47 protein-coding genes, 2 tRNA genes and 1 other RNA gene are annotated in these 50,261 nt (G+C 33.3%); 17 read left to right on the top strand and 33 right to left on the bottom strand.

What is annotated here, in order from left to right; translation table 11 throughout:
- Positions 1-147: 147 nt before the first annotated feature.
- The 10 genes from MV052_RS04210 to mrdA all read left to right on the top strand — a co-directional run bounded on the left by MV052_RS04210 (position 148) and on the right by mrdA (position 8,387).
- A complete protein-coding gene (locus tag MV052_RS04210; RefSeq protein ID WP_297441265.1) occupies positions 148-924 on the top strand; it encodes a TatD family hydrolase in 777 nt (258 codons plus the stop codon).
- A gap of 216 nt (positions 925-1,140) precedes the next feature.
- Positions 1,141-2,220: a lytic transglycosylase domain-containing protein gene (locus MV052_RS04205; protein ID WP_297441263.1), complete on the top strand. Its 1,080-nt coding sequence runs from the start codon at positions 1,141-1,143 to the stop codon at positions 2,218-2,220.
- Entirely contained in the window at positions 2,213-3,037 is an 825-nt protein-coding gene (locus tag MV052_RS04200) for a septal ring lytic transglycosylase RlpA family protein (RefSeq protein WP_297441261.1), read from the top strand. Before MV052_RS04205 ends, MV052_RS04200 begins: the two co-directional genes overlap by 8 nt.
- Before the next feature lie 4 nt (positions 3,038-3,041).
- The gene (hisB, locus tag MV052_RS04195; protein ID WP_297441259.1) at positions 3,042-3,614 is read left to right on the top strand and encodes an imidazoleglycerol-phosphate dehydratase HisB; all 573 of its coding nucleotides are present in this window, start codon (positions 3,042-3,044) and stop codon (positions 3,612-3,614) included.
- Positions 3,611-4,105 carry an HAD hydrolase family protein gene (locus MV052_RS04190; protein ID WP_297441257.1) on the top strand — a complete coding sequence of 165 codons (495 nt, stop codon included), beginning with the start codon at positions 3,611-3,613 and terminating at the stop codon, positions 4,103-4,105. Before hisB ends, MV052_RS04190 begins: the two co-directional genes overlap by 4 nt.
- Positions 4,106-4,115: 10 nt before the next feature.
- Positions 4,116-4,634: an LPS export ABC transporter periplasmic protein LptC gene (gene lptC, locus MV052_RS04185; RefSeq protein ID WP_297441269.1), complete on the top strand. Its 519-nt coding sequence runs from the start codon at positions 4,116-4,118 to the stop codon at positions 4,632-4,634.
- Positions 4,634-5,101, top strand: coding sequence for a lipopolysaccharide transport periplasmic protein LptA (lptA, locus tag MV052_RS04180; RefSeq protein ID WP_297441255.1), 468 nt, complete (start codon positions 4,634-4,636; stop codon positions 5,099-5,101). Before lptC ends, lptA begins: the two co-directional genes overlap by 1 nt.
- Before the next feature lie 2 nt (positions 5,102-5,103).
- Positions 5,104-5,739, top strand: coding sequence for a ribosome biogenesis GTP-binding protein YihA/YsxC (gene yihA, locus MV052_RS04175; protein WP_297441252.1), 636 nt, complete (start codon positions 5,104-5,106; stop codon positions 5,737-5,739).
- The gene (locus MV052_RS04170; RefSeq protein WP_297441250.1) at positions 5,729-6,190 is read left to right on the top strand and encodes an N-acetyltransferase; all 462 of its coding nucleotides are present in this window, start codon (positions 5,729-5,731) and stop codon (positions 6,188-6,190) included. Before yihA ends, MV052_RS04170 begins: the two co-directional genes overlap by 11 nt.
- A gap of 415 nt (positions 6,191-6,605) precedes the next feature.
- A complete protein-coding gene (mrdA, locus tag MV052_RS04165) occupies positions 6,606-8,387 on the top strand; it encodes a penicillin-binding protein 2 (RefSeq protein WP_297441248.1) in 1,782 nt (593 codons plus the stop codon).
- 16 nt (positions 8,388-8,403) lie between these two features.
- Here mrdA and MV052_RS04160 read toward each other — a convergent pair whose 3' ends face one another.
- The 3 genes from MV052_RS04160 to MV052_RS04150 form a co-directional block, all read right to left on the bottom strand.
- On the bottom strand, positions 8,404-9,333 hold the full coding sequence (locus MV052_RS04160) for a calcium/sodium antiporter (RefSeq protein ID WP_297441246.1): 930 nt from the start codon (positions 9,331-9,333) through the stop codon (positions 8,404-8,406).
- A gap of 2 nt (positions 9,334-9,335) precedes the next feature.
- A complete protein-coding gene (ybeY, locus tag MV052_RS04155; protein ID WP_297441244.1) occupies positions 9,336-9,755 on the bottom strand; it encodes an rRNA maturation RNase YbeY in 420 nt (139 codons plus the stop codon).
- 82 nt (positions 9,756-9,837) lie between these two features.
- Positions 9,838-10,011, bottom strand: coding sequence for a hypothetical protein (locus MV052_RS04150; protein WP_297441243.1), 174 nt, complete (start codon positions 10,009-10,011; stop codon positions 9,838-9,840).
- Between the two features lie 91 nt (positions 10,012-10,102).
- Between MV052_RS04150 and queC the strand changes: the two genes are divergently transcribed.
- Entirely contained in the window at positions 10,103-10,783 is a 681-nt protein-coding gene (gene queC, locus MV052_RS04145; protein ID WP_297441241.1) for a 7-cyano-7-deazaguanine synthase QueC, read from the top strand.
- Positions 10,776-11,438: a SprT family zinc-dependent metalloprotease gene (locus MV052_RS04140; protein ID WP_297441239.1), complete on the top strand. Its 663-nt coding sequence runs from the start codon at positions 10,776-10,778 to the stop codon at positions 11,436-11,438. Before queC ends, MV052_RS04140 begins: the two co-directional genes overlap by 8 nt.
- Here MV052_RS04140 and MV052_RS04135 read toward each other — a convergent pair.
- From MV052_RS04135 to mobB, 8 genes are all read right to left on the bottom strand, one after another.
- Entirely contained in the window at positions 11,427-12,650 is a 1,224-nt protein-coding gene (locus MV052_RS04135; RefSeq protein ID WP_297441237.1) for a putative glycoside hydrolase, read from the bottom strand. The genes MV052_RS04140 and MV052_RS04135 overlap by 12 nt on opposite strands.
- Before the next feature lie 60 nt (positions 12,651-12,710).
- Positions 12,711-13,841, bottom strand: a complete 1,131-nt coding sequence (gene dctP / locus MV052_RS04130) for a TRAP transporter substrate-binding protein DctP (RefSeq protein WP_297441235.1) — start codon at positions 13,839-13,841, stop codon at positions 12,711-12,713.
- 4 nt (positions 13,842-13,845) lie between these two features.
- Positions 13,846-14,376 carry a YceI family protein gene (locus MV052_RS04125; RefSeq protein WP_297441233.1) on the bottom strand — a complete coding sequence of 177 codons (531 nt, stop codon included), beginning with the start codon at positions 14,374-14,376 and terminating at the stop codon, positions 13,846-13,848.
- 42 nt (positions 14,377-14,418) lie between these two features.
- Entirely contained in the window at positions 14,419-15,423 is a 1,005-nt protein-coding gene (locus MV052_RS04120) for a hypothetical protein (RefSeq protein ID WP_297441231.1), read from the bottom strand.
- On the bottom strand, positions 15,420-17,354 hold the full coding sequence (gene metG, locus MV052_RS04115; RefSeq protein ID WP_297441229.1) for a methionine--tRNA ligase: 1,935 nt from the start codon (positions 17,352-17,354) through the stop codon (positions 15,420-15,422). The genes MV052_RS04120 and metG overlap by 4 nt, the downstream gene beginning before the upstream one ends.
- 61 nt (positions 17,355-17,415) lie before the next feature.
- Complete coding sequence (locus MV052_RS04110) at positions 17,416-17,613, bottom strand: hypothetical protein (protein ID WP_297441267.1); 198 nt, start codon at positions 17,611-17,613, stop codon at positions 17,416-17,418.
- The gene (locus tag MV052_RS04105; protein ID WP_297441227.1) at positions 17,606-18,448 is read right to left on the bottom strand and encodes a class 1 fructose-bisphosphatase; all 843 of its coding nucleotides are present in this window, start codon (positions 18,446-18,448) and stop codon (positions 17,606-17,608) included. Before MV052_RS04105 ends, MV052_RS04110 begins: the two co-directional genes overlap by 8 nt.
- Positions 18,449-18,461: 13 nt before the next feature.
- The gene (mobB, locus tag MV052_RS04100) at positions 18,462-18,965 is read right to left on the bottom strand and encodes a molybdopterin-guanine dinucleotide biosynthesis protein B (protein ID WP_297441225.1); all 504 of its coding nucleotides are present in this window, start codon (positions 18,963-18,965) and stop codon (positions 18,462-18,464) included.
- A gap of 83 nt (positions 18,966-19,048) precedes the next feature.
- Between mobB and MV052_RS04095 the strand changes: the two genes are divergently transcribed.
- A complete protein-coding gene (locus tag MV052_RS04095) occupies positions 19,049-19,510 on the top strand; it encodes a hypothetical protein (protein WP_297441223.1) in 462 nt (153 codons plus the stop codon).
- Between the two features lie 41 nt (positions 19,511-19,551).
- Here MV052_RS04095 and MV052_RS04090 read toward each other — a convergent pair whose 3' ends face one another.
- The 6 genes from MV052_RS04090 to rnpB all read right to left on the bottom strand — a co-directional run bounded on the left by MV052_RS04090 (position 19,552) and on the right by rnpB (position 22,743).
- Entirely contained in the window at positions 19,552-19,836 is a 285-nt protein-coding gene (locus MV052_RS04090) for a YggT family protein (RefSeq protein ID WP_297441221.1), read from the bottom strand.
- The gene (gltX, locus tag MV052_RS04085) at positions 19,833-21,113 is read right to left on the bottom strand and encodes a glutamate--tRNA ligase (protein ID WP_297441219.1); all 1,281 of its coding nucleotides are present in this window, start codon (positions 21,111-21,113) and stop codon (positions 19,833-19,835) included. Before gltX ends, MV052_RS04090 begins: the two co-directional genes overlap by 4 nt.
- Before the next feature lie 84 nt (positions 21,114-21,197).
- Positions 21,198-21,272, bottom strand: a tRNA-Glu gene (locus tag MV052_RS04080).
- A 94-nt stretch (positions 21,273-21,366) separates the two neighbouring features.
- Positions 21,367-21,918, bottom strand: coding sequence for a response regulator (locus MV052_RS04075; RefSeq protein WP_297441217.1), 552 nt, complete (start codon positions 21,916-21,918; stop codon positions 21,367-21,369).
- A gap of 78 nt (positions 21,919-21,996) precedes the next feature.
- Positions 21,997-22,200, bottom strand: a complete 204-nt coding sequence (locus tag MV052_RS04070) for a hypothetical protein (protein WP_297441215.1) — start codon at positions 22,198-22,200, stop codon at positions 21,997-21,999.
- A 113-nt stretch (positions 22,201-22,313) separates the two neighbouring features.
- An RNA gene (gene rnpB / locus MV052_RS04065) (RNase P RNA component class A) lies at positions 22,314-22,743 on the bottom strand.
- Positions 22,744-22,911: 168 nt separating this feature from the next.
- On the opposite strand from rnpB, the gene MV052_RS04060 reads away from it, so the two are divergent.
- Entirely contained in the window at positions 22,912-23,529 is a 618-nt protein-coding gene (locus MV052_RS04060; RefSeq protein ID WP_297441213.1) for a TetR/AcrR family transcriptional regulator, read from the top strand.
- Positions 23,530-23,625: 96 nt separating this feature from the next.
- On the opposite strand, the gene MV052_RS04055 is transcribed toward MV052_RS04060, so the two are convergent.
- From MV052_RS04055 to mltG, 10 genes are all read right to left on the bottom strand, one after another.
- A complete protein-coding gene (locus MV052_RS04055) occupies positions 23,626-24,183 on the bottom strand; it encodes a 2-oxoacid:acceptor oxidoreductase family protein (RefSeq protein WP_297441210.1) in 558 nt (185 codons plus the stop codon).
- 10 nt (positions 24,184-24,193) lie between these two features.
- Positions 24,194-25,048 carry a 2-oxoglutarate ferredoxin oxidoreductase subunit beta gene (locus MV052_RS04050; RefSeq protein WP_297441208.1) on the bottom strand — a complete coding sequence of 285 codons (855 nt, stop codon included), beginning with the start codon at positions 25,046-25,048 and terminating at the stop codon, positions 24,194-24,196.
- Entirely contained in the window at positions 25,048-26,199 is a 1,152-nt protein-coding gene (locus MV052_RS04045) for a 2-oxoglutarate synthase subunit alpha (protein ID WP_297441206.1), read from the bottom strand. Before MV052_RS04045 ends, MV052_RS04050 begins: the two co-directional genes overlap by 1 nt.
- Positions 26,199-26,549 (bottom strand): 4Fe-4S binding protein, encoded by a 351-nt coding sequence (locus tag MV052_RS04040; protein ID WP_297441203.1) that lies wholly within the window; start codon positions 26,547-26,549, stop codon positions 26,199-26,201. The genes MV052_RS04045 and MV052_RS04040 overlap by 1 nt, the downstream gene beginning before the upstream one ends.
- 347 nt (positions 26,550-26,896) lie before the next feature.
- The gene (gene sucD, locus MV052_RS04035) at positions 26,897-27,772 is read right to left on the bottom strand and encodes a succinate--CoA ligase subunit alpha (RefSeq protein WP_297441201.1); all 876 of its coding nucleotides are present in this window, start codon (positions 27,770-27,772) and stop codon (positions 26,897-26,899) included.
- Between the two features lie 3 nt (positions 27,773-27,775).
- Positions 27,776-28,948, bottom strand: a complete 1,173-nt coding sequence (gene sucC, locus MV052_RS04030; RefSeq protein ID WP_297441199.1) for an ADP-forming succinate--CoA ligase subunit beta — start codon at positions 28,946-28,948, stop codon at positions 27,776-27,778.
- Between the two features lie 81 nt (positions 28,949-29,029).
- Positions 29,030-30,421 carry a class II fumarate hydratase gene (fumC, locus tag MV052_RS04025; protein ID WP_297441198.1) on the bottom strand — a complete coding sequence of 464 codons (1,392 nt, stop codon included), beginning with the start codon at positions 30,419-30,421 and terminating at the stop codon, positions 29,030-29,032.
- 3 nt (positions 30,422-30,424) lie between these two features.
- Positions 30,425-31,381 carry a malate dehydrogenase gene (mdh, locus tag MV052_RS04020; RefSeq protein ID WP_297441197.1) on the bottom strand — a complete coding sequence of 319 codons (957 nt, stop codon included), beginning with the start codon at positions 31,379-31,381 and terminating at the stop codon, positions 30,425-30,427.
- A gap of 145 nt (positions 31,382-31,526) precedes the next feature.
- Positions 31,527-33,701, bottom strand: coding sequence for an NADP-dependent isocitrate dehydrogenase (locus MV052_RS04015; RefSeq protein WP_297441196.1), 2,175 nt, complete (start codon positions 33,699-33,701; stop codon positions 31,527-31,529).
- 123 nt (positions 33,702-33,824) lie between these two features.
- Positions 33,825-34,769, bottom strand: a complete 945-nt coding sequence (mltG, locus tag MV052_RS04010; RefSeq protein ID WP_297441195.1) for an endolytic transglycosylase MltG — start codon at positions 34,767-34,769, stop codon at positions 33,825-33,827.
- A 58-nt stretch (positions 34,770-34,827) separates the two neighbouring features.
- On the opposite strand from mltG, the gene MV052_RS04005 reads away from it, so the two are divergent.
- A complete protein-coding gene (locus MV052_RS04005) occupies positions 34,828-37,863 on the top strand; it encodes an AsmA-like C-terminal domain-containing protein (RefSeq protein WP_297441194.1) in 3,036 nt (1,011 codons plus the stop codon).
- Between the two features lie 11 nt (positions 37,864-37,874).
- Here the strand turns inward: MV052_RS04005 and MV052_RS04000 are convergent, their stop codons facing one another.
- The gene (locus tag MV052_RS04000; protein ID WP_297441193.1) at positions 37,875-39,077 is read right to left on the bottom strand and encodes an ABC transporter permease; all 1,203 of its coding nucleotides are present in this window, start codon (positions 39,075-39,077) and stop codon (positions 37,875-37,877) included.
- Positions 39,074-41,662 carry a preprotein translocase subunit SecA gene (gene secA / locus MV052_RS03995; protein WP_297441192.1) on the bottom strand — a complete coding sequence of 863 codons (2,589 nt, stop codon included), beginning with the start codon at positions 41,660-41,662 and terminating at the stop codon, positions 39,074-39,076. Before secA ends, MV052_RS04000 begins: the two co-directional genes overlap by 4 nt.
- Positions 41,663-41,793: 131 nt before the next feature.
- Here secA and lolA point away from each other — a divergent pair, with 131 nt between their 5' ends.
- Positions 41,794-42,309, top strand: a complete 516-nt coding sequence (gene lolA, locus MV052_RS03990) for a LolA-like outer membrane lipoprotein chaperone (protein ID WP_297441191.1) — start codon at positions 41,794-41,796, stop codon at positions 42,307-42,309.
- A 43-nt stretch (positions 42,310-42,352) separates the two neighbouring features.
- Here lolA and acnB read toward each other — a convergent pair whose 3' ends face one another.
- From acnB to MV052_RS03970, 4 genes are all read right to left on the bottom strand, one after another.
- On the bottom strand, positions 42,353-44,938 hold the full coding sequence (acnB, locus tag MV052_RS03985) for a bifunctional aconitate hydratase 2/2-methylisocitrate dehydratase (protein WP_297441190.1): 2,586 nt from the start codon (positions 44,936-44,938) through the stop codon (positions 42,353-42,355).
- A gap of 128 nt (positions 44,939-45,066) precedes the next feature.
- A complete protein-coding gene (locus MV052_RS03980) occupies positions 45,067-45,459 on the bottom strand; it encodes a DUF3820 family protein (protein WP_297441189.1) in 393 nt (130 codons plus the stop codon).
- On the bottom strand, positions 45,459-47,660 hold the full coding sequence (locus tag MV052_RS03975; protein WP_297441188.1) for a DNA translocase FtsK 4TM domain-containing protein: 2,202 nt from the start codon (positions 47,658-47,660) through the stop codon (positions 45,459-45,461). The genes MV052_RS03980 and MV052_RS03975 overlap by 1 nt, the downstream gene beginning before the upstream one ends.
- A gap of 58 nt (positions 47,661-47,718) precedes the next feature.
- Complete coding sequence (locus MV052_RS03970) at positions 47,719-49,848, bottom strand: flagellar biosynthesis protein FlgL (RefSeq protein WP_297441187.1); 2,130 nt, start codon at positions 49,846-49,848, stop codon at positions 47,719-47,721.
- 140 nt (positions 49,849-49,988) lie between these two features.
- Here MV052_RS03970 and MV052_RS03965 point away from each other — a divergent pair.
- Positions 49,989-50,072: transfer RNA gene (locus MV052_RS03965), tRNA-Leu, on the top strand.
- The last annotated feature ends 189 nt before the right edge of the window (positions 50,073-50,261 follow it).

Genomic DNA, 50,261 nt, shown 5'->3' with positions numbered 1-50,261 from the left:
TGCAGGATTAGAAGTTACATCTCTACCATGAAAAAGAATAATATTGCTGTTCTACAGGGACTTAAAAGTGCTTTAGATGGAAAAGCTTACACTCCTGTTGGGGTTGGGTGCTGAATGGTTACAAAAAATTAAGAAAAGAGAAAAAAGATGATAATTGATACGCATATACATTTAGATGATGAAAGGTACAGAGATGATTTGGATGCAGTGCTTAATCGTGCAAGAGAGGGTGGGGTACAAAGGTTCATCATTCCCGGTGCTGACACTTCTACACTAGAGCGCGCAGTAGAGATAGCAGAGAAGTATGAGGATGTTTACTTCGCTGTAGGTGTGCATCCTTATGATCTTGATGGTTTTGATCTGGCTTACTTTGAAAAATACGTTTCGCATGACAAATGTGTTGCCATTGGTGAATGTGGTATGGATTACTTTCGTCTTGAAGGCACAGATGAAGAAAAGGAAGCTGTCAAACGCAGTCAGAAAGAGATTTTTGTAGCACAAATAGAACTTGCCAAAAAGTACAAAAAACCGCTTATCGTTCACATTCGCAATGCTTCTCATGACTCTAAAATGATAATGCTAGAACATAATGCAGGTGAAGTCGGTGGAGTATTGCACTGCTTTAATGCAGATGAGGAGCTTTTAAGTTTGGCAAATGAAAATTTTTACTTTGGCATCGGTGGCGTTTTGACATTTAAAAATGCAAAAAAACTTGTCAACATACTTCCACGTATTCCAAAAGAAAAAATCATCATAGAAACTGATGGTCCATACCTTACACCAACACCCCATCGTGGCGAGAGAAACGAGCCTTTATATACAACTTTTGTAGCAGATAAAATAGCTGAACTTTTAGATATGACGAGAAAAGATGTAGAAGATTTGACCACAAAAAATGCTCAAAAGCTGTTTCATATTTCTTAGTATTAATGCTTACACAACTTATTTTAATGGATTTTTAGATAAAATAGCATAAATTTAACTAAAAAGTTGTATACATTGAGATTATTTATTATTTTGTTATTTCCGTTATTTCTTTATGCCAATTTGACTTATGAGACAAATTACAATAAAGAAGTTGAGCTCCTTAATTCGTTCGATATCGAACCATCTTTTCTTTATGACCCCATAATGAATGAGATGAAAAGAAAAACACTTAAAAAAGACAAGCACTTTTTTAGAGCGATGAACGAAGCTTATCTTTTTATCCCAGCCATAAAAAACACGCTTTTAAAGTACAATGTACCTCAAGAGTTCATGTACCTTGCTATGGCTGAGTCAAACTTTCAAACTAAAGCCTACTCAAATAAAAGAGCCTCAGGCTTGTGGCAGTTTATGCCAAGAACAGGAAAACTTTTTCATTTGAGAATTGACGAATATGTAGATGAAAGACGCGATCTTATCAAGTCAACAGAAGCAGCAGCAAAGTATCTCTCCGCTCTACACAAAAGATTTGGCAAGTGGTATCTAGCTGCCATAGCTTACAACTGCGGTGGTGGCGCACTCAATCGTGCTATTAGAAAAGCAGGAACAGATGAGCTTTCTGTTTTAGCAGATGAGAAAAAAAGATATATTCCAAAAGAGAGTAGGTATTATATACGTAAGATTGTTGCGCTTGCGCTTATAGGAAGTGATGAGCAGTATCTTATGAATAGCGAATACGAATATCTTTTAAATCGTGCCAATGCTTACTCTATAGCGACTGTAAAACTTGCACCTGGTGAATCTCTTAAAAGATTATCAAGACTGATTCATATGCCTTTAAAAGATTTAAAAAAACTCAATAGACACTTGAAGTATGATTTTGTTCCTCCATATGCAAAAAATTATGATGTCTATATTCCGTATATAAAACTTTCTGAATTTAAACAAAAATATTATAAAGAGCCTATGCAAAATATTTACAAGATTCATGTTGTCACAAGAGGAGACAACCTCTCTTATCTTGGTAAAAAATATGGCGTCTCTTATAAAGTCATCAAAGATTTTAATAACTTAAAAAGTAATAATCTTCGCTTAAAACAAAAGTTAATTATTCCTATCGCTAAAAAGAGTAGGAAACATAAGTTTGACAGTAAGTATTATTATATGGTCAAAAAAGGTGATTCTTTACACTCTATATCTCGTAAATATAAAATCAGTGTAAAAAATATTCAAGCACAAAATCATATGACAGGTTCTATGATCCATGTTGGCGATAGGTTAAAACTATATGAATAAGCTTTTCATTGTACCTTCTTTATCTCTTTTGGCTTTTGTATTTCTTGCTGGTTGTAGTACCCGTGGCACTGGAACATACAGACATTACGACAAAACACCACCTAAAGAGTATGTTGATGACAGTCGTGTGTATCGTTCTCATTTAGATAAAAAAAAGTACTCTCATCCTACAATGCGTCCTTATGTGGTGCGTGGAATACGCTACCACCCAACAGTAGTGAGTGTTGGAGACAGATTTAAAGGAAATGCAAGTTGGTATGGTCCTGATTTTCATGGAAAGTTGACTTCAAATGGTGAAAGATACAACATGTGGTCGATGACAGCAGCACATAAAACCTTGCCTATGAACACTATAGTAAAAGTCACAAATAAACGCAATGGCAAAAGTACTGTTGTTCGCATAAATGATAGAGGTCCTTTCGTTTCAACGAGAATTATCGACCTCTCAAAAGCAGCGGCTTCTAAGATAGATATGATAGGAACAGGAACTGCTCCTGTAATCATAGAAATACTTGGATTTGAAGGTAAAAGAGCACACTCTATTCCCAACAAAAACCAACTCGCCAAATCACCAAAAAGTGTTTCTTTAGACAATTTTGCACTACAAATTGCATCCTTTACTAAAATTGAAGGTGCTATAAAAACACAAGAAAAATATAACAATATAGATGGATATAAAAGTGTGATCAAAGATGTTGAAACGGATAAAGGAAGATTTTTTAAAGTCTGGCTTGAGGGTTTCAAAAGCGAACAAGAAGCAAGAGACTACAAAGCAAACAGTAGATTTAAACACGCATTTATAGTAAAAAAGGATTAAAAGTATGATAACAAAAACGAGAACTACTAAAGAAACAGATATCACTATATCATTGAAGTTAGATGGTACAGGCAAAAGCAATATAAATACAGGTGTTGGTTTTTTAGATCATATGCTTGAGAGTTTTACAAAACATTCTTTAATAGATTTGGATGTTGTTTGTAAAGGGGATACGCATATTGATGATCATCATAGTGTTGAAGATGTTGGGATTGTTCTTGGTTCACTTTTGGCACAGGCAATTTATCCTGTGAAAAATATGGAACGTTTTGGGAGTGCTAACATTGTTATGGATGAGGCTTGTGTATCATGTGATATGGATTTAAGTAACCGTCCATTTTTACTTTGTGAGCTTGATGTGAGTGGAAAAGTAGGGCAGTTTGATACTGAGCTTGTTGAAGAATTTTTCAGAGCTTTTGCACTTAATGCAAAAATTACTATGCACATTATTGAACTTCGTGGAAAAAACAAACACCACATTATAGAAGCTGCGTTTAAATCAGTTGCAGTAGCTCTTCGTCGTGCAGTTGCAACAAATGAGCGTGTTGGTATTCCAAGTACAAAAGATGTTTTATGATTAAGCTTCTTGTTCTTGATGTTGATGGCTGTTTGACTGATGGTGGTTTGATTTATTCAAATGATGCCATTGAGAGTAAACAGTTTAATGTCAAAGATGGTCTTGGTATCTCAACGTGGATAAAAATAGGAAATCAAGTTGCTATTATCACAGGCAGAAACTCGGAAATACTCAAACGCAGAGCTAAAGAACTCGGTGTACAACATCTTCATCAGGGCATAAAAGATAAAGATAGAGTTTTAAAAGAGATTCTTGTTTCCTTAGACATCAGTATGAATGAAACTGCCGCAATAGGCGATGATCTCAATGACTTCAATATGCTAAATCTTGCAGGAAGAAGTTTCACACCTAAAAATGGAGTCAGAGAGATACAAGAGATAGTTGATGTCGTACTCTCAAAAAATGGCGGCGAGGGTGCTGTAAGAGAGATGATAGATATTTTAGTAGATGAAAATGAGCAAAGAGAACTTTTTTTGTCGGTATGGATTTAAGGAGTAGGTTATTAGTATAAATATCTTTTTAAGTTTCGTACTTGCCGGGCTTATTGCAATCTTCCTTTTTTTTAAACCCTTAGATATTAAACATCAAGAGTTTATTGATGTGCCACAGCTTGAAGTGAAAAACTTTACATTATATGAGCTTGTGCAAAATGGTCTAAAAACTTTTATGGTTGGTTCAAGTGCTACAAAATATGATGATAGGTTTATAGTAGAAGATATAAATTATACTGATAGATCCGAAAAATATATGGCAAATATGCGTGCAAAAGAAGGTATATATAAAAATGACAAAGTAATTTTAACTGGTGATGTTGTATATAGTAGAGAAAATGGTTTTATATTGCAAACACAGAAAATCATTTATGATAAAAACAGTTCTGTAGCAATCAGTGATGTAGGTTATACTGCAAAAATGGGTGAAAATGTTGTGCATGGTACATACATAAAATATAATAACCTTCTGAATAAGGTTTATTCAAAAAATATAAATGCAATCTATCAATTACAAGAGAGTAAATAATGAAATATGTTTTAATAATAGCAGTTTTTTTACAAATAATTTCTTCTGCAGTAGAGTTGAAAATACAAGCAAACTCATTTAGTGCAGATGAAAACAAAGGCATCTCCATCTTTCGTGGCGATGTTCAAATGAAAAAACAAAATGATGAGCTAAATGCAACTGAAGTTACTATTTATACAAATAAAAAAAATAAACCGACAAAATTTGTTGCCATAGGTAATGTAGTCTTTGTCTTAGAAACAAAAGATGGTTCAAAATACAAAGGTAGTGCAAATAAAGTCATATATATGCCTATGATTAAAGAGTACCGTTTCTATGACAATGTACATTTACAGCAAATTGACAAAAGAAAAGAGATACTTGGTGATGAAGTTGTGCTTAGTATAGACAATGGGAAAGCATACGCTAAGGGTATGAAAAAAGAGCCCGTTATTATGATATTTGACATAGACGATAAAAAGGAATAAAAATGGTAGAAATAGTTGAAGCAAAATTTGTAACTTCTGCTCCAAATGTAAATGCAGCTCCAGACTCAGTAGAACAAAATGAAGTTGTTTTTATGGCTCGCTCAAACGTAGGGAAAAGTTCACTCTTAAATGCACTTACAAATCATAAAGGATTGGCAAAAGTTTCTTCCACCCCGGGAAAAACAAAGCTAATAAATTACTTTGATGTAACTTTTTTAAATAGAGAAACTTCACAAAAGCTTATAGCAAAATTTGTAGATTTACCTGGTTTTGGTTATGCAAAAGTTTCTAAATCTCTCAAAAGTGATTGGGAAAAAAACCTTACAGATTATATAGCAAATAGAGAGCAGATTAAAATTTTTATTCATTTGATAGATTGTCGTCACCCTCATCTAGAAATAGACACGGCTGTAAGTGACTTTTTATTTAAAAATGTACATGAAAATCAAGAAATAATACAAATATTTACTAAGATTGACAAGCTCAATCAAAAAGAACAAAGTGCGCTAAGACGTGAATTTCCTCAGGCTTTAATGGTCTCAAGTTCTAAAAAAAGAGGTATGAATAAAATAGTAAAAGTTATCTATGATATCTTAAATGAAGCACAAGAAACACAAGAGCAAGTGCATGAAGATTGAGTATACAAAAGCAACTCTTTTAGATATACCAAAAATGCAAGATTTGGTTCGTCCAGAGGTAGAAAGTGGTGTCATTTTAGAAAGAAATCAAGATGAAGTAGCGACCAACATTCGCTCATATACTTTAGCCTATTTAGGTGATGAGCTTATAGGCTTCACTGCTTTACATATCCATACAGTTGAACTTGGAGAAATCCGATCCCTTATAGTCAAAGATGGCTATAGAGGTCAAAAAATAGGGGAGAGACTTGTTAAGTCTGCCCTGGAAGAAGGAAAATTTTTAGGTTTAAAAAGAGTTTTGAGTTTAACATACAGACAAGCTTTTTTTGAGAGATTGGAGTTTCATGAAATTCCAAAAGAGTCACTACCAGAACATAAGATTTGGGCTGACTGTATTAAATGTAAACACTTTCCGATATGCAACGAAGTATCTCTCATCAAAAACCTATAGTTCCTATTATCTATATAGTGTTATTTACACTATATAGCTCTTTAGGGTCTATCTATCCATTTTTGCCACCAATGCTGGCTGTACTTTTCGTACTTTTTACACAAGCTCTCCAGCGCGAAGACTTACTCTCTGTTACTCTTATCTCAATATGTTTAATCATTTTAGAAGCAAATTATGGTCTTTTATTGTTTAGTACTGTATTTTATTTTTATTTTGTTTATAAGTTTGTTCTTCCTAAAATTAAACAAAATGTTAATTGTCCTTTTTGTATTAAAATTTCCTATGTTCTACTTGCTTATTTAGGATATTTTCTTTTTATGACAATTCTTTCTAGTGTTTTTTTATTACCAAAAATGCATATAGATTACTATATAATTTACTATATAGTAATTGAATTCTTTTTAGTGAGCTTATTGTGAAAATAAAATTTATTATTTTTCTTTTTGTATTTATTTGGTTGGCTTTGATTGTAAGAGTTTTCACTCTTTCTGTGCAGTCAAATAGTTACTATTCTAAACTATCTCGCAACAATACAATCAAACATGAAAAAATCGCCCCAGTCCGAGGTGAAATAGTTGATCGATTCAATAGACCTATTGCTATCAATAAACTTGGTTTTAAAATAGAGCTCGCACCGCATTTACTTCGCAAAAAAAATAAAAAAATGTTTGACGAAGAGATTGCTTTACTTATAAAACTTTTACCATCTTTGAGTAAAGAAAAAATTATTAAAAACTACAAGAAAAAAGACTCTTTTTATAATCATGAATATATTGATGTTGTTCATTACATTCCTTATGCTGAAATGATGCCAGTTTATACAATTCTTAACTTGAGAAAAAATATTAAAATAGCTCCTGCTCCTAAAAGGTTTTATCCATATAAAAATATCGCTGCACATATGATTGGTTATGTTTCACGAGCAAATCAAAAAGATATAGATAAAAACCCTCTGCTTGATCTCATTGGATACACAGGTAAAACAGGAATAGAGAACTATTACAACGAATATTTGCAGGGAACTCCAGGTGAAAAAAAGATTAAAGTTAATGCGAATAATCTTGAAGTAAAAGAGCTGAGTTATACAAGTCCTCAAGAAGACAGAAAGCTAACCTTAAATCTCGATATGGAACTACAAAAATATATATCTAAATTATTTGAGGGAAAAGTTGGTGCGATTGTTGTTATGGATACACATGGTGCTATTGTTTCAGCGGGGAGTTTTCCTAACTATGATTTAAATATTTTTGTTAATGGAATGTCTTACAAGATGTATAACACACTCTCCTCAAGTCTAGATCACCCTTTTACAAATAAACTTACTCATGGGCTTTATCCTCCTGGATCTATCATCAAACCACTTCTTGGTTTGCTCTATATTACTACTGATTTAAATAAAAATTGGACAGTCAATTGTAAATCAAACTTGAAAGTAGGGCACAGAATTTATAGATGCTGGAAAAGAAAAGGTCATGGTCGTACAGATATTATCAAAGCTATTCGTGAGAGTTGTGATGATTACTTTTACAAAGGTAGTCTTGTTTTGGGAAATGTAAAAATGAGTGCAGGACTAAAACGATACGGCTTTGGTAAAAAGACAGGAATTGACCTACCAAATGAATTTATTGGTGTGGTTCCATCTCGTTTATGGAAAGAAAATAAGTATCATGTAAACTGGAATATCGGTGAAACAGTTAATATGTCCATCGGACAAGGGGATTTTTTAACTACGCCAATTCAAATAGCAAGAGAAACTGCACTTGTAGCCACGGGAAAACTTCCAACACCCCATCTTGCAAAAATGATAGGGGATAAGCCATATCAAGAGAAATTTGAAAAAGTTTTAAATGCAAAAGAGTTAAGAAAACTGCCGCTCATTCGACGAGCAATGTACCAGGTTTGTAACTCTGCTCATGGTACAGCAACGCATTATCTGCATTCCAAGGTTACTCTTGCTGGTAAAACAGGTACTGCACAAGTTATTGGGATAAAGCAAGATATTAAAACAAGAAAGAAAGAGCATGAGCTTTCATATTATACACGTTCTCATGCATGGTTCACGACCTACGGACCCTACAAAAATCCTCAGTACATAGTAACAGTTCTTGTAGAGCATGGAGGACATGGAGGGCATGCTGCGGGAGCTATTGTATCAGATATTTACAACAAGCTTCTAGAGTTAGGCTATATCAAATAGCCAAACTGCAGACTTCTTATGCAAAAGAGTTTTGGATAAAAAGTGCTAAAATTGTGAGTAAAAAGACACCACCAGCCTTGTTATAAAGTCTATTTGCCAAAACAAACAGAAGTGTAAGAGATGCACCTACTAGAATGAGCATATCAAACTGAGTAGCCGCTAAATCTACACTAAGTGGGTTTAGTAGTGCTGAACCACCTAAAACCATAGAAAAGTTTGCAACGTTAGAGCCGATGATATTTCCGATGCTCATTTCAGCGTTCCCTTTGCGTACAGCAACGATTGAGACAACAAGCTCTGGTAATGAAGTTCCAAGTGAAATAAGAAATAGACCAATAATCCACTCACTTACCTCTAAACTTCTTGCGATATGTGTAGCACTCTCTACTACAAAATTTGCACCGCCAATTGTAAATACAAATCCTATAGTTAAAAGTAAGATACTCTTGCCCCACTTGAATTTTTCTTTTACTAGATCTTCATCAAGCTCACCCTCAAGCTCTTCTTTGTTGCTTGTGAACAAAAAGAAAAGATAAGAAGCCATCATCAACAAAAACAATACACCATCAACTCTGCCAACAACGCCATCTTGAATCATAATAAAAAATATAACTAAAGGGATAACAACCCAAGCACTATCTTTAGAAAAAAGATCTCTTTGAGGATTCATAGATTTTGCCATCATAAATACAATCCCAAGCACAAGAGTAATATTAAAAATAACACTTCCTACGACATTGGCAACAGCCATATCACTTTTTCCTTGTCCTGCTGCCATCATTGAAGCAGCCATCTCAGGAAGAGAGGTTCCAAAGGCAACTAAAGTAGCACCAATTACAAAGTGAGAAATATTAAAATGTAAAGCAATTCTCTCTGATTCTTTAATAATAAAATCCGCTCCATAAACAAGTGCTGCCATTGCTAGTACAAAAATTACATAATCCATCGTTATCCTTCTGTTCTTACTATAAGACTGATTGGCAGATCAAACTGCTTGATAAGTTCTTCTTCTTTGTTTCGCATTTCACCATCATCAACTTCATGATCAAAGTCAAGAAGATGTAGTAAACCATGAATAAACAAAAGTGCAAATTCATCACTTTCCTTGTGACCAAGTTCTTGTGCCTTGAGCTTTACCATATCATGAGAAATAACAATGCTACCAAGTGGCGCCATTGGCATTTCATCATAAGGAAAACTCAAAACATCAGTAGGTTTATCTATCTCTCTGTATTCTTTGTTTATTTTTTGAATCTCAGCATTTGATGTGATAATAAGCTCTATATCTTTATCTGTGAGCGAGTGACTAATGGTTTGCAAAAAGGGTTCATTGACTTCTAATGAAGTTCTATTGTCAATATCTATCATAAGTGGAATTATATCTAAATGAGGAATTAAATTTTATAAAATGGATGAAAAACATCATCCATTCTTATCAAAGAGAAGAGCCTTAACCAGTAATATTTAAATTGCCACCAACACCTGTTTTTTGTGCTGTAACTTCTTTTGACTGTTCTTGTGCGCTCTCAAGCACTTTTAATACTTGCTGCGCTTGTGTTTCTTGTGCTTTTTTCATCACGTCTACTTGTATATTAGCAGATCCTGTTGAAGATGATACTTCCATAATCTCTCCTTTTTGTTGATTAGACTCATTATATAACTCTTTTGTTTTAAAAAAGATTAAAAAAATATTTTATATATGTTAAAATTCCTTTATGAAAAATGAAACTTTAACTAAAAAAGCCGTTTGTGTTATGAGCGGTGGAATGGATTCTACACTGAGTGCTTATATGATGCAAAAAGAGGGCTACGAAATAATAGCAGTACATTTTAATTATGACCAAAGAACGCAGACAAAAGAGCTATCATGCTTTGAGAAGATTGCACAAAATTTAGATGTAAAAGCAAAGTATGTTCTTGATTTGGATTTTTTTAAACAACTTGGTGCTTCTGCATTGACAGATCAAAACATAAACGTGCCTACTGATGGGGTACAAGAGGGTGTTCCTGTTACCTATGTGCCATTTAGAAATGGTATCTTTTTATCAATGGCAGCTGCCATTGCCGAAAAAGAAAATGCTAGTGTTATTAGTATTGGTGTCGTTGAAGAAGACAGCAGTGGGTATCCTGATTGTCGTGAAGAGTATATCCGGGCAATGCAAAAAGCCATAAATCTTGGAACAAAAGATGATACAAAGATAGAAATTACAATGCCTCTTGTACATTTGAAAAAAGCAGAGATAGTACAAACAGCACTAGATTTACAAGTACCCTTGGAATTAACTTGGAGTTGTTATAAAAATGAAGACAAAGCCTGTGGCGTCTGTGATAGTTGTCGACTGCGTTTGAATGGCTTTAAAATTGCTGGAGTCAAAGACCCGATACCTTATGAATAAGATCACTGCGTTTAAAGACCTTGAAGTAGAGATACTCTATGCTCCAAAGCTAAAACATAGCTACTTACGAGTAGATGCAGACTCTTGTATCATTGTAAAAACGCCTTCAAGGTCACAGAAATATGTGCTCTCATTTTTAGAAGAAAAAGAAGCTTGGATAAGAAAACAACTCAAGAAAAATGAACAAAACAAACAAATTCCTATAAATCTTGAAGATGCAGTCTTACTTTTTGGGGAAGTTTGTAGTATAGATTCTAAGGAAACAGAATATCTACGAAAAAAACTATCTAAAATCACAAGCTCATCTCAAGAAAAGGTAAACGCAGCATATAATGATTTTTATAAATTTGTATCTAAAATATATTTAAAAGAGCGTGCAGAGTATTTTAGTCAGATTATGGGTTTGACATATCACTCTTTAAAATATCGAAAAATGAAAAGTCGTTGGGGAAGTTGCAGTTCAAAAAAAGATATAACATTTAATACACAGCTGATTAAGCTTAATAAAGAGCTTATCGACTATGTTGTTGTTCATGAGCTTGCTCATTTGGTGCATATGAACCACTCCAAAAATTTCCATACCTTAGTTGCAAGTTATCTACCAAAAGCGCAAGATATAAGAAAAAAACTCAAAGATATTCGCTTACTTGATTAGATAGTTTAAGTGGTAACGACTTGATGGGGACCAAAGCATCCATCCATTTGCGCCGGCATCCTCTGTTGCTTGAATTTGAGCTTGAATCTCTTTTCTTTTATATGGTTTTCGTTTATTTGTATAATCTTTAAAGTACTGTAGCCAAGGTCTTACACGTGAACTATCCACTCTATCTCTAATTGTTTTAATACTACGAAAAACGACATCATAAGGATGTTCAGCTGGGTATTTAAAATAAAAAGAACCACTTGAAAACCCTGAAGGGTATAGCATAGGACAAAGATAATCTGCATGTTTTGCTAAAGATGAAACTGTTTGACCTATGCCATTATCATCTTTTGCCCAACAAACATTTCCATAGGTGTCAACAGAGATAAAAACTCCATATTTTTTGAGTCGTTTCTGAGCCTGATCTAAAAAATCTCCAATAGCTTTAATGCGATTTTTTTGTGTATTTTCATCCTCAAAACAAAGACCTGCTTTTGCAGGAAATCGAATGTAATCAAAGTTTATTTCATCATAACCTACCTTGGCAGCTTCCTCTGCAATAGAAATAGTATACTCATGTGAGCGTTTGTCAAAAGGATCAACCCAAGCCATCTTGTCATGATTTCTCCAAACGCTTCCATCTTCCTCTTTTTTAATTGCATACTCAAGATTGTTTGAAGCCTGTAGTTCATCTTTAAAAGTTACAATTCTCGCAATTGTATAGATATTATGTTCTTTCATTGTTTGCATAAATTTTTTTATATTTCTATTTGTACGATTTTTATGCGCTCCATAACTGTTTGCTTGTTCAAATTTTGTCCAAAAAGAAGTTGAACCATACTCATTTTTCACATCAACAACTACGGCATTAGCCTGAGTTTTATCGATAAGATTTAAAATTTTTTTGAGTGTACCGGAATTATTACTAGCACCCCAAAAAGTAAGATACAGTGCTTTCACCTTGATGGGCTCAAGTTTTATAACAGTACTATTATTGTCTTCTTGAAAACTAAAAGGTCTATATCCATAGGCTTTTATATGATAAATCTTCTCTTTTGAATCTATAAAAAATGAGCCATTGGCATCACTTTTTGTAGTATATAAAGAGTCACTGATAGCTGCGTTTGCAATTGGCAAGGAAGTGTTTTTGTCTAGTATGACACCATGAAAAGAAGCAAATAATGATGTTGATAATAAGAGCGTAAAAAGTAGTAATGTTTTCAATAATATATCTTTAAATAATTTTTGAAATTCTACCACTTTTAAACTAATGAATGGGTTTGTTTATCTGATATTTAAAAAATATCCTAAACTCGCATCACTCCACTCTTTTGAGAGGTCTAAATGTGTTTTGATAGAAGCATAAACATTAGCAAAATCACTATTTTTACTGCTTAAATCATCAATGACTTCAACCAAAGCTTTCTTACCAGCCTGTGTTACATCATCAGGAAATTTTGCAAGTTTTACATCAAGGCTTTTGAGCTTCTCAAGAGCATGAATATTTTCATAATGAAATTCTGTTGCCATATTTGCATTCAGTTCGCTTGAAGCAACTTCAATCATTGCTTGATGCTCAAAGGCTAAGGTATTCCAGATATGTTTGTTAAAAGTTAACTCAAGTACAGAACCAGGTTCGTGCCAACCAGAATAATAATATGGTGCAACCTTATAAAATCCCATTTTGATATCCAATGCAGGTCCCACCCATTCGGTTGCGTCAATAACTCCACGTTCAAGTGAAGTATAAATTTCTCCTGCAGGAAGGAGAATAGGGTTTACCCCCATTCTTGAAAATACTTCTCCTCCAAGACCTGGGATGCGCATCTTCAAACCTTGCATATCATCAAGAGAGTTGATAGGTTTTCTAAACCATCCACCCATCTGAATATTTGTATTACCGCCTAGAAATGGGTGTAGATTGTATTTAGCATATTGCTCTCGCCATAAATCCATACCACCACCATAAAGCATCCATGAGTTTACCTCTTCGGCCGTAAAGCCAAAAGGGATACCGCTATAGAGGGAAAAAGAGGAGTTTTTACCTTTCCAATAGTAGGGACCAGAATGAAAAGCATCAATTTGACCACTAGAACAAGCATCAAAAACTGCAAGGGCAGGGACAAGAACATTTTTAGCGTAGATTTTTATCTCTAAAGAGCCACCGCTAATATCTTTGACACGCTGAGCAAATTTTTCAACTCCTGTTCCCATTATGGGAAAGTGAGCTGGCCAACTTGTAGCGAGTTTGATAACAGTTTTTTTGTTTCTATTAAAATTAATATGTTTAATATCATCATGTTTTTTAGGATGTTTTGAGTAATCTATTGCAACATGATTGGACTCATTGCAGGCATTAAGAGCAAGCGAAGCAGAAGCAATAGTTGCAGTACTTAAAAAATCTCTACGATTCATTTATTTACTTATAGTCTAAAGTAAATGCAATATCAACATCTTGCCAAGTTTTACCCTGATGTAAGGCATAGCATGCTTTATTTATTGACTTAAGAGAAGAAAGCATAGCAAAATCAGCTAAATCGATAGTACCTTTTGCTGTAATTTTTCCATTTTTTGCTGTATAACTCATCGGAATATCTAAAGATTTTTCATTCATTGTAATTTTTGCAACAAGAGTTTTTTTATCAACCTTGATTATCTTTGCTTCAATCTTTTTTACATTTTGAACATCAAAGAATTTAGAAACAAGCTTAATATCTCTACCTTTATTACCACTATTGACGCTAGAAGTATTGATCGTTGCTGTTGCATTTGAGAGTAAACCTACAATAGTGTCATTTTTATTCGTTGTAACTTTAACAACATCAAAAACACCACTAACACCTTTTTTTGCATAAGTTTTAAACGCAGTAAATTTTACTGAAGAGTTTTGAATTTCATAAGCAGATAAAGAAGCTGCTAATACTAATGAAGCGAGGAGAATTTTTTTCATGAAGAATCCTTTTTAAATATTCTTGTTAATATAGCATTTTTTTTAAAAATCTAAAGTTAATTGTGTTTGCTTCACCAAAGGTTTATCAAGAATCGACTTATCTACACCAACAAGTAAAGCAAAATGAAATGAATTGGCTTTAAGTATACTCTTTATCTCATCTTCGTACCTGTAAATAAAAATATTTTGACTATCTGAATCTATACTACTTTTATAAGAGAGAGGTATAAGATGAATGATTTTTGCCCAACATGCTTGTGATTGCAAGAATGAAATTTCATTAGAAATTAATGCAGAACTTTTTTCAAAGATTAACACTTTGTCGCTTGTACCAAACTCTTTTATTTCAAAATTTTTATTTGTAAAAACAGCTTCAAAGTGCTCTATAGGGGTAAATTTACGGAGTCTAAAGTTTATCTTTAAACTTTTAAATAAATAGAGTAATTTTTCGAGGTAGGGCATAAAAAATGGTGAGATTAATTGCCTTTCGTAAAAAGTATTATCGTAAATAAAAGAGGTTTCAAATAGTGTCTGTTCAACAATATTTATACTATTAGCTGGAGCTTTTGGAAGTTTTTTTGTATTTGTAAAAATATCTTTACTTGTCAGGGCAGGACTAAATAATATGATTGAACCTGATTCTATATTAGATAGCATTTTAAATATAGCTTTTATATCGCCATGTAGTACAACAAAATTTGGCTCTGTAACAACCTGTAGTGCAAGTTTTAAAATTATTTCATCGCATTCATAGACTGTAGTTTCTTTATTTATTAATTCAAAACGTAAAAGTCTTTTAAGAGCATCTTCAAGATCTTTGACTTTTATCCAAGCTATTTCACTATCTGTAATTTGGGTAGGTTTATCAAAAATGACACCATAAGCACCATTGAAAATAGCCTCTTCAATCGTAGTCTCATCAAAAGCAATAAAAAGGTCACCCCGTCTTACAGCTTTAGCTTCAAATATGATATTTGTGAAATTATTTACAAATGGAGAGTTTATTAGTTCCCCATTTATAAGTGCTAGAGTGTTTTCAAGTCTCATCCAATAGGTGTACCTGCTTTTTTAGGTTTTTCTGGTCTAACCAGACATAAACCATCTTCATCTTTTGCTGCAAGAAGCATTCCTTCACTCATCATTCCCATCAGTTTCGCAGGTTTTAGGTTTGCTACAACACACACTTGCGTATTGAGTAAATCTTGCGGAGAATAAAATTCTTTAATACCGGCAACAACTTGACGGGGAGATGCTTCACCCAAATCAACTTGAAGTTTAAGAAGTTTTTTACTTTTTGGAACTTCTTCAGCTTCAATAACAGTTCCTACCTTTAGTGAAGTTTCAAAAAACTGTCCAATCTCAATAAGATTATCATCCTCTTTTTTAGATTTTTCTTTTGGATTGTTATCTTCTTTAATAGTTTGAGGCTCAGCTTTTGGTGCTTCTTCCATTAATGGCTCTTCCACACGAGGAAAAAGAGGAGGGACTTTTTTAATATTAAATAGTTTTAATAGTTTTTTATCTACAACAAGCTCTTTATAACTCGCAGTATTGATCTCAAAAGAGAGTGCATCGGCTATAATATTTGTAGTTTTTGGCATAATAGGATGAAGCATAATAGCGGCTTTAGCCAAGATGTTAGCAACAACTGCAACTGTTGCTAGTGCTTCATCTTTTTGTCCATTTTTCATTTTTGCCCATGGTTCATACTCTTGTATAACACCATTACCAATAGAAAAAAGTTTCCACAGTTCTTCAAGATACCTATGGGTTTGAAGGTTTTTTAAAAATGTATCAAGAGAGTCTAAAATAACATTCATATCTGAGATTTCTTTTGCATGATATTTTTCAACATCTACGCTATCTATTTCAAAATCAGAATATTTTCCACTCATACCGATAATACGGTTGAGAAGATTTCCAAGATCATTACTCAGTTCTGAATTAATTCTATCTATAAACGCACGTTGAGAAAAATCACCATCTTGACCAAAAGGAACTTCTCTGAGCATAAAGTATCTAAGGTTTTCAACACCATAAGCATCAGCAACCTCTTTTGGAGAGACTACATTTCCTTTTGATTTACTCATTTTTTCGCCATCTCTTGTCCACCATCCATGCGCACCAATGTGCTTTGGAAGTGGTAAATCTAAGCTCATTAAAAATGCAGGCCAATAGATAGCATGAAAACGTAGGATATCTTTTCCTACAAAATGAATATCTGCAGGCCAATAATTCATTTTTTCTTCATCACTGCCATATCCAAGTGCTGTAATATAGTTTAAAAGTGCATCAAGCCAAACATACATAACATGTTTGTCATCCCCGATACTTTTTGGCATTTTCACACCCCAACTAAAAGAGGTACGTGTAACAGAAAGATCTCGTAAACCACCTTTTACAAAATTTACCACTTCATTTGCACGAGAACGAGGCATAATAAACTCAGGATTTTCTTCATAATGCTTTAGAAGTTTATCCTCATATTTTGAAAGTTTGAAAAAGTAACTCTCTTCTTTTACAACACTGGTAGTTCTACCACAGTCTGGACAAAATTCACCATCTACAAGCTGCGTTTCAGGAAAAAATGTCTCACAACTAACGCAGTAATGACCTTCATAAAAGTCCTTATAGATATCACCTTTGGCATACATAACTTCAAAAGCTTTTTGTACACCACGCATATGCTCTTCGTCTGTTGTGCGGATAAATTTATCATAACTTATCTCAAATTCATCCCAAAGGTTTTTAAAAGTAGCACTGATTTCATCTGCAAATTGCTGTGTAGGTTTACCAGCTTTTTCTGCTGACTCTTCTATCTTTTGACCATGTTCATCTGTTCCTGTTAAAAAGAAAGTATCTTCACCTTTTAATCTTTCGTAGCGTGCCACAGTGTCTGCAATGAAAGTTGTGTAAGCATGCCCAATATGAGCCTCTCCATTCACATAGTATATAGGTGTTGTAATATATTTGCTCAATTTTTTGTCCTGTATAAATATTTAATGTATTTTATCTAAAATGTTTTGTCTTGCCAATAGGCTAAAACTCAAATCCGCCTGTTTCACCTTTTGACATACTGTTGTAAACGGCCTTAACATACTCGTCTCGTAATTCACAACCGAAGTAATGCTCACAAGCACTACAACTTTTATGAGCTTTTTCTTCTTGACAAGCTTGAATTTTGATGATCATCTCATCAAGATAAAGTTCAAACTTATCCTTAGGCTTCTCATGCATTTTTTGCATAAACTTCTTTTACTCTTTTTACTTCATATTTTGAGCCGAAAAAACAAGGAGAAGTATCATGAATATGTCCATGACCTAAAGTCATCAAATCATCCGAACCGTTGATAGCTTCACCGCCTGCTATTTTATAGATAAAAGCAAATGGGAAAACTTCAAAAAGACGACGCAACTTACCTTCTGGTTTATCACTTGTAGCTGGGTAACTAAAAAGTCCACCACCTTTAAGTAAAATTTGGTGAAGATCTGGAACCATTCCACCAGAATAACGAAGACGATAACCCTCAGCAAAAAAACCATCAATCATCTCTTTATGATACTTTTCCCAATTTTGTTGTGTTCCACCTGGAGCCATCAACTTACCTTTTTCTGTAAGTCTAATCTCTTTAACAAATTCAAAGTCGCCAGCTTGTAAAAGATAGAGTTTAGCTTTATTTTGGGCAAAAACCATTTCAACACGGGGACCATAAACCACATAACAAGCTGCCACCATATTTTTTGTACCAAAATCATTTTCATATATTCCAAAAATTGAACCAACACTTAAGTTCACATCCACAAGTGATGAACCATCAAGAGGATCATAAGCGATGAAGTATTTTCCATCTTCATGTAAAAGTTCTGCATGCTGTTTCTCTTCACTTGCTATTGTATGAATAGAAGCAACCTTTGAAAATTCCTCTTCAATAATCATATCACATTTGATATCAAGCTCTAGCTGCGTTTCACCAGAAGAATTTTCTTGCTGGGAATACCCAATATCTTTTACATCAATTGCATCTTTAATTCTTTTAGCACTTGTTTGTATCGCGTCAAATATATCTCTCATTCTCTATCCTTTGTTAAATTTGTTTTGCATTTTGTAATATCCAAGATATCACTTCATCTACTTCGTTTAGATTTAAAACATCTACTGCGTTTGGAATGTTGTATTGCTTTATGTCAATTGTATTATCTATTGCTAAAGCATTCATATATGGAAAATAATCCTTATCTATAGTATCTCTAAAGACACTTATTCGTGGTAATGGAAGATTTTTTAAGCCTTCAACCAATAAAATATCAAATTGATCAAAAAGTCTTACCATATCTTCAAGTTCTGAATGTCGGTTGGAAAAGTAAGTCGTTCGATTTGGTGAAGTCACAATAACTTCAGCACCGGTATCACTAAACTTGTAACTATCTTTTCCCTCCACATCAAAACGGGCTTTATCTTTTGGATCATGTTTGACAATGGCAACTTCAAGTTTATGTTCATGAATGAACTTGCGAGCTACTTTTAGGATTAAGGTAGTTTTTCCACTGTTTGAAGGTCCTGTAAATGCAACGGCTAATCTTTTTTTCAATGTCAGACTTTAATTTAAATTTTAATCAATTATACAAAAGAAGAGTTTAATAAGATATAATTCTCAAAAAAATAAGGCCTAAAATGAGAACTTTTTTTATATTTTTTGCATTAACCGTTATATTCAGTGCTTGTGCACATAAAAGTGCCTTCGAAGATTTTAACATTACGAAAGAGCAAGCATTAAGTGAAGATGTCATACAAAGCTCAAAAATTCAAACAGAAGATAAAGTTATAGGAATCGTTTCTGCAATATATCTCAATAAAGTTAGAGCAAAAAAATACAAAGATAATGAATTTTTTTACATTTCTTTATACATTAAAAAAGAATATTCACAAGATGTTAATTTTTTACTGAATAATAAAAAACCTATAAAAGTTGAAAAGCTTAATGCAAAAAATGAATTTATTTCACTAACATCATCCAAAGCACAATGGCTCAGGTATTATAAGCTTGTATTTCCTAAAGAGAGTAACTTACTGCGTTTAGAAGTCAAAAGTAAAGAAGGTAGTTCTGGGAAAATGATTTTTAAAAAAGAAGAGTAGTATAAATATTTTGTCTTTTTTCGACAAAATATTTATTGAGCTTACAAATTGTAAAGAAGAGAACTCAATACAACTATAAGCACCTGTAAAACGACTATGATGATTAAAGGAGCAAAGTCAAGACCATTTATATCCGTTCTCATAAATCGTCTTACGAAGCTATATGCTGGGTTTGTAACTTTATATAAAAATTGTACAATTGGATTGTAAGGGTCTGGGTTTACAAAACTTAAAAGAGCTCCAATAATGATAACCCATATATAAACATTAATAAGTGAAATAAATATTCCGCCGAGTCCTTGTATAATTTCTATTAGTGCATTCATTTAATAATCTCCATAAGATAATTTTTTAGATATTTATAAACTTTAGAAATATCTGGTCCATGTTCCGCATTTGTTAAAAGTAGATACAATAGGTTTACAAGATATTTTTCTTTCACTCCTGTTTCTTTGATAAGATAATCTTTAAAGTCATCATATTCTTCAAAGTAGGGTGCTGTTTTAATTGTTTTTGAGATAAGAACAGCTTGCTCTTCAAACTTCTTAGGAATATTTCTTTTTTCAAAGATAGGCATTATTTTAGATTTTAACTCAAGCGTAGTATTTACTTCATCAAGATAAAGACGAGCGAGTTCTCCTATCTCAGCATCAGCAAAACCCACATAACGAGAAAGCTCTTTAGCTTGCATCGCTTTTAAGTATTCTTTATTTATATGCTTCAATCTGTCAATATCAAAATGGGTAGGGTTCTTTGATACTCTATCAAGAGTGAACCACTCTACTACTTCTTCTAAGGTAAAGAGCTCTTTTGGTGCTTCATAGCAAGTTGATATTAGATAATTTGATATTGCTTCTGGCAAATATCCTTCTTCGAGTAAGCGTTTAACACTTAAGAGGTCACTACTTTCCTTTTTAGAAAAGGAAGGAAGATGAGCGTATTCAATCTTTTTATTATACCCAAGAGTATTTCTAACATGCTCTTGTTTAGGGGAGTTATTTATCTGCTCTTCACTGCAAATAATAATGGAAATATCACTAAGCATATCGTCTACTGCACAAGCAAAATTATATGTAGGTGTTTTGTCTTGATGCATGATTACAAAACTATCTACTTTATCTGGGCTAAATGTAACTTTACCTTTTATACGATCATCTATAACAATAGGCTCATCTGGTCTATTGATACGAATAGTAAATGGATTTGTATTATCTATGACGAGTTCTGCTGGAAGGTTTCTACAAGCATCATCATAGTTATATGTCTTATTAGCAGCTTTTGCTTCTTGACGTTTATTTTGGAGCCAAGCTACAGAACAAAAACATGCAAATGCTTTTTTCTCATGTAAAAGCTGTAACGCCATAGCCGAATGAAATTTAAAATTTTGACTTTGGTAAATAACTTGAGAATGTGTAATTCCAAATAGACCTAAAATATCTAAAATTTCTTGATCTTTTCCTTCAATGTTTTTGTGCTTATCAGTATCTTCAATACGAACAATTAAATCTTCTTTTTTTTGTTTAGCTACAATATAATTGAGTAGGACGATTCTTAAGTCTTCTATAGACATATCAGTAGTAGGACTTTGTGCAAATCTTAACATTAAAATTCCTAAAAATATTTTTCGTGATTTTAGCAAAGTTTAGATTAATTTATGATTTAAAGTTTGATTTTTTAAGTAAGTAAATGGTGACCCCGAGGAGAATTGAACTCCTGTAACATGGATGAAAACCATGGATCCTAACCGCTAGACGACGGGGCCATTGAAGAAAGTGTATCAACTTATTTGTTGAGCCGAAATTATATAGAAATTAATCTTAAAAAAAGATTAATTTCATGTAAAATCAAATTAAAAATTATTGATCGTAAAAACTACGCAATGCTCTAATAATTACGGCATTTTTAGAGATGCTTTCTGCTTTTGCATTATCATTAACTGTTTCATATAGATCTAAAGGAAGAGAAATTGAAAATGTTTTTGTTTCAATTTTTTTCTTTTTAGCCACCATAGATACAACACTTCCAAGAAGCTCAATGATTTTTTTCGTATCAATTGGTTTTTGTATGAAGCTATTTACACCAACTTCAATTGATTCAGATATTTTTTCCATATCATTGCTTGCAGAGATAACGATGATAATTTGTGAAGGATTAATTTCACGTATTTTACGTGAAAGTTCAATACCGTCCATACCTGACATGATAATATCTACAAATACAACATCAGGTTGTTTTTGTTTATATATTTTTAAAGCTGAATCGCCATCAAAACATGAATCTACTTCGGCAAAAAAGTTTTTAAAAGTTGAACTCAAAAGTTCATTTGTTACTTTTTCATCTTCTACTACCATTGCAGTGAGTTTTTTTGTTTGTTCTGTTAATTGAATTAAATCTAAATTGCTACTCATTATATTTCCCTTGTATAAATTGATAATGAAAGTATATCATAAAAATAGTAAATAACATTAACAATATGCAACAATATGTTATTTTGTTTTAAATTTATCCAGCCATTCTATGTCCGGCTCTTTAATAGTTTCTTTTTGATCTAGAAGGTTACCAATAATCTCTTTTAATGTGTTTTCATCCATAAACTCTAGTAGTTCAGGATTTATAGAAGTCTTATGAATACCCTCATAGCTATTTAAAAGGTTTTGAATATCTTTAATAAGTTGTGCTTTACGAGTCATTTATTTTATTCCTTTCTTTAATAATCTAGAAGTTGATGTGATATTTATATTAAATAATATATACACTAGGGGAAATATACGTATTGGTTAACATAATGTAAATTCTATTGAAAAATAGTAGGTGTAAGATAAGCCGAGTTTTGTAGTGATAGTATTAATCTACTGCACATCTTACGACGTACCTCCAGCGAAACAATAGCAATGTAAGACGCTAACCATTTGTTTCTTGCTGCCATGTTGGGTTTACAAGCTCTCTATGTTACCATAAAGACTGGTGGTCTCTTACACACACCTTTTCACCTTTACTATTTTTAGTTCGCTAAAAGTTAGAAAAATGCCGATAGCATTTTTATGCTTTAGTGCCTTAGCGGCTAGCGAAAGATATTTGGGCTTATGCTCAAATATCGGCTAATAATAGCAGTTTAATCTCTGTTGCACTTTCCCTCGCATTACTACGGCCATTAGTTAAATGGAACACTGTCTTACAGCAGCTCGGACTTTCCTCTTGTATCTCAAAATACAAGCACTATCTCTTACACCTGTGAAATTATACAGAAAATACTTGAATAATAACTAATAAACAAGTGTTCATATATCTAAGCCTTTAGATGAACAAGTGTTCATCTAAATATAAGCTTATATTAACGATTGTTCATCTATAATTACAATCATATTAACAAATGTTCACTTAAAGACAAAAAGGAGCTTGAAATGCCACAAAATAGGGATACTCGAGTAAAAAATGGAACTAAAGATAAAATATTAAAAGTGGCGACTACCCTCTTTTCACAGTATGGCTATAAGGGAGCTAGTGTGAGAAAAATTGCAGCAGCAGTAGGTATTAGAGAGAGTGCCATTTATAATCATTACACAAATAAAGAAGAAATATTTCTCGAAGTTGCAAAAAATATATTTGCTTCCCCTTTTAGTATGAAAGAAGATGAAATAAAAGAATTGGCATCACGAGGAAAACCATTTTTACAAAAGTTTACTACCCAATATAAGATGCTTACTTTTGACAAAAGTAATGAAAACATGTTTAGATTACTTATGATAGAACTCATGCAAAATCAAAATATTAGAGAGCAATTTATGAGTGAATTTCACGATAAAAATATTAAACAATTATCAGAAGGTTTTTTTGTAATGATGCAAAACTCTCTCATTGCTTCAGGAGATCCAATGTTAGTTGCATATGAGTTTATAAGCACCCTCTTCTACATTCGTTTACAGGTCACCTTATTGCGTTTTGATGAATATTCTACAAATGCTTTATCAACTCAGTTTGAAAAACATGTAGATTTTTTTTGGGAAAGTATAAAAATATAATATTAATAAGTATTAGATACTAAATAATATTAATAAAAGAATTTAAAAAAAAGCAGTTCTTTAAAAGAACTGCTTTACTATCTAAGAATTAAATAACTATTTAGTTCCCATTGCATCTAAAGCATATGCTTTACCAAGCGCATACGCTTTTTTATTAGCTTCATGAACTTTTGTAGGTACTTTAGAAAGCATAGTTTCTATGAGTGACTCTTCTGGTAAAACATCAGTCATTGTATTTGTTATCGCTAAAGCAACAACAGATTGAGTAATAACATTACCAACCTCTTCTTTTGCAATAGTAATAATAGGAATCTCAATGATTTCCCATGTCTTTCTATCTTCATCTGTTGGGTGAACAAGATTTGGATCAACTACTATTTTATTACCAGGTCTCACACCACTTTTAAATTGGTGATATGAAACGTCTGCAACAGAAAGCATGAAATCAATCTCACCTTCATTCGCATATGGATAACGGATTTCATTGTCATCAAGAGTGATATCAACAACCGTCGCACCACCACGAACTTGTGAAGTATAAGTAGCAGTTTTTAGCCCAAATCCACCATTTTTGATTTTACAAGCAGCCATAATCTCACCAGCGAGAAGAACACCTTGTCCTCCTACACCAGTAAATCTTAAAGTATGTCTCATCTATTGCTCCTTATATTTTTTTCTCAAAGTCATCTTGAGTGATTTTAGGACGTTGACCCTGTGCAGCTTTTTGAATTTCTTTGTACATATCGCAATACTCTTCTTGTTCAACTTCTCTTAATACACCTGTCGGGAAAATATTAAGTTGTTCTTCTTCAGAAAGTGCTTCCCACTTTTTAAGAGGAAGAGTAATATCGTCAATCCATTTAAGGTTATCCATAGCTGAAACCATTTTGTTTTTACGTCCAAGATTAATATGACAGTTAGAGAAGATATCTAAAAATGAAAAACCTTTATGAGAAAAACCTTTTACAAGAATTTTTTCAAGCTTTTTAGGGTCTGTCATAGACTCACGAGCAACAAAAGAAGCTCCTGAACCAATAGCTAACTTACAAGCATCAAAAGTTGGGTCAATGTTACCATTCTTTTGAGAAACAGTCCACATACCACGAGGAGTTGTTGGAGATGTTTGTGAGTTAGTAAGACCATAAATAAAGTTGTTAATCAAAATAAAATTCAAATCAATATTTCTTCTACAGCCATGAATAGTATGATTACCACCAATAGCAAGTCCATCACCATCACCAGCAACAACAATAACATGTGCATGAGGCTTAGCAAGTTTTATACCAGTAGCATACGCAACTGTACGACCATGTGTTGTGTGAACAGTATTACAATCAATATATGAAGAAAAACGACCAGAACATCCTATTCCAGAAACGATACAAACTTCATTCATATCCCAACCCATTTTTTCAATTGCACGAATTGTTGCTTTTAAAATAACACCATCACCACAACCCCAACACCAAAGTGTTGGCATTTTGTTTACACGTAAATATTTATCATAATTAAATGCCATTAAATCATCTCCTTAACTTTTGCTACCATTTCAGCAGGTGCGATTGGACGACCATTCGCTTTTAGTAGTGTTGTGAAATCATTACGTTTAATTACACGTTCAATTTCTTTGGAATATTGACCCATATTAAGTTCAGTAACCATAATTCTATTCTCGAATTTTTTACCAATTTCTTCTAAACGATTTATTGGACTTGGCCATAACATAATTGGTCTAAAAAGTCCTGCTTTAATACCTTCTGAACGAAGTTTTTTTACAGCTTCATATGCACCAAGAGCAATTGATCCATAAGCGATAATACAGATATCTGCATCTTCTAAATCAACTTCTTCATAATCTGGTAAATCATCAAGACCATTGTTTTCTAAATGAACAGTGTTAATTTTCCCAACAAGACGTTCGATATTAAATTCACATTGTTGTGCATCTTCAGTTGGAAAACCTTCGTCACCATGGTGAAGACCAGTAATGTGATACTTATAGCCTTCAAACATTGGGTTTAGTACTGCAGGTTTATTCATCTCAGCTTTATATGGTTTATAATCAGCTGGATCACCATGGAATTTTTCACGATTTACATTGCTTGCTTCTATCTCTTCAATATCTGGGAGATCTGCTTTACCATGCATGTGACCAATAGTCTCATCTAAAAGCATGAAAACAGGAGTCATATATTTTTCGGCTAAATTAAATGCACGAACTGTTTGTGTATAACACTCAGTAAGAGAACCAGCACATAATGTAATTGAAGCATAGTCACCATGTGTAGGATACTGTGCTTGTCCAATATCTGCTTGAGAAACACGAGTTGGAAGACCAGTTGATGGACCACCACGCATAACATTTACAATTACCAATGGAATTTCAGCAATAAATGCAAGACCGATTTGTTCAGCTTTTAGAGAAATTCCAGGACCTGAAGTTGCTGTAAACGATTTAGTACCAGCCATTGAAGCACCTAGTGCAGCTGAAATACCAGCAATTTCATCTTCCATTTGAATAGCAGTCCCACCAACTTTTGGTAAAAGGTCTGAAACAGAATGCATTACTTCTGATGATGGAGTAATAGGATACCCACCAAAGAATCTTGCACCAGCATCTACTGAAGCTTTTGCAGCTAATTCATTACCAGTCGAGATAACTTCTCTCATTATTTAGCTCCTTTTTGTTTTATAGACATAAAGTTGTTAGCAACAATCTCTTCTTGTCTTTTTTTAGCTTCGTCAGTTAACTTAGCAAAACTTAGCCCAGCGGCTTTGAGTTCTTTTCTGTCTGCTACGTAGATAGCAAAATCCGGACATGTGAGTTCACATTCGTTACATCCTATACAAGCTTCTGGATAGTCGATTGAAATCATCGCTCCCAGTGTTGATGTCGGATCATATACCATTCCTAATACACCTGTAGGACAAACAGATACACATATGTCACATGCTTTACAATTATTTGTATTTATCCATACTGGCTGATTACCTGGGTTTTCAGTTTTAAACGTTCCCATTTATTCTCCTATTCTTGAGATACAAATTAATCGTGTTAATTAGTTTGCATTAAATATTATATCTAATTTTGATTTATTTTATTATTAAACTTGATATGGATAGTAATTTTTTTTATATTGATGGTTACATCTTCAAAGTAATATAAAAAATTTATTTTAAAAAAAAATGACATTTAAAAATCAAACAATAATAATAAAATTTAATATAAAAATCTAAAAAGAGCTTTAATATAGGGTATTGTGAGGAAAAAATATAAAATTAAAAAAAGAAGTATTCCCCAATAATTGAGGAATACTTAATATACTAAAATAGTATCTTAGTAGGTGAGTTTAGTTAGAAAAAAAGATTACTTATTTGCCAATACTTCAGCTATAGCTTTTCCAATTTCAGCAGGTGAAATAACAACTTTTACTCCAGCCGCTTCAAGAGCTTCCATTTTTTCTTTTGCTGTACCAGCAGAGCCAGAAACAATCGCACCAGCATGCCCCATAGTTTTACCTTTAGGTGCAGTTTGTCCTGCAATAAATGCAACAACAGGTTTTGTAATCTGTTCTTTGATTAGTTTAGCTGCTTGAATTTCAAGATCTCCACCAATTTCACCAATCATAACGATTGCTTCAGTTTCAGGATCTGCTTCAAACATAGGTAATATTTGATTGTATGAAAGACCAATAATTGGATCCCCTCCAATACCAACTGCTGTAGAAATTCCATAACCTTCATTACAAACTTGGTTTGCACCTTCATATGTAAGTGTTCCTGACTTAGAAATAAGACCTACATTACCTTTTTTGAAAATCATTCCAGGCATAATACCTATCTTACACTCTTCAGCTGTAATAACACCCGGACAGTTTGGTCCAATTGTTTTCATATTGTGTTTAGTAGCGTAAGCTTTTGCCATTTGCATATCTTTAACTGGTGCACCTTCTGTAATAATTACAGCAAGTTCAATACCAGCCTCAGCAGCCTCCATTACAGCGTCACCAACAAAAGCAGGTGGAACAAAAATCATAGAAACTGTAGCGCCTGTCGTTTTTACAGCATCAGCAACTGTATTAAATACCGGCTTATCTAAATGTGTTTGTCCACCTTTATTTGGAGTAACACCACCAACGATATTAGTACCATAAGCAAGACATTGCTCAGCATGGAAAGAACCCTCTTTACCTGTAAAACCTTGAACGATTACTTTTGTATCTTTATTAACTAAAATTGACATTAATTATTCTCCTTTCGCTGCAGCTACTGCTTTTGCAGCACCGTCACCTAAGTCGTTACCAACTATAATATTTTTAATGTTTGCATTTTTAAGAATTTCAGCAGCTTCTGGTGCATTTGTACCATCAAGACGAACAATAACTGGTACATTAACATCAGTAATTTTAGTAGCTTCTAAAATACCATTAGCTATACGATCACAACGTACAATTCCACCGAAAATATTTACAAAAATTGCTTTAACTTTAGGATTTTTAAGAATAATCTCAAAACCTTTAGCAACAGTTTCTGCATTTGCACTACCACCAACATCTAAGAAGTTTGCCGGTGTTCCACCCATGTAGTTAATCGTGTCCATTGTTCCCATTGCAAGACCAGCACCGTTAACCATACAACCAATTTCACCATCTAAAGCAACATAAGAAAGACCATATTTAGCAGCTTCTACTTCGTCAGGATCTTCTTCAGACAAATCTCTCATCGCAGCAATTTCTGGATGACGTCCTAAAGCAGAATTATCAAATCCCATTTTCCCATCAAGTGCAATAAATTCACCCTTGCCTGTTTTTACTAAAGGATTGATTTCAATCATTTCAGCATCATTATCCATGTAAAGAGTATAAAGTTTTTTTGCAAAGTTTATAATATTTTTTTGTTCATCTTTGTCTGTAAGTCCTAAACCAAAAGCTAATTCTCTACCATGAAAACCTTGAAAACCAATAGTTGGATCAACAGGAACTGTAATGATTTTTTCAGGAGTGTTTGCAGCAACATCCTCAATATTCATACCACCTTCAGTTGATGCCATAATAAGAGGCATTTCTAACTTTCTGTCAAGAACAACTGAAAGATAAAGTTCTGATTGAATATCTGCTCCCTCTTCTATGTAAAGTTTTTGAACTAGTTTACCTTCAGCAGTCGTTTGATGAGTAACTAAAGTCATACCAAGAATTTCATTAGCAAGCTGTTCAACTTCCTCAAGACTTTTAGCCAGTTTTACACCACCACCAAGTCCACGTCCACCTGCATGAATTTGAGCTTTAACAACCCATACTGGACCACCTAACTCCTCTGCCGCTTTAACAGCATCTGCAACGCTTTCAACCATTATACCTTTTGGTGTTGGAACACCATATTTAGCAAAAATTTGTTTTGCTTGATATTCATGTACATTCATTTATTCTCCTTGTTTTAAATTAAATTATAATTACGCTTTAATAGCGTATAGTTTAGTTTATGTATCCTATCAGCTTTTAACTTAGGCCTTAGGTGCTATCATCTCTTCTGGTTTAACATATTCATCAAATTGTTCCGCTGTTAAAAGACCAAGTTCTATAGCAGTCTCTTTAAGTGTAGAATTATTTGCATGTGCTGTTTTAGCAATTTTAGCTGCATTTTCATAACCAATATATGGATTAAGTGCAGTTACTAGCATCAATGAATCATGTAAAAAGTGATCTATTCTAGCATTTACAGGTGTAATTCCTACCGCTGCATTATCATTAAATGATATGATAGAATCACTTAGAAGACGAACAGATTGTAAAAAATTATATGCTATGACTGGTTTAAATACATTGAGTTCAAAGTTACCTTGACTAGCTGCAAAACCTATGGTGGCATCATTACCCATAACTTGGCATGCAACCATTGTGACAGCTTCACTTTGAGTAGGATTAACTTTACCTGGCATAATTGAACTTCCTGGTTCATTTGCTGGAATTTCAATTTCTCCAAGACCACAACGCGGACCCGAAGCCAACCATCTAACGTCATTAGCAATTTTCATCATATCTGCTGCAAGTGCTTTAAGCGCTCCATGCGCAAAAACAAGTGCATCGTGAGATGTTAATGCGTGAAATTTATTAGGAGCTGTAATAAAATCATGACCGGTGAGTTCGCTAAGTTTTTTAGCTACTCTTTCACCTAGTTCAGGATGTGCATTAAGTCCAGTACCAACAGCAGTTCCACCAAGAGCTAATTCACGAACTGCTTCAAGTGAATCTTTTGCCATTTTTTCACACTTATTAAGCATTTCTACCCAACCACTAATCTCTTGACCTAGTGTTAAGGGAGTAGCATCTTGAAGATGGGTACGACCGATTTTAACAATATCGCTAAAAGCTTCACTTTTTGCTTGTAATGTTGCTTTTAACTTTGCAATTGCAGGTAATAAAGATTCTTCAACTGCTATAACAGAAGCAACATGAAGCGCTGTAGGGTAAGTATCATTTGAACTTTGTGATTTATTTACATCATCATTAGGGTGAACAAGTTTTTCAACTCTAAAATCACCACCCAATATTTCAGTTGCACGATTTGCAAGGACCTCATTATTGTTCATATTCGACTGTGTGCCTGAACCAGTCTGCCATACTACTAGGGGATAGTTGCCATCAAGTTTTCCTGCTAGCATATCATCAGCTGCAGCTGCAATAGCATCAGCTTTTTTAGCATCTAATTTACCAAGGTCTTTATTTACTAAAGCAACTGCTTTTTTTAGGTATGAAAAGGCACGAGTTATCTCATATGGCATCTTTTCTTCGCCAATCTTAAAGTTCTGAATTGAACGTTGCGTTTGTGCAGCCCAATATGCATCAACAGGTACTTCTATCTCACCCATTGTATCTTTTTCTATACGAGTAGCCATATTTTAGTTTCCTTCAAAAAATTTATTTTCATTAAGTGTTTGAATCAAGTCACCAACAGAGTCACATGATTTTTTAAACATAGCCTCTTCTTTTTCATTTAGTGTTACTTCAATGATTTTTTCTGCACCTTTTGCACCTAGCATAACAGGAACTCCAGATACTACATCTTCGTAACCATACTCACCTTCTAAGAATACCGCACATGGGTGAATTTGTTTCGTGTCTTTCAATATAGCATCTACCATAATAGCAGCAGATTTTGCTGGAGCATAGTACGCTGAACCAGTTTTTAAATAACCTACAATCTCAGCACCACCATGACGAGTACGATCAACAATTTCATCAATCTCATCTTGAGTTAATACATCATTTAATGGTACACCAGCAACAGTTGAGTATCTCGGTAATGGAACCATATCGTCTCCATGTCCACCCATAACTGAAGCACGGATTTGACCACCACCATAGCCAAGTTTTTCCTGAATAAACGCAGCCATACGAGAACTATCAAGTATACCTGCCATCCCGATAACTCTACTTCTATCAAATCCACTCTCTTTAAGTGCTACATATGTCATAGCATCTAGTGGATTAGAAACCATAATAATAATTGCTTGAGGAGAATACTTAGCAACGCCCTGTACTACTTCTTTGGTAATATTTGCATTAATCATCAATAAATCATCACGACTCATTCCAGGTAATCTAGGACTTCCCGCAGTTATAACAACAACATCACAATCAACTAAATCTGACATATCTTCTGCAACACTTACAACTGTATGACTTCTTACAGCTGAAGCTGCTTGAGACATATCTAGAGCCTTACCTTTTGCTACATCTATTTTATTGTCACGAAGAATTATCTCATGACAAGAACCTAACATTGCTAATGAATATGCTACAGTTGCACCAACATTACCAGCACCAATAATTCCTACTCTTTTTCCTTGACTCATTTATGCTCCTTAATATTAAATACTATGGCATTTATATGAAATACACTTAAACAATATGTGCTAACACATAACACTTAAGTATACTCAATGCCAAATTAACAATACTACATGCGACAATTCGCATATAGTACAACAGAACTATTGATTATATAGCGTCAATAATTGCGTTTAATGTTGCAGAAGGACGCATAGCTTTTTCTGCTTTTGCATCATCTGGATGGTAATACCCACCAATATCTTGAGGATTACCTTCTACTGAAAGTAATTCTTCTATAATTTTATCTTCATTTTCTACTAAAGCAGCAGCAACAGGAGCAAATTTAGCAGCTAATTCTGCATTATCACCCTCTGCAAGTGCTTTTGCCCAATACTGAGCTACATAAAAATGAGAAGCTTTGTTGTCTGGTTGTCCAACTTTTCTACCTGGTTCTTTAGAGTTATCAAGGTATCCTTCATTTGCAGCATCAAGTGCAGCAGTAAGAGCAGTCAATTTTGCATCAGAATGTTTGCGACCTAAGAAACGTAATGACTCAGCTAGCGCTAAAAATTCACCTAAAGAGTCCCAACGAAGATGACCCTCTTTTAAGAACTGATCAACATGTTTTGGAGCAGATCCACCAGCACCAGTTTCATATAAACCACCACCAGCTAATAAAGGAACGATAGAAAGCATTTTCGCAGATGTTCCAAGCTCTAAGATTGGGTACATATCTGTTAAGTGGTCACGTAAAACATTTCCTGTAACTGCAATAGTGTTTTCACCTTTACGAATGCGCTCATTTGTAAAACGAGTTGCACTAGTTACATCCATTATTTGGATATCTAATCCAGTTGTATCGTGATCAGCCAAATAAGTATTTACTTTTTTAATCATCTCTGCATCATGAGCTCTATTTTCATCTAACCAAAATATTACAGGTACTTTTTCGATTTGACCACGCTCAACTGCTAAACGAACCCAGTCTTTGATTGGAATATCTTTTGCACGAGACATTCTCCATATATCACCTGCTTCACAATCAAATGCCATAAGTTCAGTGCCATCTTCAGCTGTTACAGTAACTTTTCCAGCTTCTGCTAATTCAAATGTTGTAGGATGAGAACCATACTCTTCAGCTTTTTGAGCCATAAGACCAACATTAGCCATTGAACCCATTGTGCTAACATCATATTGACCATTTTTAACACAGTCAGCTACCATTTCAGCATGAAACATTGCATATGTACTATCAGGGATAACAGCAACACACTCTACAGCATCACCTTTACGGTTCCACTGTTTCCCACCTTCACGTACAACAACAGGCATAGAAGCATCAATAATTACATCATTTGATGCATTGAAGTTCGTTGTTCCTTTATCAGAATCAACCATTGCTATTTCTGGGTTATCAGAATCAACAACAGCTTGGAAAGCAGCTTTTATTTCAGCTTCTTTTGGATGACCAGCTATTTTTTTCTCTAAGTCAGACATACCTTGATTAGGGTTAACATTAAGTTCTGCAAAAACATCTGCGTATTTGTCAAAGACTTCTTGAAAAAACACTGTAAATGCATGACCAAACATAATAGGGTCAGAGATTTTCATCATAGTTGCTTTCAAGTGGATAGACCATAAAACACCATTTTTCTTAGCGTTTTCTATACTTTTAGCGATAAATGATTTTAATTTAGCAACCGACATAAACGTACCATCAAGAACTTCTTTATCAAGTGCATCAATTGTTTTTAATTCTTTACCATTTAAAGCAATTGTTACTTTTTGAGCTTTATCCATAGTAACTGATTTCTCATTACCATAAAAATCTCCATCACCATTCATATGCGCTACATATGATTTAGGATTTTCTGGAAATGGTTTTAGTTTATGTGGATGTTTTTGAGCAAACTTTTTAACAGCTTTTGCAGCACGTCTATCAGAGTTACCTTCACGAAGGACAGGATTAACCGCAGAACCTAAACATGTACTATATTTAGCTTGTGTAGCTTTTTCATCGTCATTTGCTGGATTTTCAGGATAATCAGGAATATCAAAACCTTGACTTTGAAGTTCTGCGATACACTCTTTGAGTTGTCCCACAGAAGCTGATATGTTAGGAAGCTTGATAATATTTGCCTCAGGCTTAAGTACAAGCTCACCAAGTTTAGCAAGTTCGTCTTCTGCAAGACCCATTGTTGCAAGAACTCTCCCTGCTAAAGAGATATCTTTCTCTTCTACTTCTACGCCACCAGCAGTACAAAATTTTTGTACTATTGGTAATAATGAATAAGTTGCTAAAGCCGGAGCTTCATCAATTTTTGACCAAATGATTTTTGACATATATTGTCCTTGTGATTAGTTTGCATCCAAAGCTTAATTGGATTTTACAACTAAAATACTAGCATTAAGATAGGCAATATTTGCTTAGCTTGCAAAAACATTCTCGCTTATTTAGGATATGTTTCATTTTGTAGCATGCTTTATATTGCGTAAATGTGTAGAATAGTTACATGTGAAATCATGTGTCCCTTTTTTTGATTTCATAAAATATAAATAATTTGTTTTTTTAGGAAATATAGCTGATTGTATAGCCTCTATACTAACATTACAGACTGGAACAGGTGGTATTCCACTCATTTTATATGTATTGTAAATGCTCTTATCCTCCCTTATACGCTTAGGAGTAACCTTTACATGTGAATATTTTCCATAATTAAGTGTTCCATCCATCTGAAGCTTCATTTTCTTTCTAATTCGATTATAGATTACAGAACTAACAATAGGCATTTCTTCATTATTTGCAGATTCTTTTTGAATAATTGAAGCAATTGCTACATATTGAAACCATTTTTTTTGATTATATGTACCAAATATTTTTTTGGAAATTTCTCGCATTTTCCTATCGGATATCTTGAGAAGGATTTGTATCACTTTTTGTTCACTTAGACCTTTTGGTAATTTATATGTATTGGGAACAAGGGCGCCCTCTGGGATGGGAGAGAGATTTTTGAACTCTTGCCTTAGTTTTTCTGCATCAAGTCCAAGCTCTTTTGCTAGTTCTGATAAAAACACATAAGTTGTCTCTCCTGGTATAAGTGTTACATTTTGTAGAGCAGCTTTAGAAGTAGTAAGATTATACAAAAAATCTGCCTTAGTACTGTGTGTAGATTTTAAGTCTATCCAACCACTTTGCGGAGAACCGATGAAACGTAAAAGTATTGCATCTAATTTACACACATTTAAGTTATTTTTTTGCAATTGTGCTATAATTTTGTTTATCGAACCTTTTGGTATATATATGACTTGGGGGGTTACAATAGGCTTATTTAGGTAATACATGACTGATAACATCATTATTAATATTATTTCAAAAACATATTTTATAATAATCAGTTTTTTCTCTTTCATATTTCTCTTTTTTATAGTAACTTTTGTTGTTCTTCAAAATGGATTATATCTTGATAATTTGCATTTTTCAAATATTTACATTAAAAAAACATATATTCAATGGAATAATGGTCTTATCATATCATCTGAAGAAATTCTTCTTGTTACATCTAAAAAAAAGAAAAAAAGTACTTTCAATCAAGAAGATATTAATAAATATATTAAACTCTTATCTAAAACAAAAAGCGTAATCAAAGAAATATCTGTAAAAAAAATATCTACTCCAACTCTAAACGCAGTGTTTTTTTACTCTGATAAAAAAAACAGCTCTCTAAATCTAAAATATAAGAATTATGACCTTCAATCCAATATCTTTATTTTAAAAGATATGCTCTTAATCCATATAAACAATTTACATGACCAAAACAATACAGTAAAACTAAGTGGTGATATAATTCTAAACGCAGTAAATAATACACAATATATAAAACTCAATGCCATCATAAACAATGATGCTAACATTACTGCGTTTGCAGTCGCTGATTCAAAAAAGCTTAGATATGGCGTTAAAAGCCATAGTTCCATAAAAAATATAAAACATATAATTAAGAAAATTCCATTTGATAAACATCTTATGTATTGGGTTCATGATGCCATAGCAGTAAAAAATTTAAATATAGAAAACTTTTATGGAGTGATTGATTACACTAATCTAAAAAATGCTTATAAGCAAATGTATCTCACTGCTACAGCCAATAGTTTAGCTTATAAATACAACCCTAACTTAGAACCTGTCATATCAAAAAAAACAATTTTAGAGTTTAAGCACGGTGCATTATTTATAAGACCTATAGAAGCCTATTCGTACAATACGTTTCTAAAAGAGAGTTGGCTAAAAATTGATTTTACACACAAACATGAAACATTAGATTTATACCTCATGCTAGATGGTATGCTTAATGATGCTATTTTATCTATACTAAAAGCATATAAAATCAATCTTCCTTTTAAACAAACGAAAGGCAAAATAGATACAAATTTACACTTAAAGATTGACTTGCAAACTATAGACACTGATGTTGTGGGTGATTTTATTACTGATAATTCTTCTTTTGATTTTATGGGTTTACATTTACAAGCATATGACGCAAAAGTTCATCTTAATAACACTCTGATAATGACAAACAATATGTTTATCAAATATCAAAATATTTTAGAAACAAATGCAAGTTTGATTTACGATGCAAAACAAAATAATGGTTTTATAGATTTTATGCTTAGTGACATTAATACTAGCGGAGTTAAACTTTCAAATAATTCTAAACCACTCCATGTAGTTTACAATATAGATACTAATAATAGTATACTAAACATTGATGCTTCAAGATGGACATATCTTGATCAAAACATTAGCTTTGCCCCACTCTCTTTACCTTTTAATATACATACATTATTAGTAAATATTCCATCAACTATGTTTACACTCAATGATATTGCCAAGGGATACATTGGTGGAATTGTTGATATAAACACTACAAAAGCCGAATTTGATTTAGATTTACTTGAATTTAATTATGCTGGTATTGTCTTAAATGAAACAAATATGCCTTTTAAAATAAAATACAATAAAGTTTTAACAATCGACTCACTTAATGATATTTATCTTAGCGTGAATGGTTCTCCTTACAGAGTTAAGAATGCTAAAGCTATCATTAACAACTCTAGTATTAAATTAAAACATACTGTTGTTGAAGTTGGTGACTTTATCAGTACAAAAATTTACGCTAAATATAACTACAATATTGGTAATATACATTTGAGTTTAAATAACTTTGTTTTAAAAAATCCAAAAACAAGTTCAGTACTTTATAATAACAATAAAATATTACTCCAAGCAAAAATCAAAGAAAATCATATTCAAATAAAATCAAATGAACTCAATGCAGAGTTCTATTCTGATGATACATTATGGAAACTAAACTTACACTCACTTGAGAGAATAGCAAAAGATTCACAATTACTAAAAAATTTAAAATTAACAAATGGTCAAGTAAGTCTACATAAAAAAAGTGATGAATATGAAACATACTTTGATGCTAAGGTAATATATCCTTATGCTTTAATATTTAATAACAATAAGCCTGTGAAACAATATAAAGCTTCAGGTAAAATCAGAAAAGATTTAAAAATTTATTTTGATGTAAATAAAAAAATTAAAGTAAAAATCAGTGATAAAGTGAAAATCAGCACTAAAAACATAGGTATCAATCTTCCTGCAATTATTCATCTTGTAAATGATTTAGAAGCTATAAATTCCAAAGAAAAACAAAATCAAGATCTATTTTTAAATGCCACAAACTCTTATATCTACTTAAGTAAAGATCGAAGGGCAATTTCTGATAAAATATACCTTCAGTATTCAAAAAACATTTTAACTGCACAATTACGTTACAAACAAGGAGATGCAGGATTCAGACTTGAAAAAAACAACTTTCATCTTTATGGAAAAAATTTTAATGACAAATATATGCAAAATATTTCTTCACTTTCTAAATTTAAAGGTGGTCGTTTAGATTTTTCAATAAATGGGATGCTCTCTGATTATGATGGTGTATTCTACATTAAAAATACAACAATGATAGACTATAAAATCTTAAATAATATACTTGCTTTTGTAAATACAATTCCTTCACTAGTAACTTTTTCTCTACCTGGATATAATAAAAATGGACTTAAAATAAATAATGGCTACATGAAGTTTCATTACAAAGATAGTGTTTTTAATATATCAGATTTATATTTAGCTTCTAATGAATTAACAATTCTTGGAAAAGGTAAAGCTGACATTGAACATGATAAAATTGATTTAACAATGAATTTAAAAACAGATTTAGGAAGCAATATTTCTAAAGTGCCACTTGTTGGATATATTATATTTGATGGAAAAAGTATTGCAACAACACTGGGTGTTAGTGGAAAATTGACAGATCCAAAAATTCAAACGCAGGTTGCACAAGATATAGTTGTTGCACCACTTAATATCATTAAGCGCACACTAACCTTGCCTTACAAGCTTATACAAAAAGCTGTAAATGATATCAATACAAGTAGATAAAATTCACTACCTTATTCATTTCTAAGAACTGTTAAGATATCTACTTCACTGGCTTTTTTTGCAGGATAATAAGAAGATGCCACTACAATAACAAAAGCACCACTAAGGATTAAAACAAAATCTTGTAAGCTTAAGTCAAGTGGTAATGTGGATGTAGGATAAACATCCTTAGGTAAAGATACAATATCAAAAGTCCCTAAAATCCAAATGCCACTTAAACCTAAAACAGCTCCAGCAACTATTCCAGTAATACCAATAACAACACCAAGATATAAAAACACTTTCTTAATCTCGACCGTAGTAGCTCCAAGTGAAAGAAGGAGTGCAATTTCCCCTCTTCTATTCATCACAGTCATTAAAAGTGACGAGATGATATTTATAGCAGCAATAAGAATAATCAACATAAGAACGATAAAAAGAGATGTTTTTTCCATTTCAAGAGCAGCAAAGAAATTTAAATTATCTTCCCACCATCCTCGTATCGTTACGCTGATTGGCAACTCTTTTTTAATTTTTAAGATATCTTCTCTAGGGGTATTTGAGTAGATATGAATACCATTATATTCATTGCTAGACATATGTAATATGGTTTGTAAAGAAGCTAAGGTAGTATATGAATATGCCTTATCATACGCAGAAAGACCTGAATCAAAATATGATCTTACTTTAAAGCGTTTGATTTTTGGTGTAACAGAAAATCCACCTGGTTCAACATTAGTAAAAATATACATTAGCTTGTCATCAAGGTTTAAATCAAATTCTTCTTTTAAATTTTTTCCAATAAGTACATCAAACTTTTTAAATGTATGATTTTCTATAGCTTTTTTCAAAACAGAATTAACATTTTTTTCATCTTGAAAATTCACACCAAAAAGGTATCCACCCTCAAGTTCTGTACCACTTCTAGCCATAACAGAGGACTGAACAAAAGGACTAAACTTCAATTTTGGAAATTTTTCTTCCAAATCTATTAGCAAGTTTTCATTAACAGCGCCATAAAATTTTGGAAGAATAGTAAGAGGATAATTCATAATAGTGAGTTTTTTCTTAAACTCTTTATCAAAACCATTCATAAGAGCCATCGCGATAAGAAGTACCATTACACCCAGCGAAATACCTAAAAAGGCGAGGAGTGCAGATATAAATATAAAAGGCTGATCTTTGTCAAATCGTAAAAAACGTTTGACAAGATAAAGAACTATTGACTTTTTCAAGAAGCAAATACACCTTTTTTTGGTCCACTTTTACCACAGCATTGTTTGTATTTTTTTCCACTACCGCAAGGGCAAGGATCATTTCTTGATACTTTTTTTGTCATAGTTTCACCCTCGGCATCTATATCTACATTATCATGATGATTGAGTCGTAAAAGTTCTGCTTGTGCTCTTTTCTCTTCTTCAAGTTTTTTTGTTAGTTTCGCTGCTTCTTCTTCAGCATTTTCGACTCTAAATTGTATAATATGAAGTGTACGTATAGTATTAAATTTAATGTCATTAATAAGTTCACCAAAGAGATTAAAACTCTCTTTTTTATATTCAACTAAAGGGTCTTTTTGGTTATATGCACGTAAACGAATACCAGTTTTCATATTATCCATCGAATAAAGGTGTTCTCTCCATGCATTATCCAACTCTTTTAGATAGAACTCTTTTTCAATATCTTGTCTTGTTTCTTCATCTAATACACTCATTTTCTCATCATAAGATGTCTTCAATAGAGTGAGTACTTTTTCGAAAAGTTCTTCATACTCTAAATTTTTAAGCGTTGCAACATCAAGATCAAAGTTGATTTGTTCTTTAATAAGTTCTGAAAGTTTAGTTAAATTGAAATCTTCACTTGCAGAACCAGCAAAAATATCAGCTAGTTCAAACACATTTTGTAACCATTCTGCTCTAATTTCGTCAATTTTAGCGGAGACGTCATAGTCACTACTTAAAAGTTGGTTTCTAAATTTATAAACAATTTTCCTTTGTTCATTTGATACATCATCATATTCAACAATTTGCTTACGACCTTCATAATGCATATTTTCAACTTTTTTCTGAGCTTTTTCAACTGCACGTGTGACCATTTTAGATTCTATATACTCACCATCTTCAACACCTAGTCTTTCCATGATTGACTTGATTTTATCACTTCCAAAAATACGAAGTAAATTATCTTCTAATGAAAGATAAAATTGTGTAGTTCCTGGATCACCTTGACGCCCTGAACGACCACGAAGTTGATTGTCTATACGTCGGTTTTCATGTCTTTCTGTACCAATAATATATAAGCCGCCCAAAGCCTTAACTTCATCACTAACTTTGATATCAACACCACGCCCTGCCATATTTGTAGCAATGGTAACTGCACCCTTTGCCCCAGCATTTTTAATGATCTCACCCTCTTGCTCATGGTTTTTAGCATTTAAAACAGTATGAGGAATTTTTTCTACTTTCAGTACTTCGTGAAGTGCTTCTGATTTTTCAATCGAAGCAGTACCTATAAGAATAGGTTGTCCAGTCTTACTAAGCTTTTTGATAGTATCTATAACTGCAGCAAACTTTTCTTCTTCTGTTTTATAGATAAGGTCATTGAGATCTTGCCGAGCAATTGGGATATTTGTAGGAATAGACACAACATCAAGATTATAAATTTGAGCAAATTCTGTTGCTTCTGTTTCGGCTGTACCTGTCATACCAGCTAGTTTATCATACATTCTAAAATAGTTTTGGAATGTAATATCTGCTAAAGTTTGTGTTTCTTCTTTTATCTCTACAGCTTCTTTCGCCTCAAGAGCTTGGTGTAAGCCTTCTGAAAATCTTCTTCCCTCACTAAGGCGTCCTGTAAATTCATCTACTATAACAACTTCACCATCATTGACAACATAGTCCACATCTTTTTCAAAAAGGTGGTTTGCTTTAAGTGCTTGATCAAGTGCATGAGGCAGTGTTGCATTTTCAGGAGAGTATAAATTTTCAACACCAAAAAGTTTTTCTGCTTTAGTTATTCCTTCTTCAGTAATAAGAACTACCTTATCTTTTTCATCAACAGTAAAATCTACATCTTTTTCTAGTTGCAGAGCAATTTTATTTGCTTTAAGATAATCTTGCATATTTCTATTCGTCGGACCAGATATAATAAGTGGAGTTCGCGCTTCATCAATCAAAATAGAATCCACTTCATCTACGATTACAAAATTATGTCCACGCTGCACCATTTGATCTTTTGAATAACTCATGTTATCTCTTAAAAAGTCAAAACCAAATTCATTATTTGTTCCATACGTTATATCAGCATTATATGCAGCTCTTTTTTCTTCTGGGTTATGCATATCTTCTAATATAACACCAACACTATAACCTAAGAAATTATATAAGGAACCCATTTCCTTCGCATCTCGAGAAGCAAGATAGTCATTTACAGTTACAAGGTGTACACCCTTGCCTTGCATAGCATTGAGTGTGATAGCTAGCGTTGCAACAAGTGTTTTACCCTCACCGGTTTTCATCTCTGCGATACGCCCATCATGCAAAACAATACCACCAATAATCTGAACATCAAAATGTCTCATATTGAGTACACGTTTCGCTGCTTCTCTTGTGATGGCAAAAGAATCCTCCAAAACATCATCAAGAGTTTTTTCTTCATTTTGAACACTCAACTTTAGTGCTTCAAACGCAGCTTTGAGCTCATCATCACTTAGTGCCTCATATTTACTTTCTAAGGCATTTATATTTCTTACTTTTTTTGCATATTTTTTTAATTCTCGGTCATTGGCTGTACCAAAAACCTTACCCATGAATGCTTGTAGCATTTGCAACCTTATGTCTGATACTATATAATATAGCATATAGTAATCATTGAAATTGTTCTTATTTTATCACATTAAATATAATAATTAGTATAAATGAATAATTTGCTATAATTTCCGCCTAAAGGATGTAAATGAAAAAATTATTTCTCTCAACAATTTTAGCACTTAATTGCTATGCGAGTATAGAAAATTTGCAATATTTTGATGCAGATTTTATTCAAAATATTAAAGATGACAATAATAAAGTAATCAAATATAATGGGCATATAAAAGCGGCAAAACCCCAGTACGCCTTATGGGAGTATAAAAACCCTATCAATAAACAAGTCTTTATTTTACCAAACAAAGTAGTAGTCATTGAACCAGATCTTGAACAGGCTATCATAAAAAAATTGAGTACAAATTTTGATATTTTTACACTTATTAAAAATGCAGAAAAAAAAGGCAAAGGTATCTATATTGCTAGTTTTAGAAATACAAAATATACAATTGAAATAAAAAATGATATTATTGAAAGAATTTCATACAAAGATGAATTTGAGAATAATGTCGAGATAGTATTTAAAAATCAAAATCAAAATAGCGTTATAGAAAAAAAATTATTTATTCCAAATATCCCTACTGACTTTGATATTATAAGAGAGTAAATTAATTTACAGATAGAAAAATCTATCTGTAAACATATGTAGATTATACTGGTTTAACAGTTATACCATATTTCTTTTCTGCAACTTCACGATCTTGAAGGTGATAATCTTTAATTTCATTAAAGTTAAGGTATTTATATACTTGATCTTCTTTACCAGCCAATTTTGCAGGAACAACATCCATATACTCTTCAACTGTAGGAATACGACCTAATTTAGCACATACTGCAGCAAGTTCTGCAGAGCCGAGATAAACTTGTGTTCCTTTACCTAAACGGTTATCAAAGTTACGAGTTGATGTTGAAAATACTGTAGAACCTTCACGAGCTGATGCTTGATTCCCCATACATAAAGAACAACCAGGAACTTCTGTTTGTGCTTTAATACCTTTATAAACATCATAGTAACCTTCGTTGATAAGTTGTTGTTCATCCATACGAGTTGGTGGAACAATCCAGAATTTTTCAACATTATGTCCAGTCTCTCCACGCATAACTTCACCGGCTGCACGATAGTGACCGATGTTGGTCATACAAGAACCTAAAAATACTTCATCAATTTTCGTGCCAGCAACTTCAGATAATAATTTAACATTATCTGGATCATTTGGACACGCTAAAATAGGTTCAGTAATTGTGTTAAGGTCGATTTCGATTACTGCTGCATATTCAGCATCAGCATCAGGTTTCATGAGTGAAGGTTTAGCCAACCAATCTTTCATCTTACCAATACGACGTTCAAGTGTAGTTTTATCTTGATATCCATCTTCAACCATAGCTTCTAATAGTGCTACATTTGATTTAAGGTATTCAATAACTGGCTCTTCATTTAATAAAACAGTACAAGCAGCAGCTGAACGCTCAGCAGATGCATCAGATAGCTCAAATGCTTGCTCTGCTTTAAGATCTGGTAAACCTTCAATTTCTAAAATACGACCAGCAAAAATATTGATTTTTCCAGCTTTTGGAACAGTTAAAAGACCATCTTTAATCGCTTGATAAGGAATAGCATTTACAAGGTCACGTAAAGTGATACCAGGTTGCATTTCACCTTTAAAACGTACGAGAACTGACTCAGGCATAGTTAATGGCATAGAACCAGTAACTGCAGCAAATGCAACAGCACCAGATCCAGCTGGAAAAGAGATACCTATAGGAAAACGTGTATGACTATCAGCACCAGTTCCTACAGTGTCCGGAAGAGCCATTCTATTTAACCAAGAGTGGATAACACCATCACCTGGACGTAAAGCAACACCTGAACGTTTTGAGATAAAGTCAGGTAATGTATGTTGCATTACTACATCTGATGGTTTTGGGTATGCTGCTGTATGACAAAAAGTTTGAAGTACTAAATCAGCATTAAAACCTAATGCTGCGAGCTCTTTAATCTCATCACGAGTCATAGGACCAGTTGTATCTTGAGAACCAACTGTAGTCATCTCAGGCTCTACATACATACCTGGACGAACACCGTCTAAACCTGAAGCTTTCCCAACCATTTTTTGAGCAAGAGTATACCCTTTTCCTGTATCAGCTGGTTGATCTGCAGTTAAGAATATATCAGTTGGTCCCATGCCAAGAACTGAACGAGCTTTAGAAGTAAGACCACGACCAACGATTAATGGTACACGCCCACCAGCTTGTACTTCATCTGTGATAGTGTTAGGATTTAACTTAAATGTAGCAACTGTTTTACCATTAATTTTAGCTTCACCTTTATATGGATAAAGAGTTAAAACATCACCAGTTTCCATAGAAGAAACATCCATCTCTAGTGGAAGTGCACCTGAATCTTCACAAGTAGCAAAGAAAATTGGAGCAATAGTAGAACCAATAACAACACCACCAGTACGTTTATTTGGCACGCCTGGAATATCTACACCAATATGCCATTGAACAGAGTTAACACCTGATTTACGAGAAGAACCAGTACCAACAACATCACCAACATAAGCGATTGGATGACCTTTTTTCTTTAACTCAGCAAGAGTCTCTAATGGTTTTTCCATTCTGTTAATAAGTAATGAGTTTGCGTGTAAAGGAATATCTGAACGAGTAAATGCTTCAGATGCTGGAGATAAATCATCAGTATTTGTTTCACCTGGAACTTTATAAACAGTTACTGTCATCTCTTCAGGGATTGGCTCTTTAGAAGTAAACCATTCTGCATTTGCCCATGAAGTCAACACTTTAGTAGCGTGCGTATTCCCTTCTTTATGAAGTTTCTCAACATCATTAAATGCATCATAAACTAAAAGTGTTTTACTTAAAGCTTTGACTGCAGCATCAACAACTTCTTGGTTTGAAGAAGTTAACGCGTGTACCAATGGAAGTACATTAAAGCCACCTAGCATCATACCTAGAATTTCAACTGCTTCAACAGGAGAGATACAAGAAACGCTAATCTTCTCAGTTACAATATCATTTAAAAATGCTGCTTTTACTTGCGCTGCATCATCAACACCTGGTGCCACACGATTTTTTAATAAATCTAATAGCTCATCCGTACAGTCTGCCTTAATAAGTTCTATTAACTCTGCTGTTTGTTCAGCAGAAAGTGGTAAAGGAGGAACACCTAGTGCCTCTCTTTCTTTTACGTGTGCTTGATAGTCTTTTAAAAATGCCATTGCAATTCCTAGTTTTAAATTTATTTTGCTAGTATTATATCCTAAAGTAGAGCTAGCTTTTTTATAGTGTTACTTATATAAACACCTATAGTTAAATTTATTTTGATTGTGTGTTGATTTGTAACAGATCACAACCCACGACTTTGAATTTCAAGAGCTATTTCCTCTCTTTCTCTACCCATGTAGTTTGTTTTGAGCCATTTTAAGTATGAGTCAGGCAACTCACTGTAGAGTAAGCCTTTATATTTACCAAAAGAGATTTTTTGCATACTTTTTACTATTGTTTTATTTTCTTGCATTATTGCATTTAACTCACTCAACAGCACAATCTTACTAAATTCTTCAAAATTGATTTTTTTTTGAATGCTAAACGAGTAAGTACTAAAGTCAAAATATCCATGCCTCTGCTGAACAAAATCTTGACTTTGTTTAATTTGTTCTACTGAAAGTTCTTCCAAATTAGGAATATGTACACTAAAAGAGTTCTTATACTGTGTGAAAACAAAAAGAGGTTTTGGCATTAGAGAATCTCTCTTATACCCTTTGCATTTGGTGCAGAAAGTATACCCTCTTGTTCAAGTTGTTCAACAACTCTTGCTGAACGGTTATATCCTATTTGAAGTTTTCTTTGTAAGTAAGATATAGAAGTTTTTCTATCTGTTAAGACAACATTTTTAGCATCTTCATAGAGTTCATCAAGTTCTTCATAACTTTCACTGTTGCCTGTTTTTGAACTACTTTCACTTTCTTCTACTAAAAAGCTTTTATCATAATTAGGTTCACGTTGTGCTTTTATGAATTCGACTATCTTTTCTATCTCTTCTTCGGTTGCCCATGGAGCATGTAAACGTACAAGTCCTGTTGAACCTGGAGGAGTAAAAAGCATATCCCCACGTCCTAAAAGTGACTCTGCCCCCATTTGATCGAGGATGATTTTTGAGTCAACTTTTTGTCCAACTCTGTAGGATATTCGAGATGGTAGATTAGCCTTAATGAGTCCTGTAACTACATCAACAGAAGGACGCTGTGTTGCAACGATAAGATGGATACCACAGGCACGAGACTTTTGCGCAAGCCGTGCAATGGAGACTTCCACATCTTTCCCACTTGTCATCATCAAGTCAGCAAGTTCATCTATAATGACGACAATATAAGGAAAATGTTCTCCATTTTCTTTTTTTATCTTTTCATTATAGTTTTCAATGTTTTTCGTTCTTGTCTCTGCCATTAATTCATAACGACGTTCCATCTCGGCTACCATATTATTGAGTGCTGCAATAGCTTGCTTTGGTTTTGTGATGACAGGTGTCAAAAGATGTGGAATGTCATTGTATGTTGAAAATTCAAGCATTTTTGGATCTATCATAAGTAAACGCAATTGATCGGGTGAATTTTTATAAAGCAATGACAAAATCATTGCATTGATACCTACACTTTTTCCACTTCCCGTTGTACCAGCTATAAGTAAGTGTGGCAATTTTTTAAGGTCTGTAACAAAAGGTTTTCCAACAATATCTTTACCCAGTGCCATAGTTAGAGGAGAAGAAGAATCTTTAAAAAGTTTATCGTCTAAAATTTCGCGTAAATAGATAGTATCTACAGTCTCGTTAGGTATTTCAATACCTACTACATCTTTGCCTGGAATAGGTGCTTGAATACGGATAGTTTCAGCTGAGAGTGCCATAGCTAGGTCATCTTGAAGATTTAAAATCTTACTAACTTTTACGTTTGCAGCAGGTTTAAACTCAAAAGTAGAGACAACAGGACCTGCATATGTTCGCACAACATCACCATTGATTTTAAAGTGAGCAAGTTTTTCTATAAGATGCTGAATTTTTGCATCAATTTCACTTTCATCAATATTTTTTTTACCTTTTGTAGGTTTTTGTAAAAAGTCAACAGAAGGAAGTTTGAAATTTTTTGGTTTTTCTACCTTACCTTTGTCTATTGTAGCAAGTAATTTTGCATTTTCTTCTAGCTCTTCTACGATGATTGCATTTTTATGTTCTTTTACTTCTGAAGCAATATCAAGTAGATTTTTTTGTTCTTTCCTTTCTTCTTGTTCTTCTTCTACTATATGAACTTCTTCTTGCTCTGTTTCTTGTTTTCTAAGATAAGTAGGTTTATCTATCTCCTCTTCATCAATAAGTTCTGGAGTTACTTTCTCTACTTCTTTAGAAAGCTTCTTTTTTCTCTCTTTTTTAGTTTGTTTCATTTCAGTTACTGCGTTTGACTTCTCTTTTTTAGGAAGTGAAACTGTGGGTGTTTTATCTTTTATTAATCCTATAAAATACGCAACTATTTCAGAACTATTTTTATCAGCTACAATAACGATAGAAACTGCCGTAATAATAAACCAAAAAACCCAAAGTCCAAATAGCCCAATATAAGGAGAAAGAAAATCAACAAAATCAGCACCAAATTTACCGCGCAAGTCATTATGGACTAAAAGTGCCTGCGCAAGTAAAAAGGAGTAAAATATTAAAAATGATGCAACTAGAAGTTCAGAAGAACGAAAAGAAAATGAACTTTTTTTATATAAAAAATATAAAGGCACAAGGAGAATAAAGAGCCAAACAAAAGCAACATAACCAAAATAAAGTTTGTTATACGTTGCAAAAGTTGAACCAAAACTACCCATAAGACCAGTGTCGCCAAAAATTGTAGAAAAACCAAAGTAGATTAAAAGACCAAAAAATATAATAAAGAACGTATCTTTCAAGAGTGTAAACCTTTCAAATGTAAGTAATATATAAAAAAAGAAGTATAGCTAAAAATATTTATAGGTAGTTAACTAAACTCAATTTTGACACTTTTCCTACAGTTGAGAGCATAGCCTGATAATTAAGTGTCAGTTGGTTCAACTTTAATGAAGCTTCAGCTAAATCTGTATCTACAACATCAGAACGCAAAGTCATAGTACTGATTTCTAGCAAGCTTGTTCTCTCTAAAGAGTTTGTCAATGTATTTGATTGCGCACCGACTTTTGCATGCTCTCTTGAGATATGTGACTGTAATTTATCCAACATTGTAAGTGCATTTTCTATCCCTGTATTTCGCAAATCACCACTAGAAGTGTCTGGGTAAAGTTTATGATCTTCTACTGCAGTAATTGCATCGTTTAGGTTTTTAAAAAAATCTGTTTTTGGATCAACAATTGTTAACGCATTATTTGCATTAAAAGAAAGAGCAGATGCTGAAGCATTAAAGTCGCCACTATTTGCATCATATAAAGAGATAGTAGCTTGGGTCGTATTTGCCAACAAATCTGTAAAAGCAATTTTTCCATCATATGTCAAATAAGTATTTGCCGAGGTGTTGGATGAAGTAACCGCATTATCATAGTCTGTTGCTGTATTAGCAGCTGGCAAACTGTTTGTCATAGACATATTGATTACATCCATAAGTTGTTGATATGTCATCTCGTCTGCTGGAACTGCCTTACGTCCATTTGAATCCATATCATAGATGTCAAAATTTGTTGCCCCACCATCTAAAGAAAAAGTAGAACCACTTGTTTTGAAGTCTATTTGAACAGGTGGAGTAAAAGCGCTTCCATCAATTTTATTTCCACTAAGAAGTAACTGCGTTCCATCAAGCGTACCTGCTGTACCTTGAGAGAGATCTGCAACTTCAGAAATCTTTGTAGAAGGCGTAGCAAACTCATTTGAACCTTTGAGTATTTGAGCGACACTTGAGCTAAGTTGCGCTCCATCTTGAGCAAACTGTGTTCTGTCATATAACAAGCCATCAATATTACTTATATCTGATGTACCAGAAGCATAAGGTGATTTAACAAACTCTTTTACATACAAATCATTAGCAACAGCGGGAGGAGTTGGATTTATAATCTCCACAAAATTTGTTTCACCACCATCCAAGTTACTAATCTGTCCAAGTGTACCCGCATAAACAGCATCATTTATATCAGCCTCATCATTGCCATCCGCCTGATTAAAATCAACTGCACCAACCATATGAAAATCAAGCTTACTTGAGCCTTTCATCTTGTCCTCTATGGTTATCTGTCCATAAGGATTCAATCCCACGTTAACAACTTCTACATTTGCTGTATTACCATACAATTTCCCGATGTCTTTTAGGAGGGATTCTACAGAATCATCATCAGCTTTATCTATTTGCGCATTAAACGCAGTCCCGTCACTTTTGACACCTCTAACATAAAAGTGATGCTTATTTGCTGCATCGCTGGTGTTGTCAGTATCTCCCATTAAGTCTCTAATAGTGTCACTTGTCGTAATAGTTATGGAGTTTGCGCTATCTGTATTTGAGGCATCAAAACTTTTTTTACTCAAATTTTCTAAGATAACATTACTAGTGATATTTCTTTTAACAAGGCTATCTTCACCCAAAAACAGATCTGCTCCAGAGAGATTATACTGTTGTTGATTGTTTGAACCTAAAAAAGCATTCATTGTTTTGTCATTGCCCTTATATGTACCATCATCAGCAATCGGTTTTGTATCAACTGCTGTACCAGAGAAAAGAAACTGTCCATTTATAGAGGTATTTGCAAGATTTTTGAAATGTTTTTCTAAACCTCGAAGTTCATTAGCAATAGCATCTAAAGAATCGACACTATGGGTACCATTTGCTGCGTTTAACAAAAGTGTTCTAGTCCTATCCATCGCAGTTTCAAATTCATTTAACACTACGTCAGTCTGATTAGATACTTTATAACCACTTTCTGTACTTTTTTTAATCTGTCCAATAGTCGTCATTTCATTATCAAGTTGCATTGTCTTAGTGAAAGTCGTAACATCATCACTCGCATATTGGATTTTTAGTCCAGATGCTATTTGCTTATTTACATCAAAAAGCTCATTATTTATTTTAAGGTTATTTGTACCATATAAACTCTGGTAGTACATACTTGATGTTACACGCATAATATTTCTCCATTTGTAAAAAAATCACAAGCTATAATTAAAAGTATAGCAATAAAAGTTCCATTTAACTCTAAATCGACAGAATGTTATTTACTTTTAAGCAACATGTCACTATTATTTCACTCACAAGACACAAATACGCCAGAGTGATGGAACGGTATACATAGCGGATTCAAAATCCGCCGCCTCACGGCTTAGGGGTTCAAATCCCCTCTCTGGTACCACTAAAACAACATTTGTTTATTCTACATTACTTTTTTATACTTCAAGCAAATATTAAAATAAAACGTAACCATTCAGCACCCAACCCCAACAGGAGTGTAAGCTTTTCCATCTAAAGCACTTTTAAGTCCCTGTAGAACAGCAATATTATTCTTTTTCATGGTAGAGATGTAACTTCTAATCCTGCAGAA

The organism is Sulfurimonas sp., from assembly GCF_026988655.1.
Taxonomy (GTDB): Bacteria; Campylobacterota; Campylobacteria; order Campylobacterales; family Sulfurimonadaceae; genus Sulfurimonas.
The sequence above is the reverse complement of the archived record's forward strand: the minus strand, read 5'-3'. Positions and strand labels throughout refer to the sequence as shown.

Excerpts from the sequence above, each read along its gene's own strand:
- MV052_RS04205 (WP_297441263.1), top strand. The coding sequence starts at position 1,141 with ATGAAAAGAAAAACACTTAAAAAAGACAAGCACTTTTTTAGAGCGATG.
- MV052_RS04105 (WP_297441227.1), bottom strand. The coding sequence starts at position 18,448 with ATGAGAGATATATTTGACGCGATACAAACAAGTGCTAAAAGAATTAAA.
- ybeY (WP_297441244.1), bottom strand. The coding sequence starts at position 9,755 with ATGATAGATATTGACAATAGAACTTCATTAGAAGTCAATGAACCCTTT.
- secA (WP_297441192.1), bottom strand. The coding sequence starts at position 41,662 with ATGCTACAAGCATTCATGGGTAAGGTTTTTGGTACAGCCAATGACCGA.
- MV052_RS04210 (WP_297441265.1), top strand. The coding sequence starts at position 148 with ATGATAATTGATACGCATATACATTTAGATGATGAAAGGTACAGAGAT.
- MV052_RS04170 (WP_297441250.1), top strand. The coding sequence starts at position 5,729 with ATGAAGATTGAGTATACAAAAGCAACTCTTTTAGATATACCAAAAATG.
- hisB (WP_297441259.1), top strand. The coding sequence starts at position 3,042 with ATGATAACAAAAACGAGAACTACTAAAGAAACAGATATCACTATATCA.
- mdh (WP_297441197.1), bottom strand. The coding sequence starts at position 31,381 with ATGAGTCAAGGAAAAAGAGTAGGAATTATTGGTGCTGGTAATGTTGGT.
- MV052_RS03970 (WP_297441187.1), bottom strand. The coding sequence starts at position 49,848 with ATGCGTGTAACATCAAGTATGTACTACCAGAGTTTATATGGTACAAAT.
- MV052_RS04095 (WP_297441223.1), top strand. The coding sequence starts at position 19,049 with ATGAGAACTTTTTTTATATTTTTTGCATTAACCGTTATATTCAGTGCT.
- MV052_RS04160 (WP_297441246.1), bottom strand. The coding sequence starts at position 9,333 with ATGGATTATGTAATTTTTGTACTAGCAATGGCAGCACTTGTTTATGGA.
- MV052_RS04060 (WP_297441213.1), top strand. The coding sequence starts at position 22,912 with ATGCCACAAAATAGGGATACTCGAGTAAAAAATGGAACTAAAGATAAA.
- gltX (WP_297441219.1), bottom strand. The coding sequence starts at position 21,113 with ATGTTAAGATTTGCACAAAGTCCTACTACTGATATGTCTATAGAAGAC.
- lptA (WP_297441255.1), top strand. The coding sequence starts at position 4,634 with ATGAAATATGTTTTAATAATAGCAGTTTTTTTACAAATAATTTCTTCT.
- queC (WP_297441241.1), top strand. The coding sequence starts at position 10,103 with ATGAAAAATGAAACTTTAACTAAAAAAGCCGTTTGTGTTATGAGCGGT.
- MV052_RS04070 (WP_297441215.1), bottom strand. The coding sequence starts at position 22,200 with ATGACTCGTAAAGCACAACTTATTAAAGATATTCAAAACCTTTTAAAT.
- fumC (WP_297441198.1), bottom strand. The coding sequence starts at position 30,421 with ATGGCTACTCGTATAGAAAAAGATACAATGGGTGAGATAGAAGTACCT.
- MV052_RS04045 (WP_297441206.1), bottom strand. The coding sequence starts at position 26,199 with ATGAGAGAAGTTATCTCGACTGGTAATGAATTAGCTGCAAAAGCTTCA.
- MV052_RS04040 (WP_297441203.1), bottom strand. The coding sequence starts at position 26,549 with ATGGGAACGTTTAAAACTGAAAACCCAGGTAATCAGCCAGTATGGATA.
- lolA (WP_297441191.1), top strand. The coding sequence starts at position 41,794 with ATGAAAAAATTATTTCTCTCAACAATTTTAGCACTTAATTGCTATGCG.
- MV052_RS04150 (WP_297441243.1), bottom strand. The coding sequence starts at position 10,011 with ATGGAAGTATCATCTTCAACAGGATCTGCTAATATACAAGTAGACGTG.
- sucD (WP_297441201.1), bottom strand. The coding sequence starts at position 27,772 with ATGTCAATTTTAGTTAATAAAGATACAAAAGTAATCGTTCAAGGTTTT.
- MV052_RS04200 (WP_297441261.1), top strand. The coding sequence starts at position 2,213 with ATGAATAAGCTTTTCATTGTACCTTCTTTATCTCTTTTGGCTTTTGTA.
- yihA (WP_297441252.1), top strand. The coding sequence starts at position 5,104 with ATGGTAGAAATAGTTGAAGCAAAATTTGTAACTTCTGCTCCAAATGTA.
- MV052_RS04055 (WP_297441210.1), bottom strand. The coding sequence starts at position 24,183 with ATGAGACATACTTTAAGATTTACTGGTGTAGGAGGACAAGGTGTTCTT.
- mltG (WP_297441195.1), bottom strand. The coding sequence starts at position 34,769 with ATGAAAGAGAAAAAACTGATTATTATAAAATATGTTTTTGAAATAATA.
- sucC (WP_297441199.1), bottom strand. The coding sequence starts at position 28,948 with ATGAATGTACATGAATATCAAGCAAAACAAATTTTTGCTAAATATGGT.
- MV052_RS04190 (WP_297441257.1), top strand. The coding sequence starts at position 3,611 with ATGATTAAGCTTCTTGTTCTTGATGTTGATGGCTGTTTGACTGATGGT.
- MV052_RS04140 (WP_297441239.1), top strand. The coding sequence starts at position 10,776 with ATGAATAAGATCACTGCGTTTAAAGACCTTGAAGTAGAGATACTCTAT.
- MV052_RS04090 (WP_297441221.1), bottom strand. The coding sequence starts at position 19,836 with ATGAATGCACTAATAGAAATTATACAAGGACTCGGCGGAATATTTATT.
- MV052_RS03980 (WP_297441189.1), bottom strand. The coding sequence starts at position 45,459 with ATGCCAAAACCTCTTTTTGTTTTCACACAGTATAAGAACTCTTTTAGT.
- MV052_RS04075 (WP_297441217.1), bottom strand. The coding sequence starts at position 21,918 with ATGAGTAGCAATTTAGATTTAATTCAATTAACAGAACAAACAAAAAAA.
- MV052_RS04050 (WP_297441208.1), bottom strand. The coding sequence starts at position 25,048 with ATGGCATTTAATTATGATAAATATTTACGTGTAAACAAAATGCCAACA.
- MV052_RS04110 (WP_297441267.1), bottom strand. The coding sequence starts at position 17,613 with ATGCATGAGAAGCCTAAGGATAAGTTTGAACTTTATCTTGATGAGATG.
- acnB (WP_297441190.1), bottom strand. The coding sequence starts at position 44,938 with ATGGCATTTTTAAAAGACTATCAAGCACACGTAAAAGAAAGAGAGGCA.
- dctP (WP_297441235.1), bottom strand. The coding sequence starts at position 13,841 with ATGAATCGTAGAGATTTTTTAAGTACTGCAACTATTGCTTCTGCTTCG.
- MV052_RS04120 (WP_297441231.1), bottom strand. The coding sequence starts at position 15,423 with ATGAGACTTGAAAACACTCTAGCACTTATAAATGGGGAACTAATAAAC.
- MV052_RS04015 (WP_297441196.1), bottom strand. The coding sequence starts at position 33,701 with ATGTCAAAAATCATTTGGTCAAAAATTGATGAAGCTCCGGCTTTAGCA.
- MV052_RS04125 (WP_297441233.1), bottom strand. The coding sequence starts at position 14,376 with ATGAAAAAAATTCTCCTCGCTTCATTAGTATTAGCAGCTTCTTTATCT.